At 68.1% G+C, this 48,848-nt stretch carries 53 protein-coding genes (1 of these 53 running past the window's edge); 13 read left to right on the top strand and 40 right to left on the bottom strand.

Features of this window, described 5'->3' with window-relative positions:
- Positions 1 to 554, top strand: a 554-nt coding sequence (locus tag A4X17_RS14335; protein WP_231884399.1) for a murein hydrolase activator EnvC, incomplete at its 5' end; no start/stop codon positions are given.
- Here A4X17_RS14335 and A4X17_RS14330 read toward each other — a convergent pair.
- Genes A4X17_RS14330 through A4X17_RS14320 form a run of 3 tightly spaced genes read right to left on the bottom strand, consistent with a single transcriptional unit; the run spans position 527 to position 3,522 of the window.
- A complete protein-coding gene (locus A4X17_RS14330; RefSeq protein ID WP_064296338.1) occupies positions 527 to 1,456 on the bottom strand; it encodes a tyrosine recombinase XerC in 930 nt (309 codons plus the stop codon). The two genes, A4X17_RS14335 and A4X17_RS14330, sit on opposite strands and share 28 nt — an antisense overlap.
- 57 nt (positions 1,457 to 1,513) lie before the next feature.
- A complete protein-coding gene (gene dprA, locus A4X17_RS14325; RefSeq protein WP_064296337.1) occupies positions 1,514 to 2,854 on the bottom strand; it encodes a DNA-processing protein DprA in 1,341 nt (446 codons plus the stop codon).
- Positions 2,851 to 3,522: an ATP-binding protein gene (locus A4X17_RS14320; protein WP_082916187.1), complete on the bottom strand. Its 672-nt coding sequence runs from the start codon at positions 3,520 to 3,522 to the stop codon at positions 2,851 to 2,853. Before A4X17_RS14320 ends, dprA begins: the two co-directional genes overlap by 4 nt.
- Between A4X17_RS14320 and A4X17_RS14315 the strand changes: the two genes are divergently transcribed.
- The 3 genes from A4X17_RS14315 (at position 3,504) to A4X17_RS14305 (ending at position 6,373) form a co-directional block, all read left to right on the top strand.
- Complete coding sequence (locus A4X17_RS14315) at positions 3,504 to 5,006, top strand: recombinase family protein (RefSeq protein WP_064296335.1); 1,503 nt, start codon at positions 3,504 to 3,506, stop codon at positions 5,004 to 5,006. The two genes, A4X17_RS14320 and A4X17_RS14315, sit on opposite strands and share 19 nt — an antisense overlap.
- A 369-nt stretch (positions 5,007 to 5,375) precedes the next feature.
- Complete coding sequence (locus A4X17_RS14310) at positions 5,376 to 5,750, top strand: hypothetical protein (RefSeq protein WP_064296334.1); 375 nt, start codon at positions 5,376 to 5,378, stop codon at positions 5,748 to 5,750.
- On the top strand, positions 5,747 to 6,373 hold the full coding sequence (locus tag A4X17_RS14305) for a recombinase family protein (RefSeq protein WP_197479090.1): 627 nt from the start codon (positions 5,747 to 5,749) through the stop codon (positions 6,371 to 6,373). Before A4X17_RS14310 ends, A4X17_RS14305 begins: the two co-directional genes overlap by 4 nt.
- Here A4X17_RS14305 and A4X17_RS14300 read toward each other — a convergent pair.
- The 7 genes from A4X17_RS14300 to A4X17_RS14270 all read right to left on the bottom strand — a co-directional run bounded on the left by A4X17_RS14300 (position 6,370) and on the right by A4X17_RS14270 (position 13,311).
- The gene (locus tag A4X17_RS14300) at positions 6,370 to 7,341 is read right to left on the bottom strand and encodes a hypothetical protein (RefSeq protein WP_064296332.1); all 972 of its coding nucleotides are present in this window, start codon (positions 7,339 to 7,341) and stop codon (positions 6,370 to 6,372) included. The two genes, A4X17_RS14305 and A4X17_RS14300, sit on opposite strands and share 4 nt — an antisense overlap.
- Positions 7,342 to 7,344: 3 nt before the next feature.
- Positions 7,345 to 7,851 carry a hypothetical protein gene (locus A4X17_RS14295; RefSeq protein ID WP_064296331.1) on the bottom strand — a complete coding sequence of 169 codons (507 nt, stop codon included), beginning with the start codon at positions 7,849 to 7,851 and terminating at the stop codon, positions 7,345 to 7,347.
- A gap of 669 nt (positions 7,852 to 8,520) precedes the next feature.
- Complete coding sequence (locus tag A4X17_RS14285) at positions 8,521 to 9,579, bottom strand: AAA family ATPase (protein ID WP_064296329.1); 1,059 nt, start codon at positions 9,577 to 9,579, stop codon at positions 8,521 to 8,523.
- Positions 9,576 to 10,601, bottom strand: coding sequence for a bifunctional DNA primase/polymerase (locus A4X17_RS19020; protein ID WP_082916186.1), 1,026 nt, complete (start codon positions 10,599 to 10,601; stop codon positions 9,576 to 9,578). Before A4X17_RS19020 ends, A4X17_RS14285 begins: the two co-directional genes overlap by 4 nt.
- 596 nt (positions 10,602 to 11,197) lie before the next feature.
- Complete coding sequence (locus A4X17_RS14280) at positions 11,198 to 12,046, bottom strand: hypothetical protein (RefSeq protein WP_064296328.1); 849 nt, start codon at positions 12,044 to 12,046, stop codon at positions 11,198 to 11,200.
- Positions 12,047 to 12,164: 118 nt separating this feature from the next.
- Positions 12,165 to 12,806, bottom strand: a complete 642-nt coding sequence (locus A4X17_RS14275; RefSeq protein ID WP_157583538.1) for a hypothetical protein — start codon at positions 12,804 to 12,806, stop codon at positions 12,165 to 12,167.
- Positions 12,772 to 13,311: a hypothetical protein gene (locus A4X17_RS14270; protein ID WP_064296326.1), complete on the bottom strand. Its 540-nt coding sequence runs from the start codon at positions 13,309 to 13,311 to the stop codon at positions 12,772 to 12,774. The genes A4X17_RS14275 and A4X17_RS14270 overlap by 35 nt, the downstream gene beginning before the upstream one ends.
- Positions 13,312 to 13,687: 376 nt before the next feature.
- On the opposite strand from A4X17_RS14270, the gene A4X17_RS19325 reads away from it, so the two are divergent.
- Positions 13,688 to 13,858, top strand: a complete 171-nt coding sequence (locus A4X17_RS19325; RefSeq protein ID WP_157583536.1) for a hypothetical protein — start codon at positions 13,688 to 13,690, stop codon at positions 13,856 to 13,858.
- A gap of 115 nt (positions 13,859 to 13,973) precedes the next feature.
- Here A4X17_RS19325 and A4X17_RS14265 read toward each other — a convergent pair whose 3' ends face one another.
- The 10 genes from A4X17_RS14265 to A4X17_RS14220 all read right to left on the bottom strand — a co-directional run bounded on the left by A4X17_RS14265 (position 13,974) and on the right by A4X17_RS14220 (position 21,527).
- Positions 13,974 to 15,071 carry a hypothetical protein gene (locus A4X17_RS14265; protein WP_064296325.1) on the bottom strand — a complete coding sequence of 366 codons (1,098 nt, stop codon included), beginning with the start codon at positions 15,069 to 15,071 and terminating at the stop codon, positions 13,974 to 13,976.
- 162 nt (positions 15,072 to 15,233) lie between these two features.
- On the bottom strand, positions 15,234 to 16,190 hold the full coding sequence (locus A4X17_RS14260; RefSeq protein ID WP_064296324.1) for an ATP-binding protein: 957 nt from the start codon (positions 16,188 to 16,190) through the stop codon (positions 15,234 to 15,236).
- The gene (locus A4X17_RS14255; protein WP_064296323.1) at positions 16,190 to 16,546 is read right to left on the bottom strand and encodes a YraN family protein; all 357 of its coding nucleotides are present in this window, start codon (positions 16,544 to 16,546) and stop codon (positions 16,190 to 16,192) included. The genes A4X17_RS14260 and A4X17_RS14255 overlap by 1 nt, the downstream gene beginning before the upstream one ends.
- Positions 16,547 to 16,668: 122 nt before the next feature.
- Positions 16,669 to 16,992, bottom strand: coding sequence for a DUF2469 domain-containing protein (locus A4X17_RS14250; protein ID WP_064296322.1), 324 nt, complete (start codon positions 16,990 to 16,992; stop codon positions 16,669 to 16,671).
- A 12-nt stretch (positions 16,993 to 17,004) separates the two neighbouring features.
- On the bottom strand, positions 17,005 to 17,649 hold the full coding sequence (locus tag A4X17_RS14245; protein ID WP_064296321.1) for a ribonuclease HII: 645 nt from the start codon (positions 17,647 to 17,649) through the stop codon (positions 17,005 to 17,007).
- Positions 17,649 to 18,398 (bottom strand): signal peptidase I, encoded by a 750-nt coding sequence (gene lepB, locus A4X17_RS14240; protein WP_064296320.1) that lies wholly within the window; start codon positions 18,396 to 18,398, stop codon positions 17,649 to 17,651. Before lepB ends, A4X17_RS14245 begins: the two co-directional genes overlap by 1 nt.
- Positions 18,399 to 18,474: 76 nt before the next feature.
- A complete protein-coding gene (rplS, locus tag A4X17_RS14235) occupies positions 18,475 to 18,822 on the bottom strand; it encodes a 50S ribosomal protein L19 (protein WP_056006851.1) in 348 nt (115 codons plus the stop codon).
- Positions 18,823 to 19,008: 186 nt separating this feature from the next.
- Positions 19,009 to 19,539 carry a hypothetical protein gene (locus tag A4X17_RS14230; protein ID WP_064296319.1) on the bottom strand — a complete coding sequence of 177 codons (531 nt, stop codon included), beginning with the start codon at positions 19,537 to 19,539 and terminating at the stop codon, positions 19,009 to 19,011.
- A gap of 78 nt (positions 19,540 to 19,617) precedes the next feature.
- Entirely contained in the window at positions 19,618 to 20,277 is a 660-nt protein-coding gene (locus A4X17_RS14225; protein ID WP_064296318.1) for a response regulator transcription factor, read from the bottom strand.
- Positions 20,274 to 21,527: an ATP-binding protein gene (locus tag A4X17_RS14220; protein ID WP_064296317.1), complete on the bottom strand. Its 1,254-nt coding sequence runs from the start codon at positions 21,525 to 21,527 to the stop codon at positions 20,274 to 20,276. The genes A4X17_RS14225 and A4X17_RS14220 overlap by 4 nt, the downstream gene beginning before the upstream one ends.
- Positions 21,528 to 21,639: 112 nt before the next feature.
- Here A4X17_RS14220 and A4X17_RS14215 point away from each other — a divergent pair, with 112 nt between their 5' ends.
- Positions 21,640 to 23,145: a PspC domain-containing protein gene (locus A4X17_RS14215; RefSeq protein WP_064296316.1), complete on the top strand. Its 1,506-nt coding sequence runs from the start codon at positions 21,640 to 21,642 to the stop codon at positions 23,143 to 23,145.
- The gene (locus tag A4X17_RS14210) at positions 23,142 to 23,525 is read left to right on the top strand and encodes a hypothetical protein (protein ID WP_064296315.1); all 384 of its coding nucleotides are present in this window, start codon (positions 23,142 to 23,144) and stop codon (positions 23,523 to 23,525) included. Before A4X17_RS14215 ends, A4X17_RS14210 begins: the two co-directional genes overlap by 4 nt.
- 29 nt (positions 23,526 to 23,554) lie before the next feature.
- Here the strand turns inward: A4X17_RS14210 and trmD are convergent, their stop codons facing one another.
- From trmD to rpsP, 4 genes are all read right to left on the bottom strand, one after another.
- On the bottom strand, positions 23,555 to 24,262 hold the full coding sequence (gene trmD / locus A4X17_RS14205) for a tRNA (guanosine(37)-N1)-methyltransferase TrmD (RefSeq protein WP_064296314.1): 708 nt from the start codon (positions 24,260 to 24,262) through the stop codon (positions 23,555 to 23,557).
- Positions 24,263 to 24,403: 141 nt separating this feature from the next.
- Positions 24,404 to 25,051: a ribosome maturation factor RimM gene (gene rimM / locus A4X17_RS14200; RefSeq protein ID WP_064296313.1), complete on the bottom strand. Its 648-nt coding sequence runs from the start codon at positions 25,049 to 25,051 to the stop codon at positions 24,404 to 24,406.
- Positions 25,052 to 25,303, bottom strand: coding sequence for an RNA-binding protein (locus A4X17_RS14195; RefSeq protein WP_064296312.1), 252 nt, complete (start codon positions 25,301 to 25,303; stop codon positions 25,052 to 25,054).
- A 2-nt stretch (positions 25,304 to 25,305) separates the two neighbouring features.
- Positions 25,306 to 25,731, bottom strand: coding sequence for a 30S ribosomal protein S16 (rpsP, locus tag A4X17_RS14190; protein ID WP_064296311.1), 426 nt, complete (start codon positions 25,729 to 25,731; stop codon positions 25,306 to 25,308).
- Between the two features lie 251 nt (positions 25,732 to 25,982).
- On the opposite strand from rpsP, the gene A4X17_RS14185 reads away from it, so the two are divergent.
- On the top strand, positions 25,983 to 27,125 hold the full coding sequence (locus A4X17_RS14185; RefSeq protein ID WP_064296310.1) for a glutamate--cysteine ligase: 1,143 nt from the start codon (positions 25,983 to 25,985) through the stop codon (positions 27,123 to 27,125).
- Positions 27,126 to 27,135: 10 nt separating this feature from the next.
- On the opposite strand, the gene A4X17_RS14180 is transcribed toward A4X17_RS14185, so the two are convergent.
- Together A4X17_RS14180 and ffh are read right to left on the bottom strand one after the other, a co-directional pair.
- On the bottom strand, positions 27,136 to 27,516 hold the full coding sequence (locus tag A4X17_RS14180; protein ID WP_064296309.1) for an META domain-containing protein: 381 nt from the start codon (positions 27,514 to 27,516) through the stop codon (positions 27,136 to 27,138).
- Positions 27,517 to 27,532: 16 nt separating this feature from the next.
- A complete protein-coding gene (gene ffh / locus A4X17_RS14175; RefSeq protein WP_064296308.1) occupies positions 27,533 to 29,086 on the bottom strand; it encodes a signal recognition particle protein in 1,554 nt (517 codons plus the stop codon).
- Between the two features lie 103 nt (positions 29,087 to 29,189).
- Here ffh and lipB point away from each other — a divergent pair, with 103 nt between their 5' ends.
- Positions 29,190 to 29,864, top strand: a complete 675-nt coding sequence (gene lipB, locus A4X17_RS14170) for a lipoyl(octanoyl) transferase LipB (RefSeq protein ID WP_064296307.1) — start codon at positions 29,190 to 29,192, stop codon at positions 29,862 to 29,864.
- The gene (lipA, locus tag A4X17_RS14165) at positions 29,861 to 30,877 is read left to right on the top strand and encodes a lipoyl synthase (protein ID WP_064296306.1); all 1,017 of its coding nucleotides are present in this window, start codon (positions 29,861 to 29,863) and stop codon (positions 30,875 to 30,877) included. The genes lipB and lipA overlap by 4 nt, the downstream gene beginning before the upstream one ends.
- 24 nt (positions 30,878 to 30,901) lie before the next feature.
- Here the strand turns inward: lipA and A4X17_RS14160 are convergent, their stop codons facing one another.
- Genes A4X17_RS14160 through A4X17_RS14150 form a run of 3 tightly spaced genes read right to left on the bottom strand, consistent with a single transcriptional unit; the run spans position 30,902 to position 36,006 of the window.
- A complete protein-coding gene (locus A4X17_RS14160) occupies positions 30,902 to 31,402 on the bottom strand; it encodes a DUF2004 domain-containing protein (protein ID WP_064296305.1) in 501 nt (166 codons plus the stop codon).
- Positions 31,402 to 32,280, bottom strand: coding sequence for a signal recognition particle-docking protein FtsY (gene ftsY / locus A4X17_RS14155; protein WP_064296361.1), 879 nt, complete (start codon positions 32,278 to 32,280; stop codon positions 31,402 to 31,404). Before ftsY ends, A4X17_RS14160 begins: the two co-directional genes overlap by 1 nt.
- Before the next feature lie 54 nt (positions 32,281 to 32,334).
- Positions 32,335 to 36,006, bottom strand: coding sequence for a chromosome segregation SMC family protein (locus tag A4X17_RS14150; RefSeq protein ID WP_064296360.1), 3,672 nt, complete (start codon positions 36,004 to 36,006; stop codon positions 32,335 to 32,337).
- A 149-nt stretch (positions 36,007 to 36,155) separates the two neighbouring features.
- On the opposite strand from A4X17_RS14150, the gene A4X17_RS14145 reads away from it, so the two are divergent.
- Positions 36,156 to 37,238 carry a GNAT family N-acetyltransferase gene (locus A4X17_RS14145; protein WP_064296304.1) on the top strand — a complete coding sequence of 361 codons (1,083 nt, stop codon included), beginning with the start codon at positions 36,156 to 36,158 and terminating at the stop codon, positions 37,236 to 37,238.
- 3 nt (positions 37,239 to 37,241) lie between these two features.
- Here A4X17_RS14145 and mutM read toward each other — a convergent pair whose 3' ends face one another.
- From mutM to A4X17_RS14115, 6 genes are all read right to left on the bottom strand, one after another.
- Positions 37,242 to 38,132, bottom strand: coding sequence for a bifunctional DNA-formamidopyrimidine glycosylase/DNA-(apurinic or apyrimidinic site) lyase (gene mutM, locus A4X17_RS14140; RefSeq protein WP_064296303.1), 891 nt, complete (start codon positions 38,130 to 38,132; stop codon positions 37,242 to 37,244).
- Positions 38,116 to 38,793 carry a ribonuclease III gene (rnc, locus tag A4X17_RS14135; protein ID WP_086473824.1) on the bottom strand — a complete coding sequence of 226 codons (678 nt, stop codon included), beginning with the start codon at positions 38,791 to 38,793 and terminating at the stop codon, positions 38,116 to 38,118. The genes mutM and rnc overlap by 17 nt, the downstream gene beginning before the upstream one ends.
- 91 nt (positions 38,794 to 38,884) lie before the next feature.
- Complete coding sequence (rpmF, locus tag A4X17_RS14130; RefSeq protein WP_056006932.1) at positions 38,885 to 39,094, bottom strand: 50S ribosomal protein L32; 210 nt, start codon at positions 39,092 to 39,094, stop codon at positions 38,885 to 38,887.
- A 3-nt stretch (positions 39,095 to 39,097) separates the two neighbouring features.
- The gene (locus tag A4X17_RS14125) at positions 39,098 to 39,610 is read right to left on the bottom strand and encodes a DUF177 domain-containing protein (RefSeq protein WP_064296358.1); all 513 of its coding nucleotides are present in this window, start codon (positions 39,608 to 39,610) and stop codon (positions 39,098 to 39,100) included.
- 111 nt (positions 39,611 to 39,721) lie between these two features.
- Entirely contained in the window at positions 39,722 to 40,204 is a 483-nt protein-coding gene (coaD, locus tag A4X17_RS14120; protein ID WP_064296302.1) for a pantetheine-phosphate adenylyltransferase, read from the bottom strand.
- 19 nt (positions 40,205 to 40,223) lie between these two features.
- Positions 40,224 to 42,392 carry an ATP-dependent DNA helicase RecG gene (locus A4X17_RS14115; protein ID WP_064296301.1) on the bottom strand — a complete coding sequence of 723 codons (2,169 nt, stop codon included), beginning with the start codon at positions 42,390 to 42,392 and terminating at the stop codon, positions 40,224 to 40,226.
- Positions 42,393 to 42,463: 71 nt separating this feature from the next.
- On the opposite strand from A4X17_RS14115, the gene A4X17_RS14110 reads away from it, so the two are divergent.
- On the top strand, positions 42,464 to 43,036 hold the full coding sequence (locus tag A4X17_RS14110) for an RsmD family RNA methyltransferase (RefSeq protein ID WP_064296300.1): 573 nt from the start codon (positions 42,464 to 42,466) through the stop codon (positions 43,034 to 43,036).
- 64 nt (positions 43,037 to 43,100) lie between these two features.
- On the opposite strand, the gene thiL is transcribed toward A4X17_RS14110, so the two are convergent.
- Positions 43,101 to 44,117, bottom strand: a complete 1,017-nt coding sequence (gene thiL, locus A4X17_RS14105; RefSeq protein ID WP_064296299.1) for a thiamine-phosphate kinase — start codon at positions 44,115 to 44,117, stop codon at positions 43,101 to 43,103.
- A gap of 25 nt (positions 44,118 to 44,142) precedes the next feature.
- On the opposite strand from thiL, the gene A4X17_RS14100 reads away from it, so the two are divergent.
- Positions 44,143 to 44,634, top strand: a complete 492-nt coding sequence (locus A4X17_RS14100; protein ID WP_064296298.1) for a DUF3515 family protein — start codon at positions 44,143 to 44,145, stop codon at positions 44,632 to 44,634.
- 21 nt (positions 44,635 to 44,655) lie between these two features.
- Here A4X17_RS14100 and A4X17_RS14095 read toward each other — a convergent pair whose 3' ends face one another.
- The 4 genes in view from A4X17_RS14095 to murA are tightly spaced (at most 37 nt apart) and all read right to left on the bottom strand, a layout consistent with a single transcriptional unit that may run on beyond the window.
- The gene (locus A4X17_RS14095; RefSeq protein ID WP_064296297.1) at positions 44,656 to 45,747 is read right to left on the bottom strand and encodes a D-alanine--D-alanine ligase family protein; all 1,092 of its coding nucleotides are present in this window, start codon (positions 45,745 to 45,747) and stop codon (positions 44,656 to 44,658) included.
- Positions 45,650 to 46,741, bottom strand: a complete 1,092-nt coding sequence (locus tag A4X17_RS14090) for an NAD(P)H-dependent glycerol-3-phosphate dehydrogenase (RefSeq protein ID WP_229938610.1) — start codon at positions 46,739 to 46,741, stop codon at positions 45,650 to 45,652. Before A4X17_RS14090 ends, A4X17_RS14095 begins: the two co-directional genes overlap by 98 nt.
- Before the next feature lie 37 nt (positions 46,742 to 46,778).
- Positions 46,779 to 47,519, bottom strand: a complete 741-nt coding sequence (locus A4X17_RS14085; protein ID WP_064296295.1) for a 1-acyl-sn-glycerol-3-phosphate acyltransferase — start codon at positions 47,517 to 47,519, stop codon at positions 46,779 to 46,781.
- A gap of 6 nt (positions 47,520 to 47,525) precedes the next feature.
- Positions 47,526 to 48,848 carry the 3' portion of a UDP-N-acetylglucosamine 1-carboxyvinyltransferase gene (murA, locus tag A4X17_RS14080; RefSeq protein ID WP_064296294.1) on the bottom strand. Its footprint extends 48 nt past the window's final position, so only the last 1,323 of its 1,371 coding nucleotides appear in the window; the start codon falls outside the window, past its right edge — the gene reads right to left on this strand; it ends in the stop codon at positions 47,526 to 47,528.

The raw sequence follows: 48,848 nt of genomic DNA, 5'->3' as shown, positions 1-48,848 counted from the left end.
CGCTTTCCCCAGCCCGTCAGGCTCGGATCATGATGACCTCGATCGCCAGTTGGTTCCTCATCTCCTGTCTGGTGCTCCTCGCACCCGTGAGCACGTCTGGGGCGGCGCCGGCCTGGAGCTGGCCGATCGCTCCCCCGCACGTCGTCACCGAGCCGTTCGTCGCGCCGCCCGACCCGTACAGCGCCGGCCACCGGGGTGTCGACATCGCCGCATCGCCCGGTCAACCGGTCGTTGCAGCAGCCGCCGGCGTCGTGACGTTCAGCGGGACGGTGGTCGACCGACCGCTCGTCGTGATCCGGCACGACGACGGACACGTCTCGAGCATCGAGCCGGTGGTGGGTTCGGTCGAGGTCGGCAGTCCGGTGACCCGCGGGGCATCGATCGGGACCGTCGGCGTCGGCGGACACTGCGCCGACGGCTGCGTGCACTTCGGGGTGCGGCGCGACGGCGTCTACGTCAATCCGATGCTGCTGCTCGGCGAGCTGCCACCGGCCGTCCTGCTCCCGCTGACCGCGACGGCGGGGGCTCAGGCCCGCGGGTGGGCGTTGCGGTAGCTCTCCTTGATGCGTTCGACGGAGACGTGCGTGTAGATCTGCGTCGTCGCGAGACTCGCGTGGCCGAGGAGTTCCTGGACCGCGCGGAGGTCCGCTCCTCCGTCGAGCAGGTGCGTCGCGGCGGTGTGCCTCAGGGCGTGAGGCCCTGCCGGACCGCCGCCGGGCACGGCGTCGAGGAGCCGGGCGACGAGTGTGTAGACGGAGCGCGGGCCGAGCCGCCCTCCGCGCGCGCCGAGGAAGAGGGCTGCGGCGGGCGTCGGTCCGCGGTCGTTCGCGGCTGCACGGGCGACCAGCTGCGGGCGGGCGCTCGTGAGGTAGTCGACGATCGCCGACTGAGCGGGGACGCCGAACGGCACGACCCGCTCCTTGTCGCCTTTGCCCGTGACCCGGACGGTGAGTCGGTCGAGGTCGAGGTCGTCCCGGTCGAGTCCGCACAGCTCGGACACGCGAAGGGCCGAGGCGTAGAGCAGTTCGACGACGGCGAGGTCGCGGAGGGCGTTCGGCTCCCCCGATGCGGCGCGGTCCTCGAGCCCCGCGAGGAGGTCGTCGAACGGGCCCCGGCCGACGACGCGTGGCAGGGTCCGACCCGTCTTCGGACTCCGGAGACGTGCTGCGACGTCCGAATCGACCCTGCCGGTGCGGAGGAGCCAGGCGCTCCACGCCTTCGCCGTGGCGGTGCGTCGCGCGAGCGTCGCCTTGGACGAGCCGGCCTCGGAAGCGGCCCAGAGCCAGTCGCGGAGGAGGTCCAGCGTCACGCCGTCGACGAGCTCGACGTCGCGTCCGGTGGCGAAGTCGGCGAGCTGCCGAAGATCGGAGGCGTAGGCGCGAACGGTCTGCGGCGACAGCCGACGCTCGGAAGCGAGGTGCTCCGAGAACCCGTCGATGCTGCTCCAGATGTCCACGTGGACAGCATGCCCCACGCGTCCGACGCCGTGGCCTTCCCCCGCCGAGCGATCACCTCACGCCCGTCCCCCGACGAGCACCCACCCGCGCTCCCGTTCCTCGACGGCCCCGGCGAGATCGAGCGCACCGAGCACGCCGCTGACCTCGCGAGGACTCAGACCACTCGCTTTCGCAAGCGCCTCGACGGTGCGCGGCGAGCGGGCACTCATCACATCACGGACCCGGCGTTCCTCTGGCGAGGCGAACGCCTGCGCGTCCGCGTCGACCGCGGTCCATCCGGCGAGTTCCGCCATCTGCTCGGCGTTCGTCACGCAGGTGGCGGCATACTCACGTATCAGGCGGTGACAGCCCGCCGACGACGGACTCGTGACCGGGCCGGGCACGGCTCCGAGCGGACGCCCGAGGGACGCGGCGTGACCCGCCGTGTTGATCGAACCGGAGCGGTCTCCGGCCTCCATGACCACCGTCGCCGCCGAGGCTGCGGCGATGAGTCGGTTCCGCTGCAGGAACCGCCATTTCGAGGGTGTGGACCCGCACGGCGATTCGCTGATGACGGCTCCGCCGGCCTCGCGGATCCGACGGATGAGCGCGTCGTGACCGGCAGGGTACGGCCGATCGACCCCACCTGCGAGGTAGGCCACGGTCGCCCCTCCGCTCCCGAGGGCGGCTCGGTGCGCCGCGCCGTCGATGCCGTAGGCGGCACCCGACACGATCACGAAGCCCCGATCGACGAGCCCGGCCGCCGCCTCGAGGGTGACGTGCTCACCGTAACCGGACGCGGCCCGGGCACCGACCAACGCGATGGCACGTTCTCCCGCGGGGGCGTTGGGAGAGCCGCGGAGCCAGAGGGCGTGCGGCGCGTGCACACCGAGGTGGTCGAACCCCGCATGCCAGCCCGGAGCGCCGGGCAGGAGGAGTCGGACGCCGACCTCGATCGCCGTCTCACACGCGGCGACGAGGTCAGCCGAGACGAGCCGGGGCCGCCAGCGTTCCAGCGCACTTCCGAGCACACGGGAGACGGGCACCGCGGAGGGATCCTCGGACTCGGCATCGGCCGACGTCGAGCCCGAGCCACTGGACCACTCGCTGCCGAGGATGCGGCGCTGCAGTTCGGTCGGCCCCACCCGGTCCAGAACCGCTGACAGTGCGCCCGCAGGGCCGAGCGCACCGATCACGAGCCCGGCGACGCCGTCGCCCGGTTCGGCGATCATCGTCCAGGCCGCCTGAGCGAACGCCGCCCGGATCCCGGCGGTGCCGACGTCATCATCGGCCTCCAAGACGGGCTCGGCACCTCCATCTGCGCCAGGGCTGCCCGCGGCCTCGACCGGTTCCAGGCCGCCGAGGCCTCGGACGAGGCGTTCGACCAACCCGCGGTCCAAACCGAACCACGCACTCATGAGATGCCCTTCCGCAGGAAGAGGGCGCGCCCCAAGTGCTCGGCTGTGGGGCTGCCTGCCCCGTCGAGGTCGGCGAGCGTCCAGCTCAGTCGGAGGATCCGGTCGTAGCCACGCATGGTGATGCCTCCCCGCTCGAGGGAGCGGTCCAACGCGCTCGTGACGGATCGGGGCAACCGCATCCGCGGGCTCCTGAGCCAGGTGCCGCTCGCCTGTGCGTTCGTGATCCAGCCGGTGCCGGCCAACCGCTCGGCACTCGCGGCCCGCACCGCCTCGACGCGGGAACGAGCCTCGGCGGTGGAGACCTCACCCTCCCGCGAGAGACTCGTCAGTGCCGAGGTGATCCGGTGCACCCGCACGCGGATGTCGATCCGGTCGAGGAGCGGCCCCGAGATCCGCCCGAGATAGCGTCGACGGGCCTGCGGTGGACAGGTGCAGACGCCGTCCGCCGTGCCGTACTGACCGCACGGGCAGGGGTTCGCGGCGAGGACCAGTTGGAAGGCGGCCGGGAACGTCGCGCTGCCGTGCGCACGATGCACGGTGACCACGCCGGCTTCGAGTGGCTGACGCAGCGAGTCGAGGACGTCGGCGCGGAACTCCGGCGCTTCGGCAAGGAATCCTAGATACGGTAATACCGAATCGAAGGAGAACGATGCCAGTTCGCGCAGCACTCTACGCCCGGCTGTCCGATGATCGGGACGCCGACAAGCTCGGTATCGATACCCAGCTCGGCGACGGTCGTGCCATCGCTGAGCGAAAGGGTTGGACCGTCGTTGGTGAGTACGTCGACCGATCGCTGTCAGCGTCCAAGAAGCTCGTAAACCGTCCCGAGTACAACCGGCTCGTGGACGACTTCAACGCTGGCACATTCGACGCTCTGATCTGCTGGGACCTGGACAGGCTCACGCGCCAGCCACGCCAGCTCGAGGACTGGATCGACGCTGCCGAAGAGCGCGGGCTGATGATCGTGACGGCCAACGGTGAGGCTGATCTTTCGACGAGCAACGGCATCATGTTCGCTCGGATGAAGGCGACCATTGGCAAGAACGAGTCAGACCGAACGTCGCAACGCGTGAAGCGCAATGTTCAAGCGCGACGGGATGCAGGGAAGTGGCACGGAGGCACCGTTCCATACGGGTACACCGCTGTCGATTCGCAGTTGAAGCCTCGGGATGATGAGGTCGAGCGGATCACCGAAGCGATGAAGCGCCTGCTGGCTGGCGACACCATGTACGGCATCGCGTCGGACTGGAACAGTCGCGGCCTGATGACCAGAACGGGCAAGGCATGGCGGCAGTCGAACCTTCGTCCCATCCTCTTGAACCGAACGAACCTCGGTGAAACGAAGTCCGGCACTGTCGGATGGACACCGATCGTTGAACGAGTGACGTTCGATCGAGTCGAACGGCTACTGACGGACCCGTCTCGTCGCGTGACGAAGAGCCCCGGCGTGCGAGGCGGTAAGTACTCGATGGGCGGAGGTGTGTCCGTTTGCGCTGAATGTGGGTTCCGGCTCATCACTGACACGAAGCGCGGCCGAACACGCCTAGCTTGCCTTTCACGAGTGTCTAGCACTGTAACGGACCCCACCACTGGCGAAGTGCTCGTTCCTGGCGCTTGCGGTCACGTTGCCATCGATCACGAACGGCTTGAAGAGTACGTATTCACCGAGGTGGTGCGGGCGTTGGAGGCGAACCCTCGATGGGGTCAGGTGCTAGCTGAGCGCGACCCTTCAGCAGATGCGCGCATCGAAGCCCTTCAGTCGAAGAGGACCGACCTCGAAGAGCAACGCCAGCGAGTGACGATGGAGTACGTGCGGGGGTTGATTCCCCAGCGCGAGCTCGACCAGATTCGCGCGACCATCGAGGCTGAGGCCGATCAGCTCCAACGCGAGATTGACTCACTGCTTGGAACGTCGATTATGAGCGACGCGCTTGCTGACGGTCTCGACTGGCGGGCGTGGTCTCCTATGAGGCGACGCAACTTCTTGAAGATTGCCATCGCGCGCGTCGAAGTCGACCGTTACCCAACTGGTATGGCTCGGAACCTGCCGAAGCGAAGTAACGAGACAGCCGCGGAGAATGCTGCTCGGCGAGCTGACCTCGTTCAGACCGTCATGGAGCAGCGAGTGAAGATCGTCCCCCGAGGAGCCTGACGCAACGTAGGTCTGGACGGCCGCGACAAAGACACTGACCGAACCCGGCGGTCGATAGGGAGTCCCCCAGCTAGATCGGCGCTAGGACAAGACCACCACTAGTAGGAGTGGGGCGTTGGACTACTCATCCTCCTCGCAGCAGACTGCCCTGACAGTTACGTCGCGGCGATGCTGTCGTGCCATCTCGCGGACCTTCAACCCTGGCCGATCGGTCGATCCACGGAGCCATCCCAACCTGTCAGATGGCCTCTCCGCATCTCGATGTACAGGTGTCGAGGGTCTTGTGTATTTCCTATTTACATTGGGTTCATCGGGGGATTTGATTTCGATTCGACGGCGGGAGGTACCTGCCTAGGACGGAACGAACCCATGACCAGCAACGCAGCCACCAAGCCCTCCGCGACTACCGAAGCAACGGAGCCGGCCAAGGCTCCAAGCAGGAAGGACCTGCTCTTGACGCTGGAGGGAGCGGGCTACACCGGCCCGACCAGCTTCACTGCCTCGACTCTGCGCGACGTGGTGGCGTGGATCGAAGCTGGAACTCCGAAGGACTCCCCCACGATCCCGACTGGCGTCATGCACGCCGTCCACCCGGAGCTGAAGCCTGCGCCGAAGGCCAGAGCAGCACGACTCACGAAGGTTCAGCAGGGCTACCAGCAGGCGCTCACTGAGGTCGCGGAGCTGACGGACCTGGCATCGGTTCGCGCCTGGGTTGCGGCCAACCAGATCGAGACCAGCGCGTGAAGGTGATCGGCTACCTGCGCGTATCGACCAGCCAGCAGGAGTACGGGATCGAGGCGCAGCGTCGAACCATCGAGGCTCAGGCAGAGCTACGAGGCTGGACGGTCGAATGGATCGAGGATGCTGGTCGATCAGGCAAGGACATCAATCGCCCTGGCATCTCGTCGGCGCTCGACCAACTCAAACGCGGAGAGGCGGAGGCGCTGGTCGTATCGAAGCTGGATCGACTGAGCAGGAGTTTGGCCGACTTCGCTCGACTCCTAGAGACTGCGAGCAAGCAGGGCTGGGGCGTCGTGGCGATCGACCTCGGCATCGACACGACTACGCCCACCGGCGAGCTGGTCGCGAACATCATGGCCTCGGTGTCGAGGTGGGAACGGCAGATGATCGGCCTGCGCACCAGGGAGGGGCTGGCTGTCGCGAAGGCGAACGGCGTCCGGCTCGGCTCCCCCGTGCTGATGGACCCGGCAGTCGAGGAACGGATCGTTGCTGAGCGCGCTGCTGGCCGGACCCTGGCTGCTATCGCAGCAGGGCTCAACGACGACCAGACGGTCGTATCCGGTCGTGGCGGTCGGTTCTACCCGAGCACGATCCGGGGCGTCCTGGGGCGGCTTCAGAACGGTTAGTGTTGTCCGGTACCCCCGATAGGGAGCAGCTCATCACGCCTCTTTCCGTCGCTGCCGGTCCAGTAGACCCAGACCTGGACGCCGAATGCCCAGCCTTCGTCTGTGACCAACGCCTCGAACACTGCCGCGTTCTTACCGGAGAGATCGTCCCACGCGGCTCCGCTAATGAACCTCAAATCCGAACCAGCGGGGTGTTGCAGAACGACATGCTTGGCAACGGATTGGTCGGCTGAGTTTGTGAGGACGAAGTCCGTTCGCCCGCCGGTTCGATCACGAACCGCATTCCAGCGAGGCGGATACACCGGGGCTGCTCGCTCCGCCACGACCTTCTCGCGCTCTTCCTGGACGCCCCGCTCGAAGGCCTCCTCGAGCGACTCCGCGGTTGTCAGCGGCGCGATTGCCTCGGCGGGAAGGAACGCTTCTGCCTCGTGCGGATCACCGTTGCGGTCCTTCCATGCAACCTTGAACGGCACCCCTTCAGCCCGCCCCCGGTCAGTGACGATCCCACCGATGGTCTTGCCGACATACGAGCCATCGCTGTCTACACCAACCTCAGACCAAGCGTTGTGCCCATCGAGCACGAAGTGCGTCGCCGGTGCCGTGACCACTACATCCGTCGACCGGCCCGGCGTCGACCGCAACGTGAAGCGGTCATCTGCGTCGCTGGCCGTAACGGTCCACGTCGGAATCGGCGCGGCACTCCGGTCAGCAGCAACTCGTTCCTCCACTTCGGCCCTGCCACGTTCCTCAGCCGCTGCAAGCGCAGCCGCTCGGCGCGTTGTGGTCGTGACCGAAATCCGAATGCTCCTAACGAAGTTCCAGGCCGCGCGCACGCCCTTGTTGATCGGACCGCGAAGCTTCGGTATTCGCGCCAGCAGCGCCAGGATCAGGCCAGCGATGACCGCGGCCGCCACCGCGATCAGGAGTATGCCAAGGGGATGCGCAGTGAAGAACGTGAAGTCCTCCATTAGCTACAACATACCCGCGGCTGCGAGGACGAGTCTCGTGTCGACGTGCGTCTGAAACGGTGACGGCTTCCACCCAGTCACTTCTTGAAGGAAACCGCCCTTGTCGCCGCGTTCTGTCCAGAGCTTGTCAACGACGGGGAGGCGGTTCCAATTGATGGGTTCGTCGCTGCTTAGGTTCTGCGGCGGGCGATAGTGGGTCTCGAACGAGTCGGCGCCATTTCGCCCGAAGTTTCCTTGCGAGAACCGAGGGGCAGGCTCGGTCGACCAATGGCGGTCGTCGTCTGACTCCCAAACTTGCACCGACCAGGAAATATGCACTACGTCATCGCTGAGCTGCGCAAGCCACACTCCAAGAATCTCTTCGGGGCTGTCGTCACTGGTGTAGTCGTCGCTGACCGAATCACCGTCTGCCCACCAGTGCAAGCCCAGCCGCACCTCCTTCTGCACCGCGTACTTGGTCGTCGTGATCAGCCAGCGGTTCTCCGTCTTGGAGTAGGTCGTTGCACTCATTTGCTCATTGTGGCAGGCAAGTCAGCAGTTCACTCGATTGAGCCGTAGGCGCGTCAGATCAAGCGGGAGATCGCAACGTCTCGGTACGGATTCGCTGTGCCGCCAGTCTCGAGGTTTACGATCGTGAAGCCCTCCGCGCGAAGCTTGGAGATGACCTCATATGTAGCTGGCTCGACGAAACTGGTCCATCCGTCGGACCCGCCTGGCCCCGCCTCGCCAGTTGAACTATCCTCCGGACGAAAGGCCGCTCTGACGATGATGCGCTTGTTCGCGCTTTTCGGAAACTGCGCTCGGGCGCTGGCTAGGATCTGGTCGGGCATACCTCTCCTCCGGGTTGGCTCTCAGTACGATCAGAAGTGCGGAGACCGAACCATTATGAGTCCTGCCGCTCCGCAGTTGGGGCTAGTGACCGCGATTGGGTTAGACCTTCCTGAGGTGCGGGCTCCGAGCCCAGTTACACCCCCGGCTATTTAGATAGCCGGGGGTTTGAAACTGGGCGCCCTGTTGCCGAACCAGGGCGGATGCAACTGGGCTGTGCAACTGGGCTCGTGGGTAGTACTCGACAGGGTTTCAGGGTGGCGCTGCCCGTACCCAATTGCACTGTCACGGACCCTGCAACTGGGATCTGCGACTGGGCTCGGCCCAGTTCCGTGCAACTGGGCTTCGAGGTCAGTAAGCCCACCGATATGTGGCTGCGGTCTTTCCGGTCGAGGACTGACTTGCGGCCGTCGCCTCGATGACGGTTCCGGCCGCGACCAGCCGATGCACATGGCGGCGGGCAGTTGCCTCGGTTACGTCTGCCTCCGTAGCGATCTGCTTCACCGTGAGCTCTCTCATGCCAGCGCCCCGAAGGACGGACTCGACGGTCGCGACGTACCTCACGGCAGTGCTTCCCCGCTTGTGGTCATGTACCAACTGCAACGGCCCAACCTCCTCGGCCGGCTGCTTCAGGTGGTGCATCATCACTTCCGGGTCACCTTGTGTGCCGCTCAACTGGATCACCGAGCCGAGACCTGCGGTCAGCCACGTCGACCCGTAGATGCTGTCGAGTGAAGCTGTGCGCTGCTGGCCGTTCTGCGCCTTCCTTTCGTGATGCAGAACGAGCACCTGAATTCCGCGCGCGATCAGTTCCTGCCACGCGGAGTTGACCGCCGCACCGACCGCGTCGTCACTGAGTCCCGGCAGCAAGTCCTTCACGGAGTCGAAGACCACCAGGTCTATGCCCTCGGCCTGGTCCTCGACCCAGTCGGCCAGTGCCGACGAGTCCGTGCGGATGTCGACACCAGTCGGTCCTTTCCACATGAGCAGCTTCTCGTTCATAAGGCCACGATTGTCCTCGGTGATCATGCGCCGAATTGACCTCGCTGCCTGCCTCGGACGGTCCATCGCGAGGTAGAGCGAACGTCCGCTCGACGGTTTGACGGTGAGCCCCAAGAATGTCCCGTCCGTCACGCCCATTCGAGCCAGGATGAGCTGTTGCGCGAGCGTTGTCTTTCCGAGCCCCTGAGCCCCGGCGATCATCAAGGCCTCACCTTCGGCCCACAGCACACGGTCACCGTCTCCCCACAACGCAGGGATGACGTCCGGCTCATCGAGCGCGAAGTCACCGCCGGGAACGAGCCGTGCATGCGTCGAGCGGTGCACGGGAGGCCCGTCCCGCAAGTCAAGACTGCGAGCGAACGCCAGAATCTCTTCGTCCGATGCGGTCATGTAGTCGAAGTCCGTCATCGTGACCGTCCCATGAGCCGCGCTGCAAGGTTGATGCGACGAGTGTTCTCTTGCGCGATGAAGTGCCGGTTGCGGTGGAGCATGCTCTCGACTTCGGTCCAAGGGAAGGTCGCCGTATCCGGCGTCTTGAGCCAGACGGCACGGGCAAGTGAATGAACCTCGTTCTCGCTGTCAGTTCCATACTTTGCCCACCAGCGACAGATCAGCCGATGCATGCTGTCGTTCCGCCGTCCGACGGGGAGCCCGTCGCGGAGAGCGTCCTGTGTTGAGATCAGCAGTCCAGAGGCCATCTGAGCGGTGCCGCTTCCACCAGTGCGGTATCGACCGCCATCCCTCCGGATGGCCGCGACAAGCCAGTCCGGGGCCGGTGGAAGAGCCGTCAGGCTCCCCCGTCCGACTTCGTACTGACGGTAGCCCGTGTCAGGTGTTCGCGACGCACTGCTGCGCATGGACACTGTCCGAACCGACGGCGGGGCTACGACCATCCCTCCATCGGCTCTCACATCGACATTGGGCAACCATCCCGCACAACTGCGCAGCGGCTCTTCGAGCGTGAAGTAGAGGTGCCCACCATCGCCAGGCGTATCGACCCTCACTCCTCGAGGTATCTCGTGGCCGTTTTCGTCCGCCCACCTCATTAAGGAGTGAAGCCCGTCGACTCCGTGTCGACGGTCGTAGTCGATAACGAGGAGGCGGCTCGGCGCTCCGGTTGCTATACCGATGTTCGAGGCCTTGTCGATCCCCCACCAATGGCGGATTCGCCCTTCATCAGTTGTAGCGATGCTCTCGAAGTGTCCAAAGGATCCCAGGAGTCTCCGGTGGGGCCTGTTGCCGAACGGCTCTGCCGGGAAGATACCAAACCTTCCCAGCCGAGCGAAACCAAGCGCTGAGGGCAAAAACCCCAGCTCATCGGTGGGTTCTGGGATATAGTCGACAATCGAATGCTGTGGTTCCTGGTTTCCTCTGGATCCGTGGGTGTCGTCCTTGAGCAAGGCGGCACCCTTTTCAGTTTCCCTCTCCATCAGAGCTCACCTCCGTTGCGCGAAGAAACGCCGCGATCCGGTCGATGGTCTCGTCGTCGAACTCGATGGCCGCGCGGCTCATGATCGGGCCGCCTTGCGACCGCCTCGGGCGCCGTATCTGCCGTCGAGCAGTTCCGCATCGAGCAGGCACTCGATCGGCAACCCTACAAGGAGGGGTAGGCCTGCCTTGATCAGGTCACTTGGATGCGCCCGACCAGCGAGGACATTCGCGAGGTGTGCCGGGCTGCAACCGATCCGAGCCGCAGCGTCACGGGTGGACAGGTCGTGGATGATGAGTGATTTCCGTGCCGGTTGGCGACGGTATGTGAGTGTCACGGGAGTGTTTCCCGGCGTCTGCGGCTGATCGCTGGCGAGTGCGCCCTCCCACTTGGTCCACGCAGACGCCGTTCAACGGACGAATACCACCGAGGGAGTTCGCAAACGCTGGGCCCCCAGCCACGCTTTCAGATAGCGCCGGGATTGAGCCGCGAAGGCTGCGTGTGGCCGCTGGTCGGAACCAGTCCATCGTCCGTTGACGGCGAATCTACAACACGAACACCCTGATGTAAACAAGGCCGGCTGCTCGGGATGGCGCGCTACAGAAGGGTTGCCGCCGGTCCTGCATCCAGCGGCCGAATTGAGCGGAGCAGGTAGCTCCGGCGGCCCGAGTTAGAGGAGGCCGAGTCGTGCTGAATAAAGACAGTGAAAGTGGCCTCTACCCGCTGCTCAGGTTCGGCGGCCAACGCTGCAACCTGCTGCTGAATTTCAGTCGAGGCGAACGACGAAGGGATCGGGCGCGAGCGACCATCGGGAATGAAGTACATAATGCCCGTTGACCACTTGTGCCCGTCGAGGATTCCCGACGAGACCCATGGCTCCTCATCCATCTGCTCAACTTTGAGCCGGTCCCATAGGTACTTCGCCGCGATGGGCTGCAACACGACTTCCTCAACACCGATACCACGCTGACGATACTCGCCCGACACCGACCACTCCTGCTTGAAAACCTCATGCACCGCCACGCGAAGCTTTCTGCGCGCGCTGAGCGGGATGCTCTGAATGGCTCCGTCGAGCACGTCGCTGTCAGGCGTCTCAGGATTCGAGTGAGCGAAGAGAAGCGCGAAACGGTGCAGCGCTTCAGACTGAAGGTTCCCATCAACCCAGACCGGACCGTCTTGCTGCTGATCAGCGAACGGGTTCTGAGCCACGTCGACCGGGTCCGGGGCGATGAACGTTGCCCTGACAGAGCCCGGCCCCGGAGCAATCAAAACGTCACGTGCGGCGGTGCGCCCCAGGCGATCCCGGACGTACTCTTGCGCCGCTTGCGCAACCTTCGTCACGAAAGTACCGAAGGCGACAGCATTCGTAGCATGGTCCTCAACGGAGCGACCGTCGAGGTGAAGCTCCAACTGCCCGGCGCGCGGAGCCAGCACCTGCGCAGCCACGGCTTCCAATTCGGGCTTTCCGGCAGTTGTGGCAAGGATGGACCCAATCAACAGATCGCGATGCGGGGACCCCTCAGCTGCAATCAGGGCGCGCCGGAGACTCTCAGTCAGCGGCAGATTAGACGGAGACATCGGGATTGATCACCTCCACGTACCCTTTCCGTAAACCAGGAACCACCTGTTTGTCGCGGTCCGTGACCGCGCTCCAGTAATCCTCGAAGAACTCCCGCACTTCGACAACGTCAGCTGGAACGAAGAACCCATCGATTAGCCCGCCCATGACGTGCGCCTTCCCGATGCTGACCCGCTGGCCCAACAGAGTTCCCTCGGCGTTCAGGAAGGTGAACAGCGGAGCTTCTATGCCTTGGCTGACCTGTTCGTCAGTGTACGTCGGACAGAGGACAACGACGTCGGCATCGTGCGGCGCAGCCCAGTCCTTGTGCGTCGTGAAGCCGCCGTCGATCCGGAGCCGGGCGTCAGGAAAAAGATCCCAGACCAGCTCGGCATAGAGCTTCAGTGCCGTGAAAACGCGTTCTCGTTCGGCCGCGAAAGGGGCTTCCGCAACGAACCGGTCGTACACCTCGTCAAGCGTTGCCGGGTAGGGCTCCGTTGACGGCGGAAGCATGCCCGTCGCAGGGTCGATCTCTGGAAGCACCGTTCCCCCAACTTTGTCTTCCGATTTCTCGAAAGCATAGCGGGTGCCTGGCTCAGGACAGCACGTGGCGCTACCGCTGATGTTGCGGAGGGTTGCGAGAGCCATCCACAATCCGAAGATGGGACCTCGATGGTTGCGGCCCCTCAGCCTCGCTCTCAAACCCTGCCTCCGCGACGTCGGACGCACCTCTGGTGTCACTTTCCGCGGGCTCGGGTTCGACTACCTCGGCCAGCATCTCCAACACCGCAGGGGGCGGCTGACGGTAGATACCTTCCAACTGCACGATCTGCTCCCACGGCTTCACGTCGAGAGTCACTTCGGACTTGACACCGTTGCCGGTGCGATCCAGGAGCATCTGGATGGCGCGGAGCCGATCGGCGTCGGACGTGTCGGTCTTAGTGAGGATGCGCTGCAACTCTGTGAGTGCAGGGTTCACCAGCTCCTGCATCCGTTCGCGGGCTTTCTGCTTGACGTTGGGGAGCTGCCCTCCGTGCTTCGAGCAGACGGTGGCACCCTTGATGGCGTAGTTCTTGCAGGGCTCACCGTTCGAGCGTGTGCCACCGCATCGGACCTTCGGATGGTCAACGCGCTTCCGGATCTTCTCGACCATCGTGGAATCGTCAACTCCCCCGTGACGCTCACACATCTTTGATCCGTGCACTGCGTTGCGTCTGCACTGGTTGCCGAAGTTCGCGCGCCCCGGCGTCTTCGCCGTTGCTTCACACTGAGCCATTACTACGCTCCCTCCACACCACAGGTGCCCAGTTGGCCTCCAGGGCGCTTACACAAATGGAGCACGCGGCCACATCGACAACGACTCTTCCGGCCCGAATTGACAGCACCTTGTACCCGTAGGACGGCGGGTAGTCACAGATGTCGCACGGTTGAAGCATGAGGTCATACCGGAGCGCGTCAGCCGTCTCCGGAGTCTGAGCGTATTCTGTGCCATATCTGGCCTGGACGACTACAGCGCTTGGAGCCGGAAAATGGCCCGCGTCTCCGAACTCTTCACGGTGTTGGTCATCCAAGAGCCACAGGCCCCGTGCAGCGAGTCTGACTCGCTGACCGATGTACGGATGATCGATGAGATGGCGATTGTGCGGAGCAAGTCGTCGAGCTTCGGCGTAGCTCGCTTCGAACTGATCGACCTCGGCTGAATCTGCGAGCGAAAGTGTCATGATGCCTCTCCTTGGCTGGACCATCAATTGAGTCGGCTGGGCGGAGGGGCCGTGTGGTGCCGTGCCCAGCCAAGGACGGCACCACACGGGGTTCTTAGAGCGTCGGGTTCGCGTACGTCGCGCTTGTCGTGATCTGCATGACCGCGGCAGCACCACGGTTGCGCACGCCCACGCCGAAGCCCTGCGCGTAGGTGGACTCGACCAGCGGGTAGCGGTTGTTCGTACCCGGGATGACGCGGAGGCCCTGGTACTCGGGACGAATGTGGCTCCTGAACGCGAGCGCGTTGCGCGCGGACCCCTGCCCAGCGACGGCAGCAGCGATCACGTACCCGTCAACGGCGTAGTAGTTCTCTGCGATCAGAGCGCCTCCGAACGAACCGATGATCGGGAGGCCGTTGAGTTCGGCCGGCGGCAGATCACCCACGATCTGCTCAGTCGTGAGGTAGGCAGGAGCCTGGTCCGACGGGATGAAGTCGAACGGGGAACCCGTGGCGACGCGAAGCGCGCGGATGGCCTCACCCTGGTTGGGGTGGACCAGGATGACGATCTTCTCGCCAGGCAGGGTGCCGTAACCGTGGTGGGTGATGTGCCGGATCAGGTCACGGAGGTCGGCGCCGTCGACCTGGGCGGACTGGCTCGTCAGGTAGTGGGTGTGTCCTGCGTTGAACGTCTGTCCAGCGAACACGGGCGGCTTCGCGTCAGCCTCCCCATCCCAGAGCGCGTAGATGGATGCGCCGCTCTCGTTTGTGCGTCGGGTCGCGATCGTGGTCTTGGTCATCAACGCGCGCAACGTGGCGTTGAAGATGAGGCGATCGTTGGCTTCGAGCGCGGCGTTGTGCTGCGCCATGACCTGCTCGGTCGATGCGTCGCGAAGGAACGCCTCGGTGTAGCGGATCGCGAGGTCGTACCACTTCAGGGGGAACCCCATCGGCAGTGGTTCGAGACCGGCGCGCGACGCCTTGGGCGCTCCGAACTCCGAAGCATCCTCGAACTCGGCGAGCCCACTCCCCTGGCCGACGTAGTCGACTGCCAGGGTCGTGTCGAACGTGAAGAGCGAGCCGATGGCCGTGCGCTGCTTGTTGACCAGCGCGATGGTCGAGATGAAGTCCGACCAGATCTTGTTGAGGTCCGTGCCGTCGGTCGTGCGGCTAAGAACGTCAGATGCGGTGTTGAAACCACGGGTTACTGCCATGATGCACCTCCAGTGCGTAAGAACGTTCGGGACCGGAGTCCCTCGAAACGTCCGCACCTCTGGTGGCGGACAACTCACGTCTCAGCGGGGTCAGAGCGACCGAATCTGTTAGGTGTGAGCTGCGTGGCGACACATCATGTAGTCACCATCGAGTTCATTGTATCAGGATTCATGGTTGTATTTAGGATAGTTTGACTCGTCGAGGAAGAGCACGCCGTGCGCCGCGCGCGCGGCTGCCCCAGGTCGGATCTGGCGCGAACCGCCACCGATGATCGCCGCCGCCGATGACGAGTGGTGCGGGCTCTCCCACGGTGGTCGTCGGGCGAGCGCGCCGTCCGGCGGCAGACCGATGAGCGAGCGGAGGCAGCTGACCTCGACCGCGGCCTCGGCGTCGAGGTCGGGAAGGACCTCGGGGAGCCGGGCGGCCAGCATGGTCTTGCCGGCCCCGGGAGGTCCGACCATCATGACGTGGTGCCCGCCGGCGGCCGCCGCGACCATCGCGTCGACCGCATCCGGCTGTCCGACCACGTCCGCGAGATCGAGTGGGTCGGGCGTGGGCAGCCGATCGACCCGTTGCCGGACGGGTTCGAGGTCGATCGCGGACAGTTCCGCACCGTGCCAGATGGCCGCATCACGTAGCGAGGTCGCCCCGATCACCGTGACGCCGGGCACGAGCTGCGCCTCCTCGACGTTGGCGGTCGGCACCATCACCGCGTCGTAGCCGGCGCGGGCGACGGCGAGGACGGCCGGCAGCACGCCGACGAGCGGACGGAGTCGACCGTCGAGCCCGAGCTCACCGAGGTGGACGACCCGCTCTGCGGACTCCCGGCGCACCAGGCCGCCCACGGCGAGGCAGGCGATCGCCATCGAGAGGTCGAAGGCGCTCCCCTGCTTGGGCAGCGACGCTGGAGACAGGTTGATCGTGAGCTTGCCGCCGGGCAGCTCGCAGCCGGAGTTCGCCGTCGCACTCTTGATGCGGTGCGCGGCCTCCCCGAGCGATTTGTCGGGAAGACCGACGATCGCCATACCCGGCACGGTCGCGGCGGCAGACGCCTCGACCTCCACGATCGCGCCCGTGAGGCCGGCGAGTGCGACCGACCAGGTGCGTGCGACGGCCATCAGGAGACTCCCCGCAGGTGCTGGAGTCGCATGTCGCCTTCGGACGGCAGCACGATGCCGACGACGTCGACGCGCATCCGCCTCGAACGCGGTCGGTGCTCAGCACACCAGGCGCCGGCGAGGCGACCGATCCGGGCCAGCTTGCTCGGCGTGACCGCCTCCGCGGGATCACCGAAGCCGACGCCCGAACGGGTCTTCACCTCGACGAAGACCAGCGTGCCGTCGTCGTCCGCGACGAGATCGAGTTCACCCTGCGGGCATCGCCAATTGCGGTCGAGGATGCGGTATCCACACGCCTCGAGATGATCCGCCGCCACCTGCTCGCCGCGTCGGCCGAGCTCGTCCTTCCGTGCCATGTGCACCTCCTGGCATCCAGCCAAGCGTGCAGACGAGGCTCGTTACCCGGAGGTGGGTCTGTCGTCGACGAGCGCGCGGCGAAGCGCGCCTGTGGAGCGCTGTCGGTCGCGGGGGCCTCGCCCTACTCGTCGAGCGTGAGTTCCTTCGGGAGTTCGAAGTCGCGCGAGGACAGCTGCTCGACGTTGACGTCCTTGAACGTGAGCACTCGGACGCTCTTGACGAAGCGGTCGGACCGGTAGACGTCCCACACCCAGACGTCGATCATGGAGAGCTCGAAGTAGAAGTCGTTCGCCGTGTCGCGTCGCACGAGGTCGACCTCGTTGGCGAGGTAGAACCGGCGCTCGGTCTCGATCACGTACTTGAACTGCCCCACGACATCGCGATACTCGCGGTAGAGGGCCAGTTCGACCTCGCGGTCGTAGTCTTCGAACTCGTCTTCGTCCATGGTCTCTCCAGTCTACGTGTAGGCGGGCAGCCAGCTGCTCCGGTGGTGGAGGGTCAGGCCGTGCTCGGAGAGGGCCGACAGATGCTGCGCCGAGCCGTATCCCTTGTTGCCCTCCCACCCGTACTCCGGCAGTGCGTCGTGCAACTCGATCATCAATCGGTCGCGGTGCACCTTGGCGAGCACGGACGCAGCGGCGACCGACGCGCAATCCCGATCCGCTTTGACCCTCGTGGTGATGGTGAGCGGTCGCTGGAGCGCCCGGCTCAGCCAGTCGCTGTTGCCGTCGAGCAGGACGGTGGACCCGGTGACGTCCGCGCCGATGGCGTGCAGTTCGAGCAGCGCCCGACGGCCGGCGAGTCCGAGGCACGCGGTGATACCGAGCTCGTCGACCTCCGCCGGGCTCGCGAGTCCGACGGCCCCGTACAACACCCACTCGCGGGCCAGCGGTTCCAGGCGGGTCCTCGCTCGCTCGCTCAACAGCTTCGAGTCGCGGAGGCCCTCAGGGAACGGCCCGCACGCCGGGGCGACCACCGCGGCGCCGACGGCCACCGGGCCGGCGATCGCTCCGCGACCCACCTCGTCCATGCCGATGACCGACGGGACACCCGCAGCGAACAGTTCGTGCTCGACCTCGAGGGTCGGTTCGCTGACGGCCATCACTCCTCTTCTGGGGCGGGGATGCCCTGGAAGACGGACGGGTAGTTGTCGAGCCAGGCCCAGTTGCTGGACGGCCAGGTGATGACGAACGCGCGCCCCACGACGTTGTCGATCGGGACGAAGCCACCACCGGGTGTGTCGCCGTTGTACCGGGAGTCCTTCGAGTTGTACCGGTTGTCGCCCATGACCCAGAGCGAGCCCTCCGGGACGACGATGTCGAACGGGTCTCCAGACACCTTCTCGGTGCCGGCCGGGAGCTTCACGTACGGTTCGTTCAGCGGCACCCCGTTGACCGTCATCTGCCCGAGGGGGTTGCAGCACGACACGTGGTCGCCGGGCAGGCCGATGACGCGCTTGATGAGGTGGTCGTCACTGTCGGGAGCGACGAGGCCGAAGATCGACAGCACCCATTCGACGGCTGCGGTGACGGGAGGCTGCGGAGCCTCGACCGTCTGCGGGAGCCAACCGCCCGGATCTTGGAAGACGACCACGTCGCCACGGTTCAGCGAGACCACGTCGGGGACGAGCTCGTTCACCAGGATGCGGTCCTGGATCTGCAGCGTGTTCTCCATCGACCCGGACGGGATGTAGAACGACCGCACGAGGAAGGTCTTGATGAGGAAGGAGACCAGCAGCGCGACCACGAAGATGATCAGGAGGTCGCGAAGGAAGAGCAGCGCTCCGCGTTTGCCGCGGGGGCGCTGCTGGTGGTCGGGCGACGCGTCTGCCGCCAGGGAATTGTCTGTCATTTAACCGCCTGAGCTCCCCACCAGCTTATCCGGTGGGGAGCTCAGGAATGATCGCGGAGGGCGACCGGGAGGACGACTAGTTGTCGCGCTTCTCCTTGATCTTCGCCTTCTTGCCACGGAGCTCGCGGAGGTAGTACAGCTTCGCGCGACGGACGTCACCGCGGGTGACGACCTCGATGTGGTCGATGTTCGGGGAGTGCACCGGGAAGGTACGCTCGACGCCGACCTGGTAGCTCACCTTGCGGACCGTGAAGGTCTCGCGGACACCCTCGTTGGAGCGGCCGATGACGACACCCTGGAAGACCTGGATACGGGACTTGTTGCCCTCGATGATGTTCACGTGCACCTTGACGTTGTCGCCGGCGCGGAAGTCGGGGATGTCCGACTTGAGGGATGCTGCATCGACTGAGTCGAGAATGTGCATGATGATTCCATCTCTGCGACCGCCACAGGTCGACCGCTGAATACGTTCGGAAGGAAGGGTGTGCCCGATGCCGGCGTTCCCCTGTGGCAGAACTGCGGAGGCACAAACAGCAATTGTGTCATGAAAGGGCCCCGGATGGGAAACCGGGCCCCGGACGGCGCGGGCGACAGCGGTGGAGACGACCGCTCAGCGGCGCTCGTCGGGCTTCGACTCCTCGATGACGATGAACTCGCCGCCGTCGATCGGGCCGGGATCGAACCGCGGCTGCGGCGGGATCGCCGATCCGGGCATCGTGCCTGGCCCGGCTGCAGCGGCCATGCGCTCGAACTCCGCCATCGTCTCCCGAGCCCGGCGTGCCGTCTCGGAGATGAGTTGCGCGATGACGCCCCAGAAGGCGGCGAGGCCGGCGACGACGCCGAGGACCGCCCAGAGGGCGACGCCCGAGCTGAAGGAGCCGAAGCAGATGATCGTGACGTGCCAGAGCGTGAGCAGGCCGACGTCCGTCCAGGACACGAGCTTCGTCGTCCGGACGCTCGCCCGGGCGGAGATGAGGAACGCGATCGCAGCGAGCGCGATGGCGAGGATCGGCATGGCGATCAAGAGCCCGAAGAGGCTCCAGCCGCTCTCACCGAAGAGTCCCCATCCGACGAACGGCCAGGCGGGCAGCACGAAGATCGCGGCGAATCGCCAGTAGTAGAACGCCCGACGGATGATCATGTCTCTCAGGGTACCGCCGGGCTCCTGAGCGTGCACTGGTCGTTCGCTGTCGGCCGATGTCGGTCCCGGCCCGCGTGGTCAGAGGAGCTTGCGCTGCAGAGCCCAGGCGGCGAGTTCGTGGCGCGAGGACAACTGCAGCTTGCGCAGCACGCTCGACACGTGGGTCTCCACGGTCTTCACGGAGATGAACAGCTCCGTCGCGACCTCCTTGTAGGCGTAACCGCGGGCGATGAGGCGCATGACCTCCTGCTCGCGGGCGGAGAGCCGGTCGAGCTCGTCGACGGACTCCGCCGTCTCCCCCGTCACGGCACCGAAGGCGTCCAGGACGAATCCCGCGAGCCGGGGTGAGAAGACCGCGTCGCCGTCGTCGACCCGTCGGGCCGCCTCCGCGACCTCGGCCCCCGAGGAACTCTTGGTGATGTACCCGCGCGCTCCGGCCCTGATCACCCGGACCACGTCCTCGGCGGCGTCCGAGACGCTGAGCGCGAGGAACCGGGTGGCGGGCGCGATCGACACCGACCCGGCGATCACGTCCGCGCCACCGCCGCCGGCGCCACCCGGCAGGTGGACGTCGAGTAGCACGACCTGCGGGCGCGTCTCCCCGATCACCCGGATGGCCTCCTCCACGTCGCCGGCCTCCCCCAGCACCTCGATGCCGGGATCGAGTTCGCTGCGCAGGCCGGAACGGAAGATCGAGTGGTCGTCGACGATCACGACGGTCAGTGGTCGGTCGCTCATGGTCGGCTCCTCGGAACGGTCGGGACGGTGTCGGGCTGCGGCGCAGTCGACGCGGCGTCGTGGACGGGCAGGACGAGACGGACCTCGGTACCTCGTCCGCCTGGCCCCGAACGGATGGTCGCCTCGCCACCGATGCGCTGCATCCGGCCGATGATCGACTCCCGGACCCCGAGGCGGTCCCGCGGGACCTGTTCCAGGTCGAAGCCGGGGCCGCGGTCGGAGATCGACACCTCGATCCGCTGCGGTGCCGTCTCCAGGTAGACGGAGACGTCGCCGCCGGCGTGACGTGCCGCGTTGAGCACGGCCTCCCGTGCGGCGGCGAGGAGCGGCTCCGGGGCGTCGTCGATCGCACGCCCGACCGCGACGACGTCGACGCGCACCGCGTGGTCGGCCTCCACCGCGGCCGCGATGGTCCGCAGCTCGGTCGCGAGGTCGCCCGTCGGAGTGGTCCCGCCGGAGAAGAGCCAGTTCCGCAGCTCGCGCTCCTGCGCCCTGGCGAGACGGGACGCCTCGCTCCCCGGGCCGGCCTGCTGCTGGATGAGCGCGAGCGTCTGGAGCACGGAGTCGTGCAGGTGCGCGGCGATCTCGGCGCGGTCGGCCTCGCGCATCCGCGCGGCGCGCTCGTCGGCGAGGTCGCGGTTCAGCTGGAGCGCCCAGGGCGCGATGACCACGGCGACCCCGAGGAGCACGGCGATCGCTGCGACGATGACCGTCCACATGTTCGGGCGGTCCCCGGTGACGAAGAACAGGAGGATGCCGAGGACGACGAGGACGAGCGCTCCGAGCACGCGGATCAGGAGGGCACGTGAGCCCTCACCGCGACCACGCTCGCCGAACTGCCGCCACGCGAGTGCGGCTCCCGCGAGGACGACGATGACGGGGATGACGGCCTCGAGCGGGATGTCCAGCCCGGTCCGGGTCGCGATCAGCGCGGTCCCCGCCGCGAGCAGGGCGATCCCGAGCAGCACCTCCGTGATCGGCGCGCGACGGGGGCCGCCGAGGTCGCCTCCGTCATCGGTCGAGGCCGGCCGGAGCAGGTGCTCCCGGGGATCGAGCGGTGCGTCCGCGCCCTGCGTCGGCGTCATGACCCACAGCCACACGTAGAGGAGCAGGCCCGCTCCGCCGCAACCCGCGAGGATGACCGTCGCCGTCCGCACCGCGGCGACGGGGAGACCGGTGTGCTCGGCGAAGCCGGCGCAGACACCGCCGAGCAGGCGGCGCCTCGGACGGCTCATCACCTCGGTTCCCATGGAGCCATCCAAGCAGTTCGGGGTGCGGTCGGCACCCTGGGACGACAGGATCAGGGTTCGCTCAGGGTCATGCCGGATGGGCCAGTCCCGGACGCTTCGCCAGAATCGGACCATGACGAACCACAGCACGCCGCCCACCGGGGCAGAACCGGGGGCACCCGCCCCGCAGGATCCGACGACCCGCTTCTTCGACTGGTGGCGGTCCACCGGTCTCCGTCGCTCGAGCGACTCGTGGCTCGGCGGCGTCGCCGGGGGTGTCGCGGCCCGGCTCGGCCTCGATCCGATGATCGTGCGCGGAGCCCTCATCGTCATCGCGATCCTCGGCGGGCCGGTCCTCTTCGTCTACGCCGCGGGCTGGGCGCTCATCCCCGACCAACAGGGTCGGATCCACCTCGAGCGTGCGATCCGGGGCGTCTTCGACCCGGCGATCGTCGCGATCGGCATCCTCGCGGTCCTCACCGTCGTGCCGTTCATGCGCGGCCTCTGGTGGGACGGCGTGCCGCAGGCGTGGAACCTGCCCGGGTGGCTGGAGTCGACCATGACCGCCGGTTGGGTGATCGCCCTGGTCGCCGCGGCGGTCTGGCTGATCGTGATGTTCTCCCGCCGCGACCCTGGGCGGACGGCGCCGCCTGAGACACCGCCGCAGCGCGACCCGTGGACCAGCGACGCCTCGATCCCCAAGCCGACGGCACCATCGCCCACGGCCTCCCCCGCGGGCCCTGCCGGCTCGGCCCCGGCCTCCGCCGGTGCCGCGAACCCGGTGTCGCTCGCGAAGGTCGACGGTTCGCCAGGTGATGCGGGCGCGACCGTCCCGCTCCCTGGAGCCGCCACCGCCACCGCGTGGGACGGGGCTCCGAGCCAGCAGCGCGGTTGGACGAGCCAGGAGTTCCGGGACGAGATGAACCGGCAGCGCGCCGAACAGCAGGCCGAACGCGAGACGAAGGCGCGGGAGCACCGGTCGAAGCAGCCTGGAGCAGCTTTCGTGGCGATCACCCTCGGCCTGGCACTGCTCGCCGGTGCGGGTGCGGCCGTCGTCGCTGCAGGCGCCGGCTTCTCGATCCCGGTCGTCGTGGTCATCGGCCTCGCCAGTGCCCTCGGAGCACTCGCCGTCGCGACGATCGTCGCGGGCGTCAGCGGACGGGAGAGTGGCTGGCTCGGGCTCTTCACCTGGGCCGCCGTGATCTCCCTACTCGTCACCGGAGTGTTCCCACTCGGCTCCTCCTTCCTGCCGGTCGGACGCACGACCTGGACCGTGACGTCGACGGATGCGGACGACCGACGCGGCTACGTGATGATCGCCGGCCAACCCACGCTCGACCTCGGCGAACTCGCCGACGACGACGCGTTGCGCGGCGGCACGATCGACGTGTGGATCCTCGCAGGCGAGGTCGACGTGCTCATCCCCGAGGACGTGCCGGTCATCGTCGAGTTCTCAGCGATCGCGGGAACCCTGGAGACAGGACGCGATGGTCGGGACCGGACGGACCGGCGCGGCGGAGCCCTCTTCCAGGATGAGGCACGGTACGGACGTACGGCGTCACAAGACACGACGCGGGTACGGGTGTGGACGGTCGCCGGCAGCGCTGTCGTGACCCAGGAAGCGGAGGCGGGACGATGAGCGAGCAGGACGACCGGACCGGAGCGGCGAACCTGTCGTCGCCAGCCGACGAGACGACGGAATCGGCTCCGTCGCAGACCGGTCAGACGAAAGCCACGGAGTCGGACGCCACACGGCCGACCACCGCGCAGACGACCACCGCGCAGACGGCCGATGAGCCGAGGACCGGTGTCGGCCCGACGGATCGAGGCGGTCGGGCGCCACGCTTCGGCACGATCCTCTGGGGCGTCCTCCTGCTCGTCCTCGCCGGGGCCATGCTCGTCACCAATCTCACCGAGGTGCGCATCGACCCTCTGGGGTGGATCACCGGGGCGATCATCGCGACCGGGGCGGTCCTCGTCATCGCCGGCATCGCCGCCGCCGTGCGGCGTCGGCCCTGACAGCCGTCACGCACAGCACCCCTGGGCGCTCAGGCGTCCGGCGCATCGGCGGGCAGCAGATCCGGGCGGACCTCGCGGGTCCGCTCGATCTGCTGCTGACGACGCCAGGTGGCGATCGCACCGTGGTTGCCGCTCAGGAGCACCGGCGGCACGGGTAGTCCTCGCCACTCGGCGGGCTTCGTGTAGCTCGGGTACTCGAGCAGCCCGTCTTCGTGCGACTCCTCGACGAGACTCTCCGGGTTGCCGACGACCCCCGGGACGAGCCGACCGATCGCCTCGATCATCGCCATCACCGCCACCTCTCCCCCGTTGAGGACGTAGTCGCCGAGGCTCACCAGGCGGACCCGCGCCCGACTGGCCGTGTGGTCGAAGACGCGGTGGTCGATGCCCTCGTACCGGCCGCAGCCGAACACGAGGTGCGGCTCGGCCGCGAACTCGCGGGCCATCGCCTGCGTGAACACCTCACCCGCCGGAGACGGGAAGATGACCAGCGGCTCCTCCTCGGTGTCGTCGCCCAGGATGCCGTCGAGCGCCTCGCCCCAGGGTTCCGGCTTCATGACCATGCCGGCTCCCCCGCCGTACGGGGTGTCGTCGACGGTGCGGTGACGGTCGTGCGTCGAATCCCGCAGATCGTGGACGTCCAGTTCGATGAGCCCGCTCTGCTTCGCCTTGCCGAGCAGCGAGAGGTCCAGGGCATCGAAGAAGGTCGGGAAGATCGTGACGATGTCGATGCGCATGAGGAGCAGTCTATTCGCGCGACGGTCGTCGTCCCGGTCGCGTCGGTCAACCGATACGACCACGACGGAGGCGCCGGTTGCACGCAACCGACGCCTCCGTCGTGGGTGTTCCGAGCCGGGAGGACCGACTCGGAACGGGTTCTACTGCTCCGGCTGCGACGCTCCGGTGTCGTCCTGAGCCTCGTCGGAGGCCTCGGACTCGACTGGACCGGCCGTCGACGTCTCGGGGGCTTCGTCGGCCTCCGGGAGTTCCTCGAACAAACCGGTGGGCGGCGTGACCGTGACGATCCCGGCAGCGATGTCGACCGTGGGGACGATCGCCTTCACGAACGGGACCATGACCTCGCCGTCGCCGGTCTTCACGATCAGGAGGTCCTGAGCCGGGAAGTGGTCGACGCGGGCGACGGTACCGACAGCGACGCCGTCTCGGTGCACGGCCAACCCGACGAGCTGGTGGTCGTACCACGCGTCGTCGTCGACCGGCAGCTCGGTTGGGTCCTGCTCGACCCAGAGGATCGCCTTCACGAGGGTCTCCGCCTCACTGCGATCGGAGATGCCGACGAAGAAGGCGACCGGCTGACTGTTGTACCAGCGCAGTTCGATGAGCTCGAGTGTCTTGCCGCGCCACTTCGATCCTGCAGGGACCTGGAGCGTGAACGTCGCGCCCGGGGTGAACCGGTGCTCCGGCTCATCCGTGTAGAGCTCGACCTTCAGGGCGCCCTTCAGACCATGGGCTTTCGTGAGCCGACCGACCCGCAACTGGGTCTTCGGCTCCGTCTCGTCCGCCACCTACGCGCTGGCGCCGGAGGCGTCCGTGTCGACCACGTCGACTCGGACCCGCCGACCGTCTGCCAGCGCTGCCACGAGGGTGCGCAGGGCTTTGGCCGTCCGGCCGGCACGACCGATGACCCGGCCGAGGTCCTCGGGGTTCACACGAACCTCGAGGACCTCGCCACGGGCGGAGTTCTGTGCTGTGACGCGAACGTCATCCGGGTGATCGACGATCCCCTTGACGAGATGTTCGAGCGCGGGAGCGAGCAAGACTACGCCTGCTCTGCTTCAGCGGCGTCGGCAGCGGGCGCCTCGGCCTCGGCCGGAGCAGCCTTGGCCGCGGGGGCCTCGGCCTTCGGCTTGAGGACGGGCTTCTTCTTCTCGTCGGCGACGAAGGCGGCCTTCGGCTCCTTGACGCGGACGGTGCTCACGGCGTCCTTGTCGCCCTTGAACTTGCCCCAGTCACCGGTGAGCTTGAGGAGCGCTGCGACCTGCTCGGTCGGCTGGGCGCCGACGCTGAGCCAGTACTGCGCACGCTCGGAGTCGACCTCGATGAACGAGGGCTCCTCGGTGGGGTGGTACTTGCCGATCTCCTCGATGACACGACCGTCGCGCTTCGTGCGCGAGTCTGCGACGACGATGCGGTAGTACGGCGCACGGATCTTGCCGAGACGCTTGAGACGGATTTTGACAGCCACGATTCTCCTGAATGATGTGATGTTTGATGTGCTCGCTGCCGAAAGGTGGGGCCACACGCTCGACGCGAAAACTGTGGTTGCTGCGGGCGTCGGATAGAGGGTCGAACTCCGCGCAGACTCAACTCTCTATTCTGCCAGACATCGGGCGATCTGGGTAATCCGGCGACACCGATACCGGATGACCCCTCCACCCCGTGTGAAGATGGGCTGGCGCACGGCATCCGGCCGCGCCCTGCGGGAGGTCGACGCCAATGCCCATCGAGTTCGCCAGATCCGAGCGTTCGACCGTCGGCCTCGAGTGGGAGGTCGCCCTCGTCGACCGCGACACCGGCGATCTCGTCGGCGCAGCGGACACCGTCCTGTCGGAACTCCGCCCGAGCGACGGTTCCGATCATCCGCAGATCACCAACGAGCTGCTGCTCAACACCGTCGAACTCGTCTCGGGTGTTCACCACACGGTCCCCGAGGCGATCGCGGACCTCGAGGGCCAGCTGGCCGAGGTGCGGGCGATCACGGATCCGATGGGCGTCGAGCTCATCTGCAGCGGTTCGCACCCGTTCGGCCAGTGGTACGACCAGCAGGTCACCGACAAGCCCCGGTACCACAAGCTCATCGACCGCACGCAGTGGTGGGGTCGCAACATGATGATCTGGGGTGTGCACGCGCACGTCGGCGTCGAGACGGTCGACAAGGTCCTCCCGATCATGAACGGGCTGCTGACCTACCTGCCCCACCTCCAGGCGTTGTCGGCGTCCAGCCCGTACTGGGGCGGGGTCGACACCGGGTACGCGTCGAACCGCGCGCTCATGTTCCAGCAGCTCCCGACGGCGGGCCTCCCCTACCAGCTCTCGGACTGGGAGCAGTTCGAGGCCTACGTCGACGACATGACGGTGACCGGCATCATCGAGGACCACACCGAGGTCCGCTGGGACGTGCGACCGTCGCCGCAGTGGGGCACGGTGGAGATGCGCGCGTGCGACGGAGCGTCGACCGTCGCGGAGTTCGGCGCCCTCGCCTCGCTCATCCACTGCCTCACCGAGCACCTGTCCGACCGCCTCGACGCCGGAGAGCGCCTGCAGACCCTGCAGCCGTGGTACGTCCGCGAGAACAAGTGGCGTGCGGCCCGGTACGGCCTGGACGCCGAGATCATCCTCGACTCCTCGGGCCACGAGCGCCTCGTGACCGACGACCTGCACGACCTGCTCGACACCCTCGCGCCGGTCGCCCGTCGGCTCGGCTGTGCGGACGAACTGGCGAGCATCGCCACGATCATCGAGCACGGCGCGAGCTACCAGCGACAGCTCGCCGTCGCCCACGCGAACGGCGGCAGCCTGCAGGCGGTCGTGAGCTCCCTCGCGAAGGAGCTGCGACACGGGGTCCAGCCCTCCGCCTGACGAGGCGGCGTCACTCAGCGCGGTCGAGCGTCCCGATCCGTGTGCCGGCGTCGTCGGTCACGGTCAAGCGCCCTCCGTCGTCCGAGAGCGTCGCCTGTGCGATCCCCCGCAGCCAGGTGTCGACGCCCGGGCACGCCATCAGGGTGCTCGCGACGTCGGAGACGACGACCGCGTCGTCCTTCGCACGCCAGGATCCGGAGAGACTGTTGCAGCCGTCCGAACCACTCACTCGGCCGTCGTCGGTGAACACCAGGTGCGGATCGGCAGCGCCGGTGCCCTCACCCCAGGCGCCGAGGACGCGTTCGCCCGGTGACGGCGCGGAGCACCCGGCGAGCAAGCCCACGGTCAGGACGACTGCGACGACCGAGGCCGGTGCCCTCAGCGCGCGCATACCGCCTCCGCTCGACTCAGCGACCCAGGAACTTCTGCAGCTCGGCGAGCTCCGCCTCGGTCGGGGCGGCCGATCCCGACGACGAACCGCCGCCGAGGCCGAATCCAGCGCCCGTGGCGGCAGCCTGCGTCTCGACGGCGCCGGCGTTCTCCGCCGCGCGCTTGGCCGGGTTGCCTGAGCGGGAACCCTTCTTCTTGGCCTGCGGCTTCGGTCGGTTCGTCCGCGCACCGGGGACCGGACCCATCCCGGGGATGTTCGGCACGCCACCCTTGGCGACGGTCTTCATCATCTTGGCCGCCTGCTCGAAGCGGTTGACGAGGGCGTTGACCTCGGTGACGGTCATGCCGGAACCCTTGGCGATGCGCAGGCGGCGGGATCCGTTGAGAATCTTCGGGTTCGTGCGCTCGGCCGTGGTCATCGACTGGATGATGGCCTCAGTGCGGACGATCTCGCGCTCGTCGAAGTTCTGGAGCTGCTCCTTCATCTGCCCCATGCCGGGGAGCATGCCCATCATCTTCTTGATGGAACCCATGCCGCGCAGCTGCTGCATCTGCTTGAGGAAGTCGTCGAGTGTGAAGGAGTCGGTCGCGAACTTCTCCGCGACCTTGCGCGCCTCCTCCTCGTCGAAGTTCTGCTGCGCCTGCTCGATGAGGGTGAGGATGTCACCGAGGTCGAGGATCCGGCTCGCCATGCGGTCGGGGTGGAACGGCTCGAAGTCGTCGAGACCCTCACCGGTCGACGCGAACATGATGGGGCGTCCGGTGACCGAGGCGATGGAGAGTGCCGCACCACCGCGCGCGTCGCCGTCGAGCTTGGAGAGCACCACGCCGGTGAAGTCGACGCCGTCGAGGAAGGCCTTGGCCGTCGCGACCGCGTCCTGACCGATCATCGCGTCGATGACGAAGAGGACCTCGTCGGGATCGACCGCCTTGCGGATGTTCGACGCCTGCTTCATGAGCTCGGCGTCGACGCCGAGTCGTCCGGCGGTGTCGACGATGACGGTGTCGTAGAGCTTCTGCTCGGCGAACCGGACGCCGTCGCGGGCGACCTTGACCGGATCGCCGACCCCGTTGCCGGGCTCGGGAGCGTAGACGGGGACGCCCGCCTGCTCTCCGACGACCTGGAGCTGGTTGACGGCGTTGGGGCGCTGGAGGTCGGAGGCGACGAGGAGCGGCGTGTGGCCGTCCTTCTTGAGCCACTTGGCGAGCTTGCCCGCGAGTGTCGTCTTTCCGGCACCCTGGAGTCCGGCGAGCATGATGACGGTCGGCGGCTTCTTCGCGAACTCGAGACGCCGCTGCTGTCCGCCGAGGATCGTGACGAGCTCGTCGTTGACGATCTGGACGACCTGCTGCGCCGGGTTGAGGGCCTTGCTCACCTCGTCGCCGAGGGCGCGCTCGCGTACGCGACCCGTGAAGTCCTTGACGACGTCGAGTGCGACGTCCGCGTCGAGGAGGGCGCGACGGATCTCGCGGACGGTGCCGTCGACATCGGCCGCGGAGAGCTTGCCCTTGGTGCGGAGGTTCTTGAACGTATCCGCGAGGCGGTCAGAGAGTGTGCCGAACGTTGCCATGATCCCTCCAGTTTAGGGCAGACCGCGGCGCGACCCGGTCGATCGCCGACATGGTCGGAAGATGAGTATTTGGACGGCGTCCAACAATGCTATCGTGGCGGCCATGACACAGCTCCTCATCGCCGGGCTCGCGCCCGCGTTCGTCCCGTACCGCGAGGGTTGGGCGCTGCAGCGTCGGGTCCATGAGGCGGTCGTCAGCGGTGAAGCGCCGGAGCACCTCATTCTGTGCGAACACGAGCCCGTGTACACGGCGGGCAAGCTGACCCGCCCGCACGAGCGCCCCGACGACGGCACGCCGGTCGTCGAGGTCGACCGCGGGGGCCGCATCACCTGGCACGGTCCCGGACAGCTCACCGGCTACCCGATCGTCCGCCTCCCGGAGCCGGTCGACGTCGTGGCGCACGTCCGCCTGCTCGAGGAGGTCATGCTGCAGACGATCACGGAGCTCGGTGTCACCGGCCGCCGCATCGACGGACGGTCGGGTGTCTGGGTCGACCCCGTCGCCGGCGGACCGGCCGCGAAGATCGGCGCCGTCGGTGTCCGGGTGCAGGCGGGCGTCACGCTGCACGGCTTCGCGCTCAACTGCGACAACTCCCTCGAGCCCTTCGGCCACATCGTCGCGTGCGGCATCGCCGATGCCGGCGTCACCACCATCAGCACCGAGCTCGGTCGGCGGATCACGCCGAGCGACGTCGCCGAGCGCGTCTCCGAGATCTTCGAAGCACTCCGGCCCGGCTGGACGGCCGCGTCCGCGACCACGATCGGAGCGGCCGCGTGAGCGGCTGCGGCGCACCGGCACCCGCGCCCGCGGCGGACACCGGCGGACGGAAGCTCCTGCGGCTCGAGGTCCGGAACGCGCAGACCCCCATCGAGCGGAAACCCGACTGGATCAAGACCCGCGCGACGATGGGACCCGAGTACCGACAGCTCCAGGCGCTCGTGCAGGAGGAGGGTCTGCACACGGTCTGCCAGGAAGCCGGCTGCCCGAACATCTTCGAATGCTGGGAGGATCGCGAGGCGACCTTCCTCATCGGCGGATCGCAGTGCACGAGGCGCTGCGACTTCTGCCAGATCGACACCGGCAAGCCGGCCGACTACGACCGCGACGAGCCACGGCGTGTGGCCGACTCGGTACAGCGGATGCGGCTGCGCTACGCGACCGTCACCGGTGTGGCACGCGACGACCTCCCCGACGAGGGGGCGTGGCTGCACGCCGAGACCGTCCGGCGCATCCACGAGACGAACCCGGGGACGGGGGTCGAGATCCTCGCGACCGACTTCTCCGGCAACCCCGACCTCCTCGGCGAGGTGTTCGCCTCCCGACCGGAGGTGTTCGCACACAACGTCGAGACGGTCCCACGCATCTTCAAGCGGATCAGGCCCGCCTTCCGCTACGAGCGCTCCCTCGACGTCCTGACCCAGGCACGTGCGGCCGGCCTCATCACGAAGTCCAACCTCATCCTCGGGATGGGCGAGGACCGGAGCGAGATCAGTCAGGCGCTCGAGGATCTGCACGAGGCCGGCACGGACATCATCACCGTCACCCAGTACCTCCGACCGACGCCTCGGCACCTCCCCGTGGACCGCTGGGTCAAGCCGCAGGAGTTCCTCGAGATCAAGGAGGAGGCCGAGGAGATCGGGTTCCTCGGTGTGCTCGCGGGACCGCTCGTCAGATCGTCCTACCGCGCCGGACGCCTCTGGGCGCAGTCGATGACGGCGAAGGGCCGCGAGGTCCCCGAGGGACTGCAGCACCTCGCAGACGCCTCACTCGGCTTCGCCCAGGCGGTCTGAGGCCGACGCCTCGACCTGCCGGGCTCAGTCCTCGCTCGTGACCCCGGTGACCTCGCCATCGGAGCTGTAGGCGACCATGAGCACGCCGTCGAGCTGGTCCGCGTCGAGCGAGTACTCGAAGACCGCGAACGCTTCGTCGCCGTTGTGCTGGTGCGGCGCGAACCCGACGCTCAACAGCGTCATCGACCGGATGACGTCGACGTCGCGGTCTCCGGACTCGTCGACCAGGACGTCCGGCAGGGACTCCCCCAGCTCCTCGACGGCCTGGATGATGTACTCCGTCACCTCGGAGGTGCGGTCGTCGACCTCGCTCAGCATCGCCTCACGCGAGCGCAGGTCGAAACCCTCGAGGGCGAGGATCATCGCCGCCGCCAGGTCGAGCGCATCGGCCGGGATGTCGTCCTCGTCGGGGGCGCTCAACGAGATGGAGACGGACTGCTCCCCGACGTCGATGTTGTCGGACCAGTAGACGCCACCACCAGGCTCGGTCGCGATGACACCGAAGTAGTCGTGTTCGATCGCCATCAGCTGCCCACCAGATTCTGTGCGAAGACGTGCGGTGTGAAGCCGGTGAGGTCGCCGATGCCCTCACCCTGGCCGACGAGCTTGATCGGGATGCCGGTCTTCTCCTGCACGGCGAGGACGAACCCGCCCTTCGCGGAGCCGTCGAGCTTCGTCAGGACGAGCCCGGTCACCCCGGCGTGCTCGATGAACGCCTGCGCCTGCGACAGACCGTTCTGACCGGTCGTCGCGTCGAGGACGAGGAGGACCTCGGCGATGGGCGCCTGCTTCTCGACGACGCGACGGATCTTGGACAGCTCGTCCATGAGCCCGCCCTTCGTCTGCAACCGACCGGCGGTGTCGATGATGACGATCTCGGTGCCGGTCTGCTTGGCGTACTCGATGGTCTGGAAGGCGACGGACGCCGGGTCCTGTCCCTGCTGCTGGGGGCGGACGATCTGTGCGCCCGCGCGCTCCGCCCACGTCGCCAACTGCTCCACGGCAGCGGCACGGAAGGTGTCCGCGGCGCCCACGACGACGGTGCGGTCGTAATTGCGCAGGAACTTCGCGAACTTGCCGATGGTGGTCGTCTTGCCGACCCCGTTGACGCCGACGACGAGGACGACCGCCGGACGCTCGCTGAGCTTCAGCGTCGTGTCGAACTTCGACAGCCGCTCCTCGACCTCTTCGCGCAGCATGCGCTGGAGGTCGCGCGGGTCGGTGGTGCGGTAGCGGTCGACGGAGGCGTGCAGGCCCGTGACGATCGACTCGGTGACGTCGGGGCCGAAGTCGGCGCCGATGAGCGCGTCCTCGAGGTCCTCCCAAGTGGTCTCGTCGATCGTCGGACGTTGGAACATGCCTTTGAGGGCACCGGAGAGTGACCAGGGTGTGCGTGCAGCCATGGTCTCAGCGTAGCCGTCGGCGAGGCGGTGCCGTCGCGTGGGCACGAGACCGGATCAGCTCGCGCGTTCTGCTGCCACGCGCTGACCGACGACGGCCGACACCCCGTCCTGGCGCATCGAGACGCCGTAGAGGGCGTCGGCGATCTCCATGGTGCGCTTCTGGTGCGTGATGACGATGAGCTGGCTCGTCTGACGGAGGTCCTCGAAGATGGTGAGGAGCCGCCCGAGGTTCGCGTCGTCGAGGGCCGCCTCCACCTCGTCCATGATGTAGAACGGGCTCGGTCGGGCTTTGAAGATGGCGATGAGGAGGGCGACCGCGGCGAGCGAGCGCTCCCCGCCCGACAGCAGCGACAGGCGCTCGATCTTCTTGCCGGCGGGCTTGACCGACACCTCGATGCCCGTGGTGAGCATATGCTCGGGGTCGGTGAGCGAGATGCTGCCCGTGCCGCCCGGGAACAGGATCGGGAACACCTCGGTGAAGGCGGCTTCGGTGTCGGCGAACGCCGAGGCGAAGATGACCTCCATCTTCCCGTCGATGTCCTCGATGATCGACAGCAGGTCGGCGCGGGTGCTGGTGAGGTCGGCGAGCTGTTCGGTGAGGAAGCGGTGGCGCTGTTCGAGTGCCGCGAACTCCTCGAGCGCGAGCGGGTTGACCCGTCCGAGTTGGGCGTAGGTGCGCTCCGCTGCTGCGAGACGCTTCTGCTGCTCGGCGCGGACGTAGGGCGTCGTCGACACGTCGTCCGACTCCTCGGTGGGTTCCTCCTCCGGCTCGGCGTCCGGCGTCGCGGGTCCGTCGGCACGTGCCTCGGGCGCCTCGTCCGAGTCGGGCATCGTCGTCTCGGGCGAGACCTCCGGACCGGTCTCGTCGGCCGTTCGCACCGCCGAGCGGGCGGTCGCGCGGGGTGTCGGAGGGTCGACGGGCACCGGAACCTCGGGCCCGTACTCGGCGACGAGCACGTCCTCGACGAGTCCCAGCTCCGACCCGGCGCGCTCGAGCAGACCGGACAGGTGGAGCTTCTTCTCGTAGATCTGGAGTTCGAGGCCGTGGACGCTCTCGGTGACGACCTGCAGCCGCTGCCGGAGCGTGTGCTCCTCGCCGCGCAGTCGTACGAGCTCGGCGTTCCGGCTGGCCCGCGTCGCCTCGGCTGCCGCGAGCGCGACGCGGGCCTCGGTGACCGACCGGTCGACCGAGTCGAGGACGGGCGGGAGCGCCTCCGTCACAGCGGTGGCGGCCGCGGCCTGGCGCGCACGGATGACCGCACGCCGAGCCGCTTCCTCAGCCGCGGCCTGGTCGGCCTGCCGCTGCCGCTCGAGGTTCGCGACCGCGAGCTCCTCCGCCCGCACGCGTTCGCGCGCGGTCTCGAGGAGGAGGCGGTGCTGCACTTCGGCCTCGCGCGCTGCGTCCAGTTCGGCGGAGAGCCCATCGCGTGCCGACACGTCGAGGAGGGGTCGTGGACGCGCGCGAGCGGTGTCGTGGTCCAGCTTGGCCCGCTCCACGGCGGCAGCGGCGTCGGCGACGGCCGCCTCCGCCGTCCCGGCAGCTGCGAGGAGGCGGTCGTGTTCGGCCTGTGCGGATTCGTACCGGACCGTGACCCGGTTCACGCGCTCGGCCTGTGACGCACGGTTGGCGTCGAACTCGCGGAGGGCGCTGAGCGCTGCCTGCGCGGTCTGCTTTGCCTCCTGCAGGATCGTACGCTGCTCGGCCAGGGCGAAGCGCGCCCGTTCGATGAGCGACTCGACCTCGCCGTGTCGATCGGCTGCCGCATCGCGTTCGGCCAGCAGTTCGATGCGGCTCTGCGCTCCGCCGCTCCCCCCGCGGACGATGCTGTCCGTGACGACCGCGCCGTCACGGGTCACGAGGGTGAACGCGCCGAGTGACGAGCCGAGTCGGTCGTACGCCGCGATCGCGTCGTCGAGCGAATCGACGACGAGGACCGAGGCGAGGATCCCCAGCACGCCAGGAGGGGCCTCCACCAGCTCGGCAGCCGAGGTGAACCCGGCGGGCGCGTCCGGGACGTCTCGCGCACCGTCGGCGATGACGATCTCGACCCGGCCGAGATCCTGGTCGGCCGCGTGATCGAGCGCCCGCCGGGCAGCGTGCCGGTCGACGGCGACGGCGGCCTCCGCGAGCGTGCCGAGCGCTGCGGCCACAGCCGACTCGTGGCCGGGTCGGACCTGCACCCGGTCCGCGACGATCCCCTCGATCCCCTCGATCCCGCTCGCAGCGAGTTCGGCCGAACCGGTCTTGAGGTCGAGGGCGCGCGAGAGTGCACTGGTCTTGGCGCCGAGCGAATCGCGTTCACGTTCGAGGGTGTGGAGCTGCTCGCGCAGGCCCTCGATCTCCCCTTCGGCCTCCGCCGCGCCGCGTTGGGCCGCCTCGTAGGCGTCGTCGAGCCCGGAGTCGGCGGCGTCCGCCACGGTCGGGTCCTCCTCGAGCGCCTCGTACTCCAGCCGCGCGGCGTCCAGACGGAGGGCGGCGGCGTCGATCGCGTTCTGCTGGCGCAACGCCTCGCCACGGACCGCGGCGAGTTTGGACCCGGCGGCGTCGACGGCGCCCGCGAGCTTGGAGAGCTCCAGGTCGTGTCGTGACACGAGCGCGCTCTGCGCTGCGATCTCCACGTCCACCGCGTCGAGTGCGGCGCGCTTCGCGCGGGTGTCCGCCTGCGCCTCCTGCAACGCGCGCTCCGCGTCGGCGACCGCCACCCGCAGTCCGTCGATCTCCGCGGTCGCGTCGGCGACCATCTGCTTCGTGATCCGGGGTTCGGCGGCCGTCGTGTCCGTCGACGAACCGAGGAGCGCGAGCCGCTGGTTGGCGAGCGTGTACAGGTTCCGGAGGCGCTCCTGCACGCTCTCGAGCTCGAAGGTGATCCGGCGGGCGTCGTCGACCGCGTCGCCGAGTTGTGCCTGCTCGATCCGGTTGATCCGCAGTTCCGCCTGTTCCAGCTGCTCCTGCAGGACGAGGCGCTCGCTGTGGCGCTCACTCTCCGAGCGGTTGTGCTCGTCGAGGGAGCGCCGGAGGCCCACGACGTCGTCTGCGAGGATCCGGGCGCGGGCATCGCGGACGACCGCGGCGATCGTCTGCGCCTCCCGGGCGATCTCCGCCTGACGACCGAGCGGCTTCAGCTGCCGGCGGATCTCCCCGGTGAGGTCGCTCAACCGCGTGAGGTTGGTCTGCATCGCCTCGAGCTTCCGGAGCGTCTTCTCCTTGCGTCGGCGGTGCTTCAGGATGCCGGCCGCCTCCTCGATGAAGCCGCGGCGCTCCTCGGGCGTCGCCCGCAGCACCGCGTCGAGCTGCCCCTGCCCGACGATGACGTGCATCTCGCGGCCCAGACCGGAGTCGCTGAGGAGCTCCTGGACGTCCAGCAACCGACACGTGTCGCCGTTGATGGCGTACTCGCTCCCGCCGTTGCGGAACAGGGTGCGACTGATCGTCACCTCGGTGTACTCGATGGGCAGCGCGCCGTCGCTGTTGTCGATGGTGAGCGTGACCTCGGCTCGACCGAGCGGTCCCCTGGTCGACGTTCCCGCGAAGATGACGTCCTCCATCTTGCCGCCGCGGAGAGTCTTCGCCCCCTGCTCGCCCATCACCCAGGCGAGCGCGTCGACGACGTTCGACTTGCCGGAGCCGTTGGGACCCACGACGCAGGTGACGCCCTGCTCGAACGCGAAGGTGGTGGGGTGCGCGAAGGACTTGAACCCTTTGAGCGTCAGGCTCTTCAGGTACACGCGCACCTCCTCTCCCGCGTCGCGGATGCTGTGCACTACGGTAGCGAATCCGCGGACGGACGAGGGACACCACGCTGTGCCGGCCCGCCGCGGCGGTCGTAGCATGGACCGCATCACCCAGGACGGTCTGGTGTGGGAGGGAGGCGACGATGCGCGCCACGATCGACGAGGTCGAGATCCCGGCGACCGGGAGCTCAGCGGTGTTCGACGCGGTCCAGGACGTCGCGAACACGCTCGAAGCCGAGATCTGGTCCACCGACGACTTCGCCTTGACCTCCGCGATGGCCCTTCCCGAGTACCGCGACCAGCGGTTCCAGCGACGCGTCCTGCTCGCCGCCGTCCTCGACGGGCGTGTGGTCGGTCGCGGCTGGCTCGGATACGGCACCGAGGCCGACGCGGTGACGGCCTCCCTGAACGTCGGCGTTCTCGCAGAGGAGCGGCGTCGAGGGATCGGCACGGCGCTCCTGCAGGAGTTGGAGCGACGGGCCCTCGCGGCCGGCCGCCCGACGGTGACCGCCTTCACCCAGCACGCCGTCGACGACATCCCGACCGACGAACCACTCCTCGGTGCGAGCGTCGGCGAACGGGCGATCCCCGCGAACGCCGCGGCCAGCCGGTTCATGCTCGATCGTGGATACGCCCTCGCGCAGGTCGAGCGGACCAACCGCTGCGACCTCGCCTCGATGCTCGGGGAGCTGCCTGACATCGTCGAGACGTCGACCGCCCGTGCCGGACACGCGTACCGCCTCGTGCAGTGGGTGGATCACACCCCCGACGAGCTGCTCGGCTCGCTCGCGACGGCCCGCGAACACATGGCGACCGACATCCCGGCCGCCGATCTGGAACTCGACCCCGAGGTCTGGACGCCCGAGCGGGTCCGCGCGCGCGAGGACCAGCTGGCGGCGTCTGGCGACCACGCGATCGTCGCCGCCGCCGTCCACCGCGACAGCGGCGCGGTCGCCGGGTACAGCGAGCTCGTCCTCGGCGAGGGCAAGGAACACGCGGAGCAGTGGGACACGCTCGTGCTCGCCGACCACCGGGGACACGGCCTCGGACTCTGGATGAAGGCGGCGAACCTCATCGCACTCGCCGATCAGGCACCCGAGCGGTCCCGGATCTACACCTGGAACGCCGACGAGAACGCGCACATGCTCGCGATCAACGACCGACTCGGGTTCCGCATCGTCGGCTACTCCGGAGAATGGCAGCGCCGACTCCCCCGCAGCGACTGATCGTCAGGTGCGGCGCTGGCAGACCGGACAGCGGTGCGAGCCGCGGTTCATGAACTGCTCGCGGACGATGAACGTGCCGCAGCGCGCACACGGCTTACCCTGCCTGCCGTAGGCGTTCAGACTGTGCGCGAAGTACCCTGCCTGACCGTTGACGTTCACATACTGGGCGTCGAAGCTCGTCCCGCCCTCCGCCAGGGCCTTCGCGAGCACGGCACGCACCTCATCGAGCAGCCGGCCGGCGCGCCCGAGGCCGAGACGGGCGGTCTCCTGTTCGGGGTGGATGCGCGCCGCCCAGAGCGACTCGTCCGCGTAGATGTTGCCGATCCCGCTGACCAGGGTCTGATCGAGGAGCGCCCGCTTCACACCGGTGCGTTTCTCGCGCAGTCGTCGGAGGAAGCCGGCGTCGTCGAAGGCCGGGTCCATCGGGTCGCGGGCGATGTGCGCGACCTGGTCGGGCACCATCGCGACCTCGTCGCCGAACCCACCTGCGGCTCCGTCCGTCGTCGGGACGAGCGCGGTCACCGCCATGGACCCGAAGATCCGCTGGTCGACGAAGTGCAGCCAGAGCTCGCCGTGCTCGGGATGCTCCAACTGCAAGCGGATGCGCAGGAGTCGGTCGGCGTCGTCGCCGGGCGACCGGAGCAGCATCTGCCCGCTCATGCCCAGGTGACCGACGATCGCCTCATCGTCGTCGAGGGGGAACCAGAGGAACTTCCCGCGTCGGACGGCCGATCGGATGGTCCGCCCCGTCAGCCGTGCGGTGAAGTCGGCGACACCACTCGCGTGGCGGCGCAGGGAGCGTTCGTCGAAGACCTCGACGCCGGCGATGGTCGCGCCGCTGACGGCGGGCTCCAAGCCGGCGCGGACGACCTCGACCTCAGGGAGTTCCGGCACTGATCCTCGACCAGGCTTCCAGGGCCGCCGCCATCTCGGCGTGCTTCTTGCTCGTACCGGAGCCCGTCGCCGTGACCGCGGTTCCCACGGTCACCGTCGCGACGAACCGTCGGTTGTGGTCGGGGCCGGAGCTGGCGATCTCGTAGACGGGCGCCGGCGCCCCGATGGCCGCAGCGGCCTCCTGGAGGCTCGTCTTCGGGTCCATCGCCGCGCCGAAGCGCTCAGGATTCTCGAGCAGGGGGTTCACCAGTCGCAGGACGAGTGCCGTCGCCGCGTCGGGGCCGGCCGACAGGTACGTCGCGCCGATGACGGCCTCCATCGTGTCGGCCAGGATGGACGCCTTGTCGCGCCCACCGGTCTGGTCCTCACCCTTGCCGAGCTTGATCCGCTCGCCCAGCCCGATCGAACGTGCGACCTCGGCGAGCGCGATCGTCGAGACGAGGCTCGCACGTCGCTTCGCCAGCTGGCCTTCGTCGAGGTGCGGGAAGTCGCGGTAGAGCATGACGGTGACGGCCTGCCCGAGGATCGAGTCGCCGAGGAACTCGAGGCGCTCGTTGTGCGGGAGTCCACCGTGCTCGTACGCGTACGAGCGGTGCGTCAGCGCCAGGTCGAGCAGCTCGTAGGAGACGTCGACACCGAGTTGTCGTGCGAAAACGACCACACCGGGATCGGTCTCCGATTCGGAGCCGATTCCGGTGTGGTCGGAATGATTCGTGTTCACGCTGTTCGAACGCGGACGTTCAACGCGCGGATCAGACGTCTGCGACCTTGCGGCCCTTGTACTCGAGGTACAGGGCGGTGCCCTGCGAGTCCTCGACGACCTTGGCGCGGTGCGGCAGGCTGTACGTGACGCGGCCGTTCTCCACCGTCTTCACGAGCGTCGGCACGGCGGCCTTCCACTGCGAGCGACGCGAGCGGGTGTTCGAGCGCGAGACCTTCCGCTTCGGGGGGTTTCCAGCCATGATCTATCTCTCTTCTGTGTCTGCAGCGGCGCGCTGGGCGCTGCTGGCGTCTGTGTCAAGTACGGAGTCTGAGGACAAGCCCGCGAGCGCAGACCAGCGAGGATCTGCGACGTCGTGAGGGTGTCGTTCCGGACGTTCGGCCAGCCGCTCACCGGTCTCGGGGTCGAGTCCGGGGCAATCCGGCTGGCACACCGGCTGAAACGGTAATGCGAGAACTACCGCATCTCTGACCAGAGGTTCAAGATCCACGTGGTCGTCGTGAACCTCGAAGTCAGACGCTTCCGAATCAGGATACGCGAAAAGTTCCTGAATCTCGACTTCGACAGGCAGTTCGATGTCGCGGAGGCAGCGTCCGCACTCGCCGGTCGCCAGTGCGTCGACGTCGACGGTCACGAGGATCCCCTCGTGCACGGACTCGAGACGCACCTGCTCGGAGAGCGTCGTGCCCTCCTGGACGGCGACCAGGCCCTCGCCCCAGCGCTCGGCGAGCACCATCTCGAGGTCGTGCTCGCGCATCTCCCCGGGACGGTTCACCAGATCGCGCACGTTGACGCTGAACGGCGAATTGTTCGTTCTCTTCCTAGTCACGATCGACGATTCTACGCCGAACCCGACCGGGAGGACGCCCTAGCCCTCCTGGAGGAAGGTCGCCACCACCTGCGGGACGTACGGGCTGACATCGCCACCGAGCGCGGCCACCTGCCGGACGAGTGAACTGGACACGTGCGCGTGCGCCGGATCGGGCAGGAGGAAGACCGTCTCCACACCGGCGAGGCTGCGGTTCATGATGGCCATGGGCGTCTCGTACGCGACGTCGACCTGCGAGCGGATGCCCTTCACGAGCACGCTCGCGCCGACGTCCGTGCAGTAGTCGACGAGCAGGCCGACGTTCCACTGCGCGACGACGATGTTGTCAGGCAGCCCTCCGTCGGCGATGGAGCGCTCGAGCAAGGACACCCGCTGCGGCATCGGCAGCAGCGCGGACTTGTCGGGGTTGTGCACGACCAGCACGTGCAGTTCGTCGAAGATGCGCGCCGCCCGCTCGATGACATCGAGGTGACCGAGAGTGACTGGGTCGAACGATCCGGGGACGACGGCGATCCGCTTCATGCCGCCAGCCTATCGGTGCTCAGTTCTTGGCGAGCGCGGCGCGGTCTGATTCGTCGAGGCGCCGACGGAGCGCTTCGGCCAGCACCGGGTGGTCGGCGAGGTCGGGATCGGTCTCGAGGAGCTCGGCGGCATCCGCCCGCGCCTCGATGATGACCTCGCTGTCGTGCACGACCCGGAGCAGCTTGAGCGAGGACCGCCCGCCCGACTGCATGCTGCCGAGGACGTCGCCCTCGCGCCGCAGCTCGAGGTCGACCTGCGCGAGGTCGAAGCCATCGAGGGTCGCGGCCACCGCGTCGACGCGCTCGCGTGCGGTGCTCTCCGCCTCCGCCGCGGTGACGAGCAGACACAGCCCGGGGACGCCCCCTCGACCGACGCGTCCGCGGAGCTGGTGGAGCTGCGACACCCCGAAGCGTTCCGCGTCGAGCACGACCATCGTCGAGGCGTTGGGGACGTCGACGCCCACCTCGATGACCGTCGTCGCCACGAGCACGTCGATCTCACCGGCGGCGAAGGCCCGCATCGTGCGGTCCTTCTCCTCCGCGCTCATCCGGCCGTGGAGGACGTCGATGCGTCGGGACGCGAGCAGCGGGTGGGTACGCAGCTGCTCCACCGTGGCGAGCACGGACGCGATCGGCCGCGCCGGGTCGACGTCCTCCTCGAGCGCCTCACCGGGCTCGACCTCCTTGGCGTCGATCGCCGGGCACACCACGAACCCCTGCCGCCCCTGCGCGAGTTCCTCGGCGAGTCGCTCCCAGACGCGGGAGATCCACCGCGGGTGATCGGCCAGGGCGACCACGAAGCTCTCGATCCCCTGCCGCCCGCGTGGCAGCTCCTTGATGATGCTGACGTCGAGGTCGCCGAAGACGGTCATGGCCACGGTCCGTGGGATCGGCGTCGCGGTCAGCACGAGGACGTGCGGCGGCGTGCGTCCCTTCTGACGGAGCTGGTCGCGCTGCTCCACGCCGAAGCGGTGCTGTTCGTCGACGACGACCATCCCCAGATCGGCGAAGGTCACGGCGTCACCCAGCAGCGCGTGCGTCCCGATCACGATCCGGGCCTGGCCGGCGACGATCCGCAGCAGCGCCCGTTTGCGATCGGAGGTCGGCAGCTGGCCGGTGAGCAGCGTCGGCATGAGCTCGGCCGAGAGGTCGGGCCCCAGCGAACGGACGATCGACCGCAGGTGCTGCGCCGCGAGGACCTCGGTGGGCGCCAGCAGCACCGACTGTCCCCCGCTGTCGGCGACGGCCGCCATGGCCCGGAGGGCGACGAGCGTCTTGCCCGAGCCGACCTCACCCTGGACGAGTCGGTTCATCGGATTGGGCTGCGCGAGGTCGGCCGCGATCTCGGTCCCGACCGTCTGCTGGTCGCCGGTCAGCTCGAACGGGAGCGCGGCATCGAGGCGCTCGAGGTAGCCGCCGGCCTTCGGCACGCGGGGTTCGGCCGCCAGGGCACGGGTGGCCGCTCGCTGTTGAAGCAGGGCCGTCTGGAGGAGGTACGCCTCCTGATACCGCAGGCTGCGGCGACCACGCTGCCAGTCGCGGTCGACCGTCGGGCGGTGGACGGCCCGGATGGCGGCGTCGAAGGAGAGTTCACCCCTCGCCGCCCGGACCGACCTCGGGACCGGGTCCTCCTGCGGCGGCAGGGCGTCGAGGACCAGCTCCACGGACTGCTTGAGGTTCCAGCTCGTGATCGTGCTCGTCGCCGGGTAGATCGGGATGGGCGCCTCCGACCACGCCTTCGCCTGGGCGTCCGCGAGCGCCGGTGCGTCGGCGTCATCGGGGAAGAGCTGATACTGCGGGTGCGCGAGCTGATAGCTGCCGCGGTAATCGCCGACCTTGCCCGCGAAGATGCCGCGCAAGCCCGGCCGGAGTTCGTTCGCCCGCCAGGGTTGATTGAAGAAGGTGAGGTTGAGCCGACCCTGACCGTCGGAGATGACGACCTCGAGGATGGAGCCCTTGCGTTGCTTCATCTGCCGGTCGCGGACCTCGAGGACGTCGGCGACGATCGTCACGTCCTCGCCGAGCGGCAGCTGGCCGATGACCGTCAGCTCGCCGCGCTTCGCGTAGCGACGCGGGTAGTGCTCGAGGAGATCGCCGACGGTCTCGACGCCGAACGCCTTCTGGAGTGCCGTCGCGGTTCGTCCGCCGAGGACACCGCCGAGCTTCGTGCCCAGCTCGATCCCCGTCATGCCGTCGATTCTATTCGGGACCTCGGACACCGCGGTTCGCTCGGCTTCGCCCAGCCTGCGAGGATGGGACCATGGCCGGCATCAGGATCATCTCGGGTTTCGCCGGATCACGCACGATCCGGGTTCCGGGCAGCGGTACACGACCGACGAGCGATCGCGTCCGCGAGGCCCTCTTCTCCGCGTTGGAGGCCCGCGACGTGATCGCCGGCGCCGAGGTGCTCGACCTGTACGCCGGCTCGGGGTCGCTGGGGCTCGAGTGCGCCAGCCGGGGTGCCGCCGTGATCACCCTCGTCGACCGAGGGTCGGAGGCCGCGAAGCTGTGTCGTGACAACGCGAGGATCGTGACCTCGGCAGCGCCTCGCGGAGCGGCACCGCGCATCACGGTGCACGCCAAGTCGGTCGGCGCCTACCTGTCCGGGGCGACGGTACCGTCCGACCTCGTCTTCATCGATCCCCCGTACGACCTCCCCGAGGCGGAGCTGACGGCCAACCTCGCCGCGCTCGTCGGTCTGGTCACCGACGACGGGCTCGTGCTCGTCGAGCGGAGCTCCCGCTCACCCGAACCGACCCTTCCCGCGGCGCTCGAGGTCCTGCGGAAGAGCACCTACGGCGAGACCGTCGTCTGGTGGATCACGCCGGTCTGAGTCAACGCGTCACGGTCACCGCGTCACCGCACGGTCCTCGCGCCACGGCGGCCGGGAACACCGCTCAACCGGACGCGTCGTCCCAGTCGCGGTAGGGGTCCCAGCCGGCGCGACCGTCGTAGGCCACACCGTCGACGAGGACCCCGGCACCGGTCCGGGCCGTGCCGATGGTCCGGAAGCCGGTGGGGATCGTCGTGACGGACGGGAACGTCGCCAGGAGGGAGTGGTCCTCGCCACCGGCGAGGGCGAGCGCCACGTCCGCACCCAGCTCCTCTGCCCGCAGGTCGATCGCGACCCCACTCGCCCGCGCGAGGCGACCGGCGTCGAGCGCGAGCCCGTCCGACAGGTCGAGCATCGCCGTGGCACCGGCGACGGCGGCGACGACCCCGGCCGCGATCGGTGGCCGTGGCGCGAGTTGTGCCTCCACCTCGACCCGGTGATCGCGTCGTAGGACGGATGCTGCCTCGGCCGAAGGCACGCCGTCGGCGTCGACCCCACGCGAGAAGAGGAGCCGCAGACCTGCCGCAGCCGAACCCAACTCCCCCGCGACCGCGACCACGTCACCGGGTCTCGCACCGTCGCGCCGGACGGGGGCACGACCCTCGAGGTCGCCGAACGCCGTCACCGCGATCATGAAGACGTCAGACACGGCCAGATCACCGCCGACGACACCGCAGCCGGGCGCGAGCTCGGCGCAGGCGTCGCGCAGTCCGTCTGCGAACCCGTCGAGCACGGCGACCGGCAGGTGCTTGGGCATGGCGAGTGCGACGACGAGTGCCGTCGGACGCGCCCCCATCGCCGCGACGTCCGCCAGGTTGCTGGCCGCAGCCTTCCAGCCCAGGTCGTGGGCGCTCGACCACGCCAGCCGGAAGTCCGGCCCGTGGATCATCGTGTCCGTCGTGACGACGAACCGACCGTCCGGCGCCAGGACGACCGCGGCATCGTCACCCGGCCCGAGGAGTTCGGCGTCGGCCTGCGGCAGGCGAGGGAAGATGCGCTCGAGCAGCTCCCCCTCGGCGAGGTCCCCGACACAGGGCCCGACCGTTCCGTGATCGTCGGACGCGCTCCCAGACTCGTTCATGGGATCAACGGTAGCCTGGTGGGCGATGTCCCCGATTCGTGTGCTCCTCGCCACCACCCTCGCCGCAGCCGCAACCCTGGCCCTGGCCGGGTGCGCGCCCGCCGTCGCGCTCGAACCCGCCGCCGATGCGAACAACCCGCAGTGCGCTGAGGTCACGGTGCGTCTGCCCGACGTCGTCGCCGAACTGCCCGAGCGAGGGACCGACGCCCAGGCCACCGGGGCCTGGGGCGATCCTGCGACGGTCCTCCTGCACTGCGGCGTCGCGATCCCCGGCCCGACCACGCAGCAGTGCCAGTCCGTGAACGGCGTCGACTGGATCATCGACGACACCGACGCGCCGAGCTACCGGTTCACGACCTTCGGGCGCACGCCCGCGGTCGAGATCGTGCTCGACGGCGACGCCGTCGCCAGCAGCACCGTCCTGGCGGATCTGGCGCCCGCGGTGTCCGTGCTCCCCGTCACCGGGAAGTGCACCGCGCTCGGCGACGCCGAGCTCCCGATCCCCACCGACGGCTGACCGTTCCCGGCGCCGCGCCGTTCAGGATCGGGCGCGCGCGACCTCGATCAGCTCGGTGATGAGCTCGGGGTAGCTGAGCCCCGAGGCCAACCAGCAGCTCGGGAACATCGAGATCGGGGTGAACCCCGGCATGGTGTTGACCTCGTTGACGACGAAGCCGTCCGCGGTCAGGAAGAAGTCGACCCGGGCGAGGCCCGCGCAGCCCAACGCCTCGAACGCCCGACGAGAGAGGTCTTGCATCTCCGACAACTGCTCGGGAAGGAGGTCGGCGGGGCAGACGAGCTCGATACCGGGGGCGTCGAGGTACTTCGCCTCGAAGTCGTAGAAGTCGCGTCCGGTCACGACGACCTCGCCGGCAACCGAGACCCGAGGTGCTTCGCCGGGGAGGGACTCGAGGACCGCACACTCGACCTCTCGGCCCACCAGACCGGTCTCGACGAGCACGGTCGAGTCCTCGGCGAGTGCCAGTTCGATCGCCGCACGGAACGCGTCCGGCGTCGACACCTTCGACACCCCGACGCTCGAACCGGCTCGCGCCGGCTTCACGAACGCCGGTGACCCGAGCGACCCGAGCGATGCGAGCACCTCCTCGGGTGCCGTGGCCCAGTCGTGGGCGGTGAACCGCACCCACGGGGCGACGGCGATCCCGGCGGCCTGGAGCACCGTCTTCGTGAAGTGCTTGTCCATGCCGAGCGAGGACGCGAGGACGCCGGAGCCGACGTACGGGAGGTCGACGAGCTCGAGCATGCCCTGCACGGTGCCGTCCTCGCCGAACCGACCGTGGAGGATCGGGAGGACGATGTCGACGGGGCCGAGGGTGAACGGGACGCCGTCCTCCCCGACGACGGTCAACTCGCGGCTGCCGACGCGTTCAGGCCAGCGCACGGCCGGCCGCGAGGGGTCGACCTCCGGCAGGTGGGCGGGGTCGAGCGCGTACCGGCTCGGGTCGTCGACCTCGAGGACGTACGAGCCGTCGTGGGCGATCCCGACCGGGTAGACGTCGTACCGTTCGCGGTCAATCGCGGCGAGGACGCCGCCCGCCGTTGCGCAGCTGATCGAGTGCTCGCTTGAACGGCCTCCAAAGAGCACCACCACTCCGGTCTTGTGCGTCATCGTTGCTTCTCTCCCCCTGGGGTTCGTCGTCGTCGGTCGTGAGGTGCGGTGCGATGTCCTTGGGGTCGAGCGTGCCGTCGAGCACCTGCTTGACCTGTTCGACGATGGGCATCGCGACCCCCTTCGCCTTGGCCAGCTCGAGCACCGGCGCCACGGACGCGAGCCCCTCCGCGGTCTGCTGCATCTGTTTGACGACGTCGTCGAACTGATACCCCTGGCCGAGCAGACGCCCCGCCGTGTTGTTCCGTGACAGCGGCGACTGGCAGGTCGCGATGAGGTCGCCGAGCCCGGCCAGGCCCGAGAGGGTCTCCGGCTGCGCGCCGTGGGCCACCGCGAAGTCGGTCATCTCGACCAGCCCGCGGGTGATGATGGAGGCCTTCGTGTTCTCGCCGTAGCCGACGCCGTCGACGATGCCGATCGCGACGGCGATGAGGTTCTTGAGCACACCGCCGAACTCGGTACCGATGACGTCGGTGTTCACGAAGCTGCGGAAGTACCGGTTCCGCGCGAGGAGCGCGACCGTCTGCGCCGTCTCGAGGCTCTCCGAGGAGATCACGGCGGCCGTCGGCTGCTCGCGGGCGATCTCGAGCGCGAGGTTGGGGCCGGAGGCGACGGCGATGCGGGACGGGTCGATGTCGAGGGTTTCTCGGATGACCTCGCTCATCCGGGATCCGCTGCGACGCTCGACGCCCTTCATGAGCGAGACGACGATGGTGCCGTCCTCGAGGTGCGGGCGGAGCGCGATCAGATTGTCTCGCAACGACTGGCTCGGGACCGACAGGAACACGACCGAGGCACCACGCACGGCGTCGACCATGCTCGCGGTCGCCGTCATCCGCATCGGCAGATTGATGCCGGGCAGGTAGTCGCTGTTGCGCTTGGCTTCGGTGATCTCGCGAGCGAGCTCGGGCCGTCTGGCCCACATGACCACGTCGGAGCCACCGTCCGCGAGGATCTTGCCGAACGTCGTGCCCCAGCTGCCCGCTCCGAGCACGGCGACCCTCGTGGCGGCCGGTGGTTGCGGAACGTTCCTAGGACTCAAAGCGGCCTGTCTCCTTCTGCTGGTGTTTCGAGGGATCCCAACGCTCCGCGGGAGCTTGGGCACCGCGCAGCTCCTCGCAGAGGGCGGTGATGGCCTGCATGACGACCTCGGTCGCCTCGTTCAGCGTCTTCGAGTCTAGCTGCCGCCCGATGAAGGCCGAGAGGTCCACCGGCTCGCCGATGGCGACCTCGACGCGCTTCCGCAAGGGGAACACCCGCAGCTTGCCGTACCGAGGCATGACCTCCTGTGTGCCCCAGTGCGCGGCGGGGATGATCGGCAGGCCGTGCGTGAGGGCGATCCGGACCGCGCCGGTGCGCCCACGCATCGGCCACAGACCCGGGTCGCGGGTGAGCGAACCCTCCGGGTACACGATGACGCCCTGACCGCGTTCGGTCAGGTGCGCTGCAGCGCTGACCGGGTCCATGCCGCGGGCGGAACCCTCGCGCTCGACGGGGATCTGTCCGGACTTCCGCAACAGCCATCCGACAACCGGGACCGTGAACAGACTGCCCTTCGCCATGAAGCGGGGCTGTCGCCCGAGCCGCCAGACGGCCACGCCCATGATCAGCGGGTCGAACTCGCTGTCGTGGTTGGGCGACAGGATGAACGGCCCCTCCTGCGGCAGGCGTTCGCCGTGCCGGACGCGGAGCTTGACGAGAGCACTGAACGGCGGGATCGCGATCGACGACAGCAACCAGTAGATCGACGGCCTCGACCGTTCCACCCCCACGGCGGACTACTTCGTTTCGAGGACGAAGTCAGCACCGAGCTGCTGGAGCTTCACGATGAAGTTCTCGTACCCACGGCTGATGATGCCGACGTTGCTGACCGTCGACTTGCCCTCGGCGGTGAGCGCCGCGATGAGGTGGCTGAAGCCACCGCGGAGATCGGGTACCTCGATGTCGGCACCGTGCAACGGCGTCGGGCCGTTGATGACGGCGGCCTGCTCGAGGTTGCGCCGCGGCACGCGACGAGGCGTACCCGACAGCCCATTGGGGTGCACGACGATGTTCGCGCCCATGGTGTTGAGCGCGTCCGTGAAGCCGAACCGGTTCTCGTAGACGGTCTCGTGGACGATCGACTCGCCCGTCGCCTGCGTCAGCGCGACGATGAGGGGCTGCTGCCAGTCCGTCATGAAGCCGGGGTGCACGTCGGTCTCGATGACCACGGGCTTCAGCTCCTCCTTGCGGTAGAACCGGATGCCGTCGTCGGTGATGTCGAACCCGCCACCGGCCTTGCGGAAGATGTTGAGGAACGTCATCATGTCCTGCTGCTTCGCGCCGCCGACGAAGACGTCGCCGTCGGTCGCGAGCGCGGCCGACGCCCAGCTCGCTGCCTCGTTGCGGTCGCCGATGGCCGTGTGGTCGTACCCTTCGAGCTTGTCCACGCCCTCGATGAGGATCACGCGGTTCGGCTCGTAGGAGATGATCGCGCCCATCTTCTGGAGGACGGCGATGAGATCCATGATCTCCGGCTCGATCGCCGCACCCTTCAGCTCCGTGGTGCCCTTGGCACGGACCGCCGTGAGCAGGACCTGCTCCGTGGCACCGACGCTCGGGTACGGGAGGTGCACCGTCGTCCCGTGGAGGCCGTTCGGAGCTGAGAGACGGATGCCCTGCGGCAGCTTCTCCACGACCGCGCCGAACTTGCGGAGCGCGTCGAGGTGGAAGTCGATGGGGCGGTCGCCGATGCGGCACCCTCCGAGGTCGGGGATGAACGCCGCCCCGAGGCGGTGGAGCAGCGGCCCGCAGAACAGGATCGGGATCCGGGAGAAGCCGGCGTGCGCGTCGATCTCCTCCATGTGGGCGGACTCGACGTTGGTCGGGTCGAGGCGGAGCTCGTTCGGGTTCTCGCCCTCCGTCACGTCCACGCCGTGGATCTCGAGCAGGGAGCGGACGACCCGGACGTCGCTGATGTTCGGCACGTTGCGCAGGACGCTGACGTTCTCGCCGAGCAGCGACGCCACCATCGCCTTGGTCACGAGGTTCTTGGCACCCTTGACCTCGATGCGGCCCCGGAGCGGGATGCCGCCGTTGATCGTGATGCGGTCGACATCGAG

This window comes from Plantibacter sp. H53, from assembly GCF_001650455.1.
Taxonomy (GTDB): domain Bacteria; phylum Actinomycetota; class Actinomycetes; order Actinomycetales; family Microbacteriaceae; genus Plantibacter; species Plantibacter flavus_A.
This window is presented reverse-complemented; position numbering and strand designations above follow the sequence as displayed.

What these genes read in the sequence shown, in the direction of transcription:
- A4X17_RS14300 (WP_064296332.1), bottom strand. Translation starts at nt 7,341, where the DNA reads ATGGAGGACTTCACGTTCTTCACTGCGCATCCCCTTGGCATACTCCTG.
- A4X17_RS14180 (WP_064296309.1), bottom strand. Translation starts at nt 27,516, where the DNA reads ATGCGCGCGCTGAGGGCACCGGCCTCGGTCGTCGCAGTCGTCCTGACC.
- rplS (WP_056006851.1), bottom strand. Translation starts at nt 18,822, where the DNA reads ATGCACATTCTCGACTCAGTCGATGCAGCATCCCTCAAGTCGGACATC.
- A4X17_RS14145 (WP_064296304.1), top strand. Translation starts at nt 36,156, where the DNA reads ATGCGCGCCACGATCGACGAGGTCGAGATCCCGGCGACCGGGAGCTCA.
- dprA (WP_064296337.1), bottom strand. Translation starts at nt 2,854, where the DNA reads ATGAGTGCGTGGTTCGGTTTGGACCGCGGGTTGGTCGAACGCCTCGTC.
- lepB (WP_064296320.1), bottom strand. Translation starts at nt 18,398, where the DNA reads ATGACAGACAATTCCCTGGCGGCAGACGCGTCGCCCGACCACCAGCAG.
- A4X17_RS14285 (WP_064296329.1), bottom strand. Translation starts at nt 9,579, where the DNA reads ATGACGGACTTCGACTACATGACCGCATCGGACGAAGAGATTCTGGCG.
- rpmF (WP_056006932.1), bottom strand. Translation starts at nt 39,094, where the DNA reads ATGGCTGGAAACCCCCCGAAGCGGAAGGTCTCGCGCTCGAACACCCGC.
- A4X17_RS14245 (WP_064296321.1), bottom strand. Translation starts at nt 17,649, where the DNA reads ATGGCCGTCAGCGAACCGACCCTCGAGGTCGAGCACGAACTGTTCGCT.
- A4X17_RS14210 (WP_064296315.1), top strand. Translation starts at nt 23,142, where the DNA reads ATGAGCGAGCAGGACGACCGGACCGGAGCGGCGAACCTGTCGTCGCCA.
- A4X17_RS19325 (WP_157583536.1), top strand. Translation starts at nt 13,688, where the DNA reads ATGGCCCGCGTCTCCGAACTCTTCACGGTGTTGGTCATCCAAGAGCCA.
- A4X17_RS14110 (WP_064296300.1), top strand. Translation starts at nt 42,464, where the DNA reads ATGGCCGGCATCAGGATCATCTCGGGTTTCGCCGGATCACGCACGATC.
- coaD (WP_064296302.1), bottom strand. Translation starts at nt 40,204, where the DNA reads ATGAAGCGGATCGCCGTCGTCCCCGGATCGTTCGACCCAGTCACTCTC.
- A4X17_RS14260 (WP_064296324.1), bottom strand. Translation starts at nt 16,190, where the DNA reads ATGGCCGTCGCACGCACCTGGTCGGTCGCACTCGCCGGCCTCACGGGC.
- A4X17_RS14185 (WP_064296310.1), top strand. Translation starts at nt 25,983, where the DNA reads ATGCCCATCGAGTTCGCCAGATCCGAGCGTTCGACCGTCGGCCTCGAG.
- A4X17_RS14295 (WP_064296331.1), bottom strand. Translation starts at nt 7,851, where the DNA reads ATGAGTGCAACGACCTACTCCAAGACGGAGAACCGCTGGCTGATCACG.
- A4X17_RS14270 (WP_064296326.1), bottom strand. Translation starts at nt 13,311, where the DNA reads ATGGTCGAGAAGATCCGGAAGCGCGTTGACCATCCGAAGGTCCGATGC.
- A4X17_RS14310 (WP_064296334.1), top strand. Translation starts at nt 5,376, where the DNA reads ATGACCAGCAACGCAGCCACCAAGCCCTCCGCGACTACCGAAGCAACG.
- A4X17_RS14230 (WP_064296319.1), bottom strand. Translation starts at nt 19,539, where the DNA reads ATGATCATCCGTCGGGCGTTCTACTACTGGCGATTCGCCGCGATCTTC.
- A4X17_RS14160 (WP_064296305.1), bottom strand. Translation starts at nt 31,402, where the DNA reads ATGGCGATCGAACACGACTACTTCGGTGTCATCGCGACCGAGCCTGGT.
- A4X17_RS14220 (WP_064296317.1), bottom strand. Translation starts at nt 21,527, where the DNA reads ATGGGAACCGAGGTGATGAGCCGTCCGAGGCGCCGCCTGCTCGGCGGT.
- A4X17_RS14255 (WP_064296323.1), bottom strand. Translation starts at nt 16,546, where the DNA reads ATGGCACGGAAGGACGAGCTCGGCCGACGCGGCGAGCAGGTGGCGGCG.
- A4X17_RS14275 (WP_157583538.1), bottom strand. Translation starts at nt 12,806, where the DNA reads ATGGCTCTCGCAACCCTCCGCAACATCAGCGGTAGCGCCACGTGCTGT.
- A4X17_RS14125 (WP_064296358.1), bottom strand. Translation starts at nt 39,610, where the DNA reads ATGCGCGAGCACGACCTCGAGATGGTGCTCGCCGAGCGCTGGGGCGAG.
- A4X17_RS14315 (WP_064296335.1), top strand. Translation starts at nt 3,504, where the DNA reads ATGCCAGTTCGCGCAGCACTCTACGCCCGGCTGTCCGATGATCGGGAC.
- ftsY (WP_064296361.1), bottom strand. Translation starts at nt 32,280, where the DNA reads ATGGCTGCACGCACACCCTGGTCACTCTCCGGTGCCCTCAAAGGCATG.
- A4X17_RS14115 (WP_064296301.1), bottom strand. Translation starts at nt 42,392, where the DNA reads ATGACGGGGATCGAGCTGGGCACGAAGCTCGGCGGTGTCCTCGGCGGA.
- A4X17_RS14100 (WP_064296298.1), top strand. Translation starts at nt 44,143, where the DNA reads ATGTCCCCGATTCGTGTGCTCCTCGCCACCACCCTCGCCGCAGCCGCA.
- lipB (WP_064296307.1), top strand. Translation starts at nt 29,190, where the DNA reads ATGACACAGCTCCTCATCGCCGGGCTCGCGCCCGCGTTCGTCCCGTAC.
- A4X17_RS14095 (WP_064296297.1), bottom strand. Translation starts at nt 45,747, where the DNA reads ATGACGCACAAGACCGGAGTGGTGGTGCTCTTTGGAGGCCGTTCAAGC.
- ffh (WP_064296308.1), bottom strand. Translation starts at nt 29,086, where the DNA reads ATGGCAACGTTCGGCACACTCTCTGACCGCCTCGCGGATACGTTCAAG.
- A4X17_RS19020 (WP_082916186.1), bottom strand. Translation starts at nt 10,601, where the DNA reads ATGGAGAGGGAAACTGAAAAGGGTGCCGCCTTGCTCAAGGACGACACC.
- A4X17_RS14250 (WP_064296322.1), bottom strand. Translation starts at nt 16,992, where the DNA reads ATGGACGAAGACGAGTTCGAAGACTACGACCGCGAGGTCGAACTGGCC.
- A4X17_RS14225 (WP_064296318.1), bottom strand. Translation starts at nt 20,277, where the DNA reads ATGAGCGACCGACCACTGACCGTCGTGATCGTCGACGACCACTCGATC.
- A4X17_RS14265 (WP_064296325.1), bottom strand. Translation starts at nt 15,071, where the DNA reads ATGGCAGTAACCCGTGGTTTCAACACCGCATCTGACGTTCTTAGCCGC.
- trmD (WP_064296314.1), bottom strand. Translation starts at nt 24,262, where the DNA reads ATGCGCATCGACATCGTCACGATCTTCCCGACCTTCTTCGATGCCCTG.
- A4X17_RS14215 (WP_064296316.1), top strand. Translation starts at nt 21,640, where the DNA reads ATGACGAACCACAGCACGCCGCCCACCGGGGCAGAACCGGGGGCACCC.
- thiL (WP_064296299.1), bottom strand. Translation starts at nt 44,117, where the DNA reads ATGAACGAGTCTGGGAGCGCGTCCGACGATCACGGAACGGTCGGGCCC.